Source organism: Pseudoalteromonas sp. SCSIO 43095 (assembly GCF_023650455.1).
GTDB lineage: Bacteria > Pseudomonadota > Gammaproteobacteria > Enterobacterales > Alteromonadaceae > Pseudoalteromonas > Pseudoalteromonas tetraodonis.
Genome location: NZ_CP087996.1, coordinates 576,714 through 634,384 on the forward strand (window position 1 = coordinate 576,714; position 57,671 = coordinate 634,384).

56 protein-coding genes and 1 pseudogene (2 of these 57 cut by a window edge) are annotated in these 57,671 nt (G+C 40.0%); 46 read left to right on the forward strand and 11 right to left on the reverse strand.

The annotated features are described in order from the left end of the window. From dnaK to LOC50_RS16995, 11 genes are all read left to right on the forward strand, one after another. A protein-coding gene (dnaK, locus tag LOC50_RS16945; protein ID WP_069438975.1) for a molecular chaperone DnaK crosses the window boundary here: on the forward strand, positions 1-1,916 show its 3' portion. It extends 1 nt beyond the left edge of the window; 1,916 of the gene's 1,917 nt are visible here — the last part of the coding sequence; its start codon straddles the left edge of the window (only 2 of its three bases are visible, at positions 1-2); the stop codon is at positions 1,914-1,916. A 215-nt stretch (positions 1,917-2,131) separates the two neighbouring features. Beyond that, entirely contained in the window at positions 2,132-3,271 is a 1,140-nt protein-coding gene (dnaJ, locus tag LOC50_RS16950; RefSeq protein WP_036983908.1) for a molecular chaperone DnaJ, read from the forward strand. Between the two features lie 105 nt (positions 3,272-3,376). Beyond that, the gene (ybaK, locus tag LOC50_RS16955) at positions 3,377-3,838 is read left to right on the forward strand and encodes a Cys-tRNA(Pro) deacylase (protein WP_036983909.1); all 462 of its coding nucleotides are present in this window, start codon (positions 3,377-3,379) and stop codon (positions 3,836-3,838) included. Positions 3,839-4,020: 182 nt separating this feature from the next. Continuing rightward, positions 4,021-4,389, forward strand: a complete 369-nt coding sequence (locus LOC50_RS16960; RefSeq protein ID WP_250654009.1) for a response regulator — start codon at positions 4,021-4,023, stop codon at positions 4,387-4,389. A 136-nt stretch (positions 4,390-4,525) separates the two neighbouring features. After that, positions 4,526-4,777 carry a hypothetical protein gene (locus LOC50_RS16965; protein ID WP_013463170.1) on the forward strand — a complete coding sequence of 84 codons (252 nt, stop codon included), beginning with the start codon at positions 4,526-4,528 and terminating at the stop codon, positions 4,775-4,777. A gap of 163 nt (positions 4,778-4,940) precedes the next feature. After that, positions 4,941-5,204, forward strand: a complete 264-nt coding sequence (locus LOC50_RS16970) for a CBU_0592 family membrane protein (protein ID WP_008112375.1) — start codon at positions 4,941-4,943, stop codon at positions 5,202-5,204. Between the two features lie 171 nt (positions 5,205-5,375). After that, positions 5,376-7,106 carry a sensor histidine kinase gene (locus tag LOC50_RS16975; protein ID WP_069438974.1) on the forward strand — a complete coding sequence of 577 codons (1,731 nt, stop codon included), beginning with the start codon at positions 5,376-5,378 and terminating at the stop codon, positions 7,104-7,106. Then, positions 7,099-8,460 (forward strand): sigma-54-dependent transcriptional regulator, encoded by a 1,362-nt coding sequence (locus LOC50_RS16980; protein WP_036983912.1) that lies wholly within the window; start codon positions 7,099-7,101, stop codon positions 8,458-8,460. The genes LOC50_RS16975 and LOC50_RS16980 overlap by 8 nt, the downstream gene beginning before the upstream one ends. 174 nt (positions 8,461-8,634) lie before the next feature. Further along, a complete protein-coding gene (locus LOC50_RS16985) occupies positions 8,635-9,591 on the forward strand; it encodes a porin (RefSeq protein ID WP_036983913.1) in 957 nt (318 codons plus the stop codon). 11 nt (positions 9,592-9,602) lie between these two features. Continuing rightward, positions 9,603-11,078, forward strand: a complete 1,476-nt coding sequence (locus LOC50_RS16990; RefSeq protein ID WP_250654010.1) for an SLC13 family permease — start codon at positions 9,603-9,605, stop codon at positions 11,076-11,078. A gap of 189 nt (positions 11,079-11,267) precedes the next feature. After that, on the forward strand, positions 11,268-12,686 hold the full coding sequence (locus LOC50_RS16995) for a coniferyl aldehyde dehydrogenase (protein WP_069438972.1): 1,419 nt from the start codon (positions 11,268-11,270) through the stop codon (positions 12,684-12,686). A gap of 63 nt (positions 12,687-12,749) precedes the next feature. On the opposite strand, the gene LOC50_RS17000 is transcribed toward LOC50_RS16995, so the two are convergent. Continuing rightward, complete coding sequence (locus tag LOC50_RS17000) at positions 12,750-13,475, reverse strand: tetratricopeptide repeat protein (protein WP_250654011.1); 726 nt, start codon at positions 13,473-13,475, stop codon at positions 12,750-12,752. Between the two features lie 316 nt (positions 13,476-13,791). Between LOC50_RS17000 and LOC50_RS17005 the strand changes: the two genes are divergently transcribed. Next, a complete protein-coding gene (locus LOC50_RS17005; protein ID WP_036983916.1) occupies positions 13,792-14,655 on the forward strand; it encodes a DUF6279 family lipoprotein in 864 nt (287 codons plus the stop codon). Between the two features lie 167 nt (positions 14,656-14,822). Beyond that, positions 14,823-15,787: pseudogene (locus tag LOC50_RS17010) on the forward strand (GGDEF domain-containing protein). Here LOC50_RS17010 and LOC50_RS17015 read toward each other — a convergent pair. Continuing rightward, positions 15,784-16,722, reverse strand: coding sequence for a LysR family transcriptional regulator (locus LOC50_RS17015; protein ID WP_248533401.1), 939 nt, complete (start codon positions 16,720-16,722; stop codon positions 15,784-15,786). The pseudogene LOC50_RS17010 and the gene LOC50_RS17015 overlap by 4 nt on opposite strands. Positions 16,723-16,840: 118 nt before the next feature. Between LOC50_RS17015 and LOC50_RS17020 the strand changes: the two genes are divergently transcribed. The 5 genes from LOC50_RS17020 (at position 16,841) to LOC50_RS17040 (ending at position 26,155) form a co-directional block, all read left to right on the forward strand. After that, positions 16,841-18,010, forward strand: a complete 1,170-nt coding sequence (locus LOC50_RS17020; protein WP_250654012.1) for an efflux RND transporter periplasmic adaptor subunit — start codon at positions 16,841-16,843, stop codon at positions 18,008-18,010. Between the two features lie 9 nt (positions 18,011-18,019). Further along, positions 18,020-21,169 carry an efflux RND transporter permease subunit gene (locus LOC50_RS17025; protein ID WP_036983919.1) on the forward strand — a complete coding sequence of 1,050 codons (3,150 nt, stop codon included), beginning with the start codon at positions 18,020-18,022 and terminating at the stop codon, positions 21,167-21,169. Beyond that, positions 21,162-22,574, forward strand: coding sequence for a TolC family protein (locus LOC50_RS17030; protein WP_250654013.1), 1,413 nt, complete (start codon positions 21,162-21,164; stop codon positions 22,572-22,574). Before LOC50_RS17025 ends, LOC50_RS17030 begins: the two co-directional genes overlap by 8 nt. 8 nt (positions 22,575-22,582) lie before the next feature. Next, entirely contained in the window at positions 22,583-23,608 is a 1,026-nt protein-coding gene (locus tag LOC50_RS17035; RefSeq protein WP_069438967.1) for a zinc-binding dehydrogenase, read from the forward strand. Positions 23,609-23,899: 291 nt separating this feature from the next. Beyond that, positions 23,900-26,155: an acyl-CoA dehydrogenase gene (locus LOC50_RS17040; protein WP_214552191.1), complete on the forward strand. Its 2,256-nt coding sequence runs from the start codon at positions 23,900-23,902 to the stop codon at positions 26,153-26,155. 174 nt (positions 26,156-26,329) lie between these two features. On the opposite strand, the gene LOC50_RS17045 is transcribed toward LOC50_RS17040, so the two are convergent. Next, positions 26,330-27,277: an integron integrase gene (locus LOC50_RS17045; protein ID WP_250654014.1), complete on the reverse strand. Its 948-nt coding sequence runs from the start codon at positions 27,275-27,277 to the stop codon at positions 26,330-26,332. 306 nt (positions 27,278-27,583) lie between these two features. On the opposite strand from LOC50_RS17045, the gene LOC50_RS17050 reads away from it, so the two are divergent. From LOC50_RS17050 to LOC50_RS17135, 18 genes are all read left to right on the forward strand, one after another. Further along, complete coding sequence (locus LOC50_RS17050) at positions 27,584-28,417, forward strand: tyrosine-type recombinase/integrase (protein ID WP_063528612.1); 834 nt, start codon at positions 27,584-27,586, stop codon at positions 28,415-28,417. Continuing rightward, the gene (locus LOC50_RS17055) at positions 28,414-29,502 is read left to right on the forward strand and encodes an IS91 family transposase (protein WP_250653971.1); all 1,089 of its coding nucleotides are present in this window, start codon (positions 28,414-28,416) and stop codon (positions 29,500-29,502) included. The genes LOC50_RS17050 and LOC50_RS17055 overlap by 4 nt, the downstream gene beginning before the upstream one ends. A gap of 327 nt (positions 29,503-29,829) precedes the next feature. Further along, positions 29,830-30,180, forward strand: coding sequence for a hypothetical protein (locus LOC50_RS17060; RefSeq protein ID WP_250654015.1), 351 nt, complete (start codon positions 29,830-29,832; stop codon positions 30,178-30,180). A gap of 102 nt (positions 30,181-30,282) precedes the next feature. Further along, positions 30,283-30,912: a hypothetical protein gene (locus LOC50_RS17065; RefSeq protein ID WP_250654016.1), complete on the forward strand. Its 630-nt coding sequence runs from the start codon at positions 30,283-30,285 to the stop codon at positions 30,910-30,912. A gap of 40 nt (positions 30,913-30,952) precedes the next feature. Beyond that, positions 30,953-31,276 (forward strand): hypothetical protein, encoded by a 324-nt coding sequence (locus LOC50_RS17070; RefSeq protein ID WP_250654017.1) that lies wholly within the window; start codon positions 30,953-30,955, stop codon positions 31,274-31,276. A gap of 162 nt (positions 31,277-31,438) precedes the next feature. Beyond that, entirely contained in the window at positions 31,439-32,077 is a 639-nt protein-coding gene (locus tag LOC50_RS17075; RefSeq protein ID WP_250654018.1) for a DUF4760 domain-containing protein, read from the forward strand. Positions 32,078-32,258: 181 nt separating this feature from the next. Then, positions 32,259-32,513 carry a type II toxin-antitoxin system Phd/YefM family antitoxin gene (locus tag LOC50_RS17080; RefSeq protein ID WP_250654019.1) on the forward strand — a complete coding sequence of 85 codons (255 nt, stop codon included), beginning with the start codon at positions 32,259-32,261 and terminating at the stop codon, positions 32,511-32,513. Further along, the gene (locus tag LOC50_RS17085) at positions 32,506-32,775 is read left to right on the forward strand and encodes a Txe/YoeB family addiction module toxin (RefSeq protein WP_250654020.1); all 270 of its coding nucleotides are present in this window, start codon (positions 32,506-32,508) and stop codon (positions 32,773-32,775) included. The genes LOC50_RS17080 and LOC50_RS17085 overlap by 8 nt, the downstream gene beginning before the upstream one ends. A gap of 178 nt (positions 32,776-32,953) precedes the next feature. Further along, positions 32,954-33,280: a hypothetical protein gene (locus tag LOC50_RS17090; protein ID WP_250654021.1), complete on the forward strand. Its 327-nt coding sequence runs from the start codon at positions 32,954-32,956 to the stop codon at positions 33,278-33,280. A gap of 6 nt (positions 33,281-33,286) precedes the next feature. After that, positions 33,287-33,799, forward strand: a complete 513-nt coding sequence (locus tag LOC50_RS17095; RefSeq protein ID WP_250654022.1) for an AbiV family abortive infection protein — start codon at positions 33,287-33,289, stop codon at positions 33,797-33,799. A gap of 245 nt (positions 33,800-34,044) precedes the next feature. After that, positions 34,045-35,019: a transposase gene (locus tag LOC50_RS17100; protein WP_250654023.1), complete on the forward strand. Its 975-nt coding sequence runs from the start codon at positions 34,045-34,047 to the stop codon at positions 35,017-35,019. 448 nt (positions 35,020-35,467) lie between these two features. Next, complete coding sequence (locus LOC50_RS17105) at positions 35,468-36,424, forward strand: glycerophosphodiester phosphodiesterase family protein (RefSeq protein ID WP_036983930.1); 957 nt, start codon at positions 35,468-35,470, stop codon at positions 36,422-36,424. Positions 36,425-36,712: 288 nt separating this feature from the next. Further along, complete coding sequence (locus LOC50_RS17600) at positions 36,713-37,660, forward strand: DUF1679 domain-containing protein (protein WP_250654185.1); 948 nt, start codon at positions 36,713-36,715, stop codon at positions 37,658-37,660. Between the two features lie 133 nt (positions 37,661-37,793). Beyond that, positions 37,794-38,426, forward strand: coding sequence for a uracil phosphoribosyltransferase (gene upp / locus LOC50_RS17115; RefSeq protein WP_008115315.1), 633 nt, complete (start codon positions 37,794-37,796; stop codon positions 38,424-38,426). A 9-nt stretch (positions 38,427-38,435) separates the two neighbouring features. After that, on the forward strand, positions 38,436-39,674 hold the full coding sequence (locus tag LOC50_RS17120) for a uracil-xanthine permease family protein (protein ID WP_250654024.1): 1,239 nt from the start codon (positions 38,436-38,438) through the stop codon (positions 39,672-39,674). Between the two features lie 146 nt (positions 39,675-39,820). Beyond that, entirely contained in the window at positions 39,821-41,563 is a 1,743-nt protein-coding gene (locus LOC50_RS17125) for an HAD-IIB family hydrolase (protein ID WP_250654186.1), read from the forward strand. Then, complete coding sequence (locus LOC50_RS17130; protein WP_250654025.1) at positions 41,556-42,776, forward strand: glycosyltransferase family protein; 1,221 nt, start codon at positions 41,556-41,558, stop codon at positions 42,774-42,776. The genes LOC50_RS17125 and LOC50_RS17130 overlap by 8 nt, the downstream gene beginning before the upstream one ends. A gap of 20 nt (positions 42,777-42,796) precedes the next feature. After that, entirely contained in the window at positions 42,797-44,575 is a 1,779-nt protein-coding gene (locus LOC50_RS17135) for an alpha-amylase family glycosyl hydrolase (RefSeq protein WP_250654026.1), read from the forward strand. 52 nt (positions 44,576-44,627) lie between these two features. Here LOC50_RS17135 and LOC50_RS17140 read toward each other — a convergent pair whose 3' ends face one another. Further along, positions 44,628-45,707 (reverse strand): ABC transporter substrate-binding protein, encoded by a 1,080-nt coding sequence (locus LOC50_RS17140; protein ID WP_250654027.1) that lies wholly within the window; start codon positions 45,705-45,707, stop codon positions 44,628-44,630. Positions 45,708-45,843: 136 nt separating this feature from the next. Here LOC50_RS17140 and LOC50_RS17145 point away from each other — a divergent pair, with 136 nt between their 5' ends. Together LOC50_RS17145 and LOC50_RS17150 are read left to right on the forward strand one after the other, a co-directional pair. Further along, the gene (locus LOC50_RS17145) at positions 45,844-46,233 is read left to right on the forward strand and encodes a cytochrome b562 (RefSeq protein ID WP_036983935.1); all 390 of its coding nucleotides are present in this window, start codon (positions 45,844-45,846) and stop codon (positions 46,231-46,233) included. Between the two features lie 9 nt (positions 46,234-46,242). Next, positions 46,243-46,629: an OsmC family protein gene (locus LOC50_RS17150; protein WP_250654028.1), complete on the forward strand. Its 387-nt coding sequence runs from the start codon at positions 46,243-46,245 to the stop codon at positions 46,627-46,629. Positions 46,630-46,681: 52 nt separating this feature from the next. Here LOC50_RS17150 and ykgO read toward each other — a convergent pair whose 3' ends face one another. Beyond that, positions 46,682-46,816, reverse strand: coding sequence for a type B 50S ribosomal protein L36 (ykgO, locus tag LOC50_RS17155; protein WP_002958669.1), 135 nt, complete (start codon positions 46,814-46,816; stop codon positions 46,682-46,684). Continuing rightward, positions 46,813-47,079, reverse strand: a complete 267-nt coding sequence (locus LOC50_RS17160) for a type B 50S ribosomal protein L31 (RefSeq protein WP_028834757.1) — start codon at positions 47,077-47,079, stop codon at positions 46,813-46,815. Before LOC50_RS17160 ends, ykgO begins: the two co-directional genes overlap by 4 nt. Positions 47,080-47,323: 244 nt before the next feature. On the opposite strand from LOC50_RS17160, the gene LOC50_RS17165 reads away from it, so the two are divergent. The 3 genes from LOC50_RS17165 (at position 47,324) to LOC50_RS17175 (ending at position 49,592) form a co-directional block, all read left to right on the forward strand. After that, complete coding sequence (locus LOC50_RS17165; protein ID WP_248474387.1) at positions 47,324-47,593, forward strand: hypothetical protein; 270 nt, start codon at positions 47,324-47,326, stop codon at positions 47,591-47,593. 276 nt (positions 47,594-47,869) lie between these two features. Beyond that, complete coding sequence (locus tag LOC50_RS17170) at positions 47,870-48,676, forward strand: alpha/beta fold hydrolase (RefSeq protein ID WP_250654029.1); 807 nt, start codon at positions 47,870-47,872, stop codon at positions 48,674-48,676. 4 nt (positions 48,677-48,680) lie between these two features. After that, a complete protein-coding gene (locus tag LOC50_RS17175; RefSeq protein WP_250654030.1) occupies positions 48,681-49,592 on the forward strand; it encodes a sensor domain-containing diguanylate cyclase in 912 nt (303 codons plus the stop codon). A gap of 68 nt (positions 49,593-49,660) precedes the next feature. On the opposite strand, the gene LOC50_RS17180 is transcribed toward LOC50_RS17175, so the two are convergent. Together LOC50_RS17180 and LOC50_RS17185 are read right to left on the reverse strand one after the other, a co-directional pair. Continuing rightward, on the reverse strand, positions 49,661-50,701 hold the full coding sequence (locus LOC50_RS17180; protein ID WP_250654031.1) for a metal-dependent hydrolase: 1,041 nt from the start codon (positions 50,699-50,701) through the stop codon (positions 49,661-49,663). A 113-nt stretch (positions 50,702-50,814) separates the two neighbouring features. Then, positions 50,815-51,702, reverse strand: coding sequence for a LysR family transcriptional regulator (locus LOC50_RS17185; protein WP_250654187.1), 888 nt, complete (start codon positions 51,700-51,702; stop codon positions 50,815-50,817). Between the two features lie 115 nt (positions 51,703-51,817). Between LOC50_RS17185 and LOC50_RS17190 the strand changes: the two genes are divergently transcribed. The 3 genes from LOC50_RS17190 (at position 51,818) to LOC50_RS17200 (ending at position 54,308) form a co-directional block, all read left to right on the forward strand. Continuing rightward, the gene (locus tag LOC50_RS17190) at positions 51,818-52,990 is read left to right on the forward strand and encodes an MFS transporter (RefSeq protein ID WP_250654032.1); all 1,173 of its coding nucleotides are present in this window, start codon (positions 51,818-51,820) and stop codon (positions 52,988-52,990) included. Positions 52,991-53,138: 148 nt separating this feature from the next. Next, positions 53,139-53,954 (forward strand): 2,5-didehydrogluconate reductase DkgB, encoded by an 816-nt coding sequence (gene dkgB, locus LOC50_RS17195; RefSeq protein WP_250654033.1) that lies wholly within the window; start codon positions 53,139-53,141, stop codon positions 53,952-53,954. Between the two features lie 66 nt (positions 53,955-54,020). Then, positions 54,021-54,308 carry a putative quinol monooxygenase gene (locus LOC50_RS17200; RefSeq protein WP_250654034.1) on the forward strand — a complete coding sequence of 96 codons (288 nt, stop codon included), beginning with the start codon at positions 54,021-54,023 and terminating at the stop codon, positions 54,306-54,308. A 37-nt stretch (positions 54,309-54,345) separates the two neighbouring features. Here LOC50_RS17200 and LOC50_RS17205 read toward each other — a convergent pair whose 3' ends face one another. Further along, positions 54,346-54,999: a DUF6058 family natural product biosynthesis protein gene (locus LOC50_RS17205; RefSeq protein WP_138626917.1), complete on the reverse strand. Its 654-nt coding sequence runs from the start codon at positions 54,997-54,999 to the stop codon at positions 54,346-54,348. 172 nt (positions 55,000-55,171) lie between these two features. Here LOC50_RS17205 and dapA point away from each other — a divergent pair, with 172 nt between their 5' ends. Further along, positions 55,172-56,089, forward strand: coding sequence for a 4-hydroxy-tetrahydrodipicolinate synthase (gene dapA / locus LOC50_RS17210; protein WP_010388964.1), 918 nt, complete (start codon positions 55,172-55,174; stop codon positions 56,087-56,089). Positions 56,090-56,157: 68 nt separating this feature from the next. Here the strand turns inward: dapA and LOC50_RS17215 are convergent, their stop codons facing one another. Together LOC50_RS17215 and LOC50_RS17220 are read right to left on the reverse strand one after the other, a co-directional pair. Then, positions 56,158-56,331: a hypothetical protein gene (locus LOC50_RS17215; protein ID WP_171034703.1), complete on the reverse strand. Its 174-nt coding sequence runs from the start codon at positions 56,329-56,331 to the stop codon at positions 56,158-56,160. Positions 56,332-56,372: 41 nt separating this feature from the next. Then, complete coding sequence (locus LOC50_RS17220) at positions 56,373-56,693, reverse strand: hypothetical protein (RefSeq protein ID WP_051498260.1); 321 nt, start codon at positions 56,691-56,693, stop codon at positions 56,373-56,375. A gap of 339 nt (positions 56,694-57,032) precedes the next feature. On the opposite strand from LOC50_RS17220, the gene LOC50_RS17225 reads away from it, so the two are divergent. Further along, on the forward strand, positions 57,033-57,671 hold the start of the coding sequence (locus LOC50_RS17225; RefSeq protein ID WP_138562454.1) for a DEAD/DEAH box helicase. Its footprint extends 663 nt past the window's final position; 639 of the gene's 1,302 nt are visible here — the first part of the coding sequence; the start codon lies at positions 57,033-57,035; its stop codon lies off the right edge, out of view.

A 57,671-nucleotide genomic window follows, 5' to 3' on the forward strand; every position in this document is an offset into this window, starting at 1 on the left:
TGGGTAAAATTATTGGAATCGATTTAGGTACTACAAACTCTTGTGTTGCAGTACTTGATGGTGATAAAGCACGTGTTATTGAAAATGCGGAAGGCGATCGCACAACCCCGTCTATTATTGCTTACACGCAAGACGGTGAAACGTTAGTAGGTCAACCTGCTAAGCGTCAAGCGGTTACTAACCCAACTAACACGTTATTTGCAATTAAGCGTTTAATTGGTCGTCGTTTTGAAGACGAAGAAGTACAACGCGATATCGGTATTATGCCGTTCAAAATCATCAAAGCTGATAACGGCGATGCATGGGTTGAAGCGGGTGGTGAAAAACGCGCTGCACCACAAATTTCTGCAGAAGTACTTAAAAAAATGAAGAAAACGGCAGAAGACTTCTTAGGTGAAGAAGTAACTGAAGCTGTAATCACAGTACCTGCATACTTTAACGATTCACAACGTCAAGCAACAAAAGATGCGGGTCGTATTGCGGGTCTTGAAGTTAAACGTATCATCAATGAGCCAACAGCTGCTGCCCTTGCTTACGGCATGGACAAAAACAAAGGTGAGAACGTTGTTGCAGTATACGACTTAGGTGGTGGTACTTTCGATTTATCAATCATTGAAATTGATGAAGTAGAAGGCGAGCACACATTTGAAGTACTTGCTACAAACGGTGACACTCACTTAGGTGGTGAAGATTTCGATAACCGCGTAATTAACTACTTAGTAGCTGAATTCAAGAAAGACCAAGGTATCGATTTACAAAATGATCCGCTTGCTATGCAACGTGTTAAAGAAGCGGCTGAAAAAGCGAAAATCGAACTATCATCTGCACAATCTACAGAAGTAAACCTTCCGTACGTAACTGCCGATGCAACAGGTCCTAAGCACATGAACGTTAAACTAACGCGTGCTAAACTTGAGTCATTAGTAGAAGACTTAGTAACTAAGTCAATTGAGCCACTTAAACGTGCATTAGCGGATGCTGATTTATCTGTAAATGATATTAACGATATCATTTTAGTAGGTGGTCAAACACGTATGCCACTAGTTCAAAAAACAGTTGCTGAGTTCTTTGGTAAAGAGCCACGTAAAGATGTTAACCCGGATGAAGCGGTAGCTGTGGGTGCGGCAATTCAAGGTGGTGTACTAGCAGGCGACGTGAAAGACGTACTATTACTAGACGTGTCTCCGTTATCGCTAGGTATTGAGACAATGGGCTCTGTAATGACAGCGCTAATTGAGAAAAACACAACGATTCCTACTAAGAAATCGCAAATATTCTCAACAGCAGAAGATAATCAATCTGCAGTAACCATTCATGTGTTACAAGGTGAGCGTAAACGTTCAAGTGATAACAAATCGCTAGGTCAATTTAACCTAGAAGGTATTCGCCCAGCACAACGTGGTACGCCACAAATCGAAGTAACATTCGATGTTGATGCCGATGGTATCTTACATGTATCTGCAAAAGATAAAGATACAGGTAAAGAGCAAAAAATCACTATTCAAGCATCTTCTGGTTTAAGCGATGAAGAAGTTGAAAAGATGGTTCGTGATGCAGAAGCGCATGCTGAAGACGATAAAAAGTTTGAAGAGTTAGTAGCTGCACGTAACCAAGCTGACGCACTTGTTCACGGTACACGTAAGCAAATTGAAGAAGCGGGTGATGCACTGCCAAGCGAAGACAAAGACGCGATTGAAGCGGCTGTTGTTGACCTAGAAGCAGCGATTAAGAGTGACGACAAAGCTGAGATTGAAGCGAAAACGCAAGCGCTTGTTGAAAAGTCTCAAAAGCTAATGGAAATCGCTCAAGCTAAAGCACAACAAGCTGGTGGTGACGCTGGTGAACAACAACAGTCAGCTAAACAAGATGACGATGTTGTTGATGCAGAGTTCGAAGAAGTTAAAGACGACAAGTAATTGTTGCTAACGCTTCTCGCTAATTTAAAACACATGACCAAATCAAGTGTTTGAGTTAGGATGAACACATGAGGCGCGTAGGCTAAAGCTTAACGCGCCTTTTGCATGTAAAGAGAAGTGCATAAAACGCTTTAAAAATTCAATGATAAATCGATATGATTTATCGGTTTGTCCAGCAGCTAACGCTGTAAATAGAAAAGAGTAGTGTGATAGATATGTCAAAACGCGATTATTACGAAGTCCTCGGCGTAAGCAAAGATGCGAGTGAGCGAGACATAAAAAAAGCGTATAAACGCTTAGCGATGAAATATCACCCCGATCGTACCGCCGGTGATAAAGACCTTGAAACTAAATTCAAGGAAGTTAAAGAAGCTTACGAAATACTGACTGATGCGCAAAAGCGTCAAATGTATGACCAATACGGCCATGCAGCCTTCGAACAAGGTGGTGGCGGTGGTCACGGTGGCTTTGGCGGCGGCCAAGGTGATTTTGGTGATATTTTTGGTGACGTATTTGGTGATATTTTTGGTGGCGGCGGTGGTCGACGTCAATCACGTCAGCAACGTGGCTCAGATTTACGTTACAACATGGACTTAAGTTTAGAAGAAGCAGTTCGTGGTAAAGACGTTGAGATTAAAGTACCTACTTGGGTTAGTTGTGAACCATGTGATGGCAGTGGTGCTAAAGCGGGTTCAAAGCCAAAGACATGTACAACCTGTAATGGTGCAGGCCAAGTACAAATGCGCCAAGGTTTTTTTGCCGTGCAGCAAACCTGTCCGACATGTCATGGACAAGGTCAGATCATTTCAGATCCTTGTAATAAATGTCATGGGCAAGGCCGTGTAGAAAAAACTAAAACGCTATCGGTTAAAATCCCGGCAGGCGTAGATACTGGCGATCGTATTCGCTTATCAGGTGAAGGCGAAGCAGGCATGCATGGTGCACCAGCAGGTGACTTGTATGTGCAAGTATCTGTTCGTGAACACAAAATATTTGTTCGTGAAGCCAACAATTTATATTGTGAAGTACCAATAAGCTTTACCACCGCAGGCCTTGGCGGTGAAATTGAAGTACCAACGCTTGATGGCCGTGCAAAGCTTAAAATACCGTCAGAAACACAAACGGGCAAAATGTTCCGTATGCGTGGCAAAGGTGTTAAGTCAGTACGCAGTGGCGCTCAAGGCGATTTAATTTGTAAGGTTGTGATTGAAACGCCAGTTAATTTAAACGAGCGTCAACGTGCCTTACTTAAAGAATTAGATGAAAGTATGGGCAAAGACAGCTCAAAAAACCGCCCTAAAGAGCAAGGCTTTTTTGATGGGGTTAAAAAGTTTTTTGATGACTTAACTAAGTAATGAGCAGGATCAATAGACCTTAGTAAAAACGGCGCTTTTTTAGCGCCGTTTTTTTATGTTTAATGTGCTAAATTATTAGGGAAATTTATTTTTGGACTTTATCAGATGACCCCCGCTATAGAGCAGCTAAAAAAAAGCGATATTAAGTTTGACATACTTAGTTACGAGCACGATATAAACAATACTAATTACGGCCTCGAAGCGGTTGAAAAGCTTAATCTTAACAGCGCCCAAGTATTTAAAACCCTAGTGCTAGAAACCTCAGAGCAACAGCTTATTGTAGCGGTGACTCCCGTCACTCAGCAGGTTAATTTAAAACAGCTTGCGAAGCTTTGTGCAGTAAAAAAAGTGATGATGGCAGACCCACAAAAAGTGCAGGCGAGTACCGGTTATATTTTGGGAGGAGTTAGCCCCGTTGGCCAAAAAAAGCGGCTAAAAACATACATACACTCCAGTGCGTTAGATTTTGAAATGATATATGTTAGTGCCGGAAAACGCGGGTTAGAAGTAACACTAAGTGCAAAAAGCTTAGCACATATAACCCAAGCTTCGTTTGGAATTTTTTAAACTTTTGTTTAGCTAAAATAAGGGGATACAAGTATCCATCTGATTACTTGCGGCAATAGGTATTGTTAACTAATGTTGTTACTACACATAACACGTTTTTGTTAATACCTTTTGGATTGACGTGTCGCCTTTACTTTGTTTTAATGAAAATTTGCTCGCAGCTATTTTGGTAAAACATACGCATGAAAATACTTGTTGTTGATGATATGCCGTTAATGCGTCATGTATTAATTAATATGTTAAGGAGGTTGGATTATATAGATATTGTTGAAGCCACAGATGGGCTTCAAGCAATAAACATACTGCAAAATCAAACGTTTGATTTGGTTATAACAGATCTTCATATGCCTAAAATGGATGGCATTACTTTACTTGATAATATTAGAAAAGATGCCGAGCTGAAAAACCTTCCTGTACTTATGGTGACCTGTGAAGATAGTTCTTCGACTGTCAAAAAAGCGATTAATGCTAAAGTGTCAGGCTTTATCGTAAAGCCTTTTAATATGAATGTGTTATCAGCTAAATTAACCCGTTTATCGATAAAAGCCTAAAGCGAATCGTTTATAAAGTAGAGTTATCTACCGACTGTTTAAAAAATATATTAGCGCAACAGCCATTCATTATTTTCTACCGCTGATGTGATAGCATTATGCTATTAACTAATCGTAAAGTAATTATTGAGGAAGTATGGCTAAGCCCAATAAAAAAGGGCCTACAAAAACGGTCGATATATTTTGTTCTGCGTGTAAGGCACCGTTATTCAAATACCGTAAAGGTGGCAAAGGTGCTTTAGTAAAATGTTTTATAGAAAGAATAACCCAAGATCACACCCATACTGAATGCGTATGCCCAGGCTGTGAACGACCTTTTGCCCGCCCTACAATTATAAGAGGAACCCCTGCCTATAAAATGATTGGTGGTAAAGTTACTTTTAAATAAACCTTTCGTTTATAGCCTAAAGTAGTGCGGGGCGGACATAAGCCCTTGTTTGCTTTTATTTCACTGGTAAGCTTCGCTGGTTTTGCTGTTTCAATGATTGAAAAAAACCCTCCCCATGGATTGGGCCAGTCAGTTGGGTTTTAAAATGGAAAAGGATAGACGTGTGATCGCACTTTTATTTGATATTGTTGGTATGAGTGGTACTTTTTTAGTGGTTGGTTCATTTTTTTTGCTGCAACTAAATAAAGTTTCACCTAAAAGTTTAACGTATAACTTAATGAATTTAAGTGGCGCTATTTTGTTACTTATTAGCCTTTGTTATAACTTTAACTTAGCAAGCTTTGTGATTGAAATATTTTGGATTGCAGCCTCATTAATTGGCTTATACAAATATTTTAAAGACAAACCTGTCGTTGCAAAAGCGTAAATTAAGCTAAAACAGCACACCTTAAAAGGTGATTAAACCGTGGAATGTAATATTTCACGGTTTTTTAGTTTCAGTATAATTGTTAACAAAAAGTTTCTTCTGCAAAGGGGGATAACTCGTTACAATATTGGCTATTACTTATTATTGGCATCATAGTTGTCATAGGCGTTTATGTTCTCCATCCCCAAAAAAATTATTTTTGCCTGTATATTGTTAGTACTATTATTGGTGATCACCTTTTCGTTTGGTCGTGCTTATGATTTAGGGCAAGCCAAAATTCAAGCTGATCAACAAGTCATCCAATTAAATAATTATATCGATAACGAACTCGCTCGATTTGCGGCTATCCCTCAGCTGCTAATTGAAAATAACGTATTGATTCGTTTTACTAATAATGAATCACAACACTTTAATGCAATTAACAATTACCTTGCTGATATTCAACAAGCCAGTGGTGCCTCAGATGTATACATACTAGATACTCATGGCGATGTTATTGCCAGTAGTAACTGGCAAACCGACTATACATTTTTAGGTAGTAACTTTGCATTTAGACCTTATTTTAAACAAGCGTTTGCCGGTGAAAAGGTCGCATACTTTGCACTTGGTCAGCGCTCAAAAGAGCGCGGAATTTATTTTTCCCAAGCTATTTACCTAGATGGAAAAGCCATTGGCGTGGTGGCGCTTAAAACTAATGTCGCTAAATTTGAAAACGATCGTTCGCTTTTAAATACCTCAAAAGGAAGCCACTTTTATTTGCAACTTGCCGATAATATTATTGCCATGTCAGATGAACCCGCATGGCGTTTAAATAGTTTTACAGAGCTTGATATTACCGCGCGTCGTGATATTAAACAGCGCCGTGCTTACTTAGATCATCAACCGCTACAAATTAAGCAACAGCGCTACAAAAGCCAAGGCATTGAGCAATTTAAAATTGCTGAAGATGAATACGTTGCCGCCTCAAGACCCTTAACTCATCTGAATGCAACCATGACAGTGCTTGTTGATATTTCAAACATTAACGCCTTACAGGTGCCTAGATTACTATGGCTAGTGTTATTTTATTGGGTGTTTATTTTTGTTGGATATAGCTTATTGGCACGCTTTGCCGGGTATAAAAAATTACTGTATTCGCGTCACAGTTTAGAGCTCGAAGTACTAGAGCGTACTCAAGCACTCGAAAAAGCCCAAACCGCATTAGTACAGTCGGCAAAATTAGCCACTATTGGGCAATTGAGTGCGGGCATTAATCACGAAATTAACCAACCGCTCAGCGCAATGAACACCTATTTAGCCAGTGCTAAAATTTTCCTAAAAAAGGGAAGGCTTAACGCATTAAGTGAAAACTTAATCATTATTGAGAATTTGGTAGAGCGGGTGCATAAAATAGTGGCGCAGCTTAAACACTTTAGTAAACCGGCGACCATGCAACTTCGGCCTCATCCATTGTCGGCGTTATTAAACAATGCGTTGATGATCACCCATCCGCAACTTAAACAAGACGATGTTAACGTAAGTGCACCGCAGTTTTCGCAAGAGATCACGGTGTGGGTCGATGCGTTAAAGTTTGAACAAGTATTGGTTAATGTGATCACCAATGCATCACAGGCAATGAAAGGTGAGCCAGTTAGAGAGCTCAGTTTTGATGTTGAATGCTTTGAAGAGCGCGTTAAGCTTTCTATATTAGATAGTGGCCCTGGTATTGAGCATCATGTGTTGGGGTCTATTTTTGAACCTTTTTATAGTACCAAATCAAGTAACGGGTTAGGGCTGGGCTTGTCGATTTCAAAGCAAATTATTGAATCATTTAATGGGTACTTAACTGCACATAATCGCCCTGAAGGCGGTGCGCAATTTATTATTAGTTTATCAAGCATAGAGGCCACTAAAAATGATTGAAGCCGTTGTTTGCAAACAGATTATTGTTATTGATGATGAAGCGATGATCCGCGATTCATTGAATCAGCTATTAACGCTCGAGGGGTATGAGGTACAGTGTTTTAGTGATGCAAGTGTTGCCTTAAGTCGCTTAAATCGCAGTTTTTGTGGCATTGTACTTAGTGACATAAACATGCCCACTATGGATGGTTTAACGTTTATTGAGCAGGTAAAAGCATTCGATAGCGAACTACCAGTGATATTTTTAACCGGTTATGCTGATGTTTCTGTTGCGGTAAAAGCGATGCAATTGGGCGCGTATGATTTATTTGAAAAACCACTGAACGAAAATTTATTAGATTGTATTGCCAGAGCCTCAGATAAACGTGCCTTAGTAATGGAAAACAGAGCGCTGAAGCGCGCGGTTGAGAAAACGTCGGCGCCCGGTGTACGTATTTTAGGTGATACGCTTAAAATGCAGCATATGATGAACCTACTCAATACGGTGATTGATACCCCGGCTGATGTGTTAATTGAAGGTGAAACTGGCACAGGTAAAGAATTAGTGGCTCGCTATTTACACGATCATAGTAACCGTTCAAGCTGTCAGTTTGTGGCTATTAACTGTGGCGCAGTCCCAGAGCAATTAATAGAAAGCGAACTGTTTGGGGCTATCAGCGGAGCCTTTACTGGCGCAACACACGATCGCAAAGGTAAATTTGAGTTTGCTCAAGGCGGCACCGTTTTTTTAGATGAAATTGAAAGCACTCCTTTATCACTTCAAGTTAAATTACTACGGGTGCTTGAAGAGCGAAAAGTAACCCCCGTTGGTGCTAATAAAGCGATAGAACTTGATATTCGTATTGTCGCAGCCACCAAAGTCGATTTACTTTCGCTGGTAGAAAAAGGTGAGTTTAGAGCCGATTTATATTACCGATTGAGTTTAGTAAAAGTCAGTATTCCTGCATTGAGAGACAGAAAAGCAGATATTCCACTGTTATTTAAGCATTTTAGTTCTATTGCTGCGACCCGCTTCCATAAACCGTTAGGGGCGCTCAATATAGAACTACAACAACGTTTACTAGCGCACGATTGGCCTGGCAATGTGCGGGAATTGAGAAATCAAGCCGAGCGCGCGGTATTGCTAGGCCCCGATCTGGCATTTGCACAAAGTGATTCAAGCAACAGCACGCTATCATTAGATTTGAGCCTAGCCGAAAAGGTCAGCTTTTATGAGCACTCCTTAATTGAAGAGGCGCTAGAGCTTAACCATGGCAGCATTAAAGACACCATGACAACCTTACAAATTGCGCGTAAAACCCTCTACGATAAAATGAGTAAATATAACCTTAATCGAGATATGTTCACCGATTAATGGGTGGAAATGGTGATATTGAGTGTTTTTTATGTGTGGAAACCCGCACATTTCAATGTTTATTTTTAAACCTTTATTTTTTAAATTACTGAAAGTATTTATTATTTTTTAGTTGGTCATGTTCTTGCTTTGTAGGTGCAGACAACAAGTAGCATCACATAATTAAGACACATAATGAAAAACAATATATTCCAAGGTTCAGTACTTGCTGCGTTATGCAGTGCTGCCACGTTACCTGCAACCACTTTTGCAGCAGACTACACAGTGTATGGTAAAGCCGAAGTACAAATTGCTAACACCGATACAGGCATAATGCGTTACGCTGACGAAGGCACGCAAATAGATGCCCCTTTTTCGCGTATTGGCATTAAAGGTGACCATAAATTAAATGAGTATTTTACCGCGGTATTTAAATACGAAGTTCAAGTAAAAGGTTTTGAACACGACGATACCAATGAGCCTTTTGCAGCACGCAATACTTACTTGGGCCTAAAAGGCGCATTTGGTGAAGTGGTGGTTGGGCGAAACGACACGCGCTTTAAATATTCAGAAGGTAAGCTTGATAATTTTAACGAAACCCAAGCTGATATTGCTCAAGTAATTGCAGGGCAAGACCGCTTAGGCGATACCATCACCTATACCTCTAAGTATTGGCATAACGCGCAGTTTTCATTTACCTATGCACCAAAAGATGACAACAAAGATAACGAAGCAGGATTTGCTGCTACGCTAATTTACGGCGACCGTAATTTAAATAAAACACCTTACTCTATTTCAATCAGCCATGTCGATTCGCTTAATAACATAAAAGCAAGCCGTATTGCGGGTGTGTATAAGTTTGAAAAATTACAATTAGGGGCATTGTACCAGCATTCAGAATCGATTGACGGCGCTAAGTCTGGCAACGGTTATGTACTAAGCGCAAGCTATAAGTTAGACAAATGGGTACCTAAAGTACAATTTGCAAAAGATGATTCAAAACTACGTCAAACATCAGACGCTACCCAGTGGACCACGGGTGTAGATTATGTATTTGACAAGCAAACCACAGCTTACCTTTTATACACTGACCTCGACCTAGAAGAAAATGCTGATAGCAGTGTTGCACTTGGTCTTAAATATAAATTTTAAGGGCTAAACAAATGACAAAACGTATTTTAGAAAATAACGCGAATAAAAAGCCATTTATGCAATGGCTGTTATTGTTACTTGGCCCATGTGTCATGCTACTTACTTGCTTAGTTGAGCCGCCAGTAGGGATGTCGGCGGCAGCATTTAAAACCGCAGGCTTAGCATTTTGGATGGCCTCGTGGTGGGTGAGTGAGGTAGTGCCTATTCCTGCTACTGCGTTACTCCCTTTAGTGATTTCGCCGATTGTTAATATAGCAGCGATAAAAAGTGTTGCAGCGCCTTATGCGCATCCGCTGATCTTTTTATTTTTAGGTGGCTTTTTAATCTCAATAGCGATGGAGCGTTGGGGGTTACACAAGCGTATTGCATTAAAAACAATGCGTTATGCAGGTAAAAAACCAAGCTTACAAATTTTAGCGATGATGTTAGTGACTGCATTTTTATCAATGTGGATGTCTAATACCGCTACCGCAGTAATGATGCTTCCTATCGCTTTATCTATTACCCATTTAGTTAAAAGCTCAGATCCTAGTAATGAAGGTTTTGGTAAAGCCCTTTTACTGTCGATTGCTTATGGCGCAAGTATTGGTGGTATTGCTACATTAATTGGTACTCCACCAAATGCATTAATGGCTGCGTACCTATCAGACAGTTATCAGATTGAAATTGGCTTTGCCGAGTGGATGATTGTTGGTGTGCCATTAGCGCTCGGTATGTTGCTGATCAGCTGGATTTGGTTAACTAAATTCACTTATAAAGTCGATGCGAATGTACAAGCGAACAAGCGTATTGATACCAAAGCGGTATTCTCTTCACAATTAAAAGACTTAGGTCTAATGCAGCGTGCTGAAAAGGGCGTGTTGTTTGTATTTGTGCTTGCCGCTATTTGTTGGATATTTAGACCTTTATTAGGTGATGTTACCGGGCTTAAAATTTCAGATACCGGTATTGCTATTGCTGCAGCATTACTACTGTTTGTACTACCGGCAAATAAAGGCAGCGATGCGCGTATTTTAGATTGGGAAAGTGCCGCTAAAGTGCCGTGGGGTGTGTTGCTTTTATTTGGTGGCGGATTAACACTTGCCTCGCAAATAAAGTCATCAGGATTAGCTGATTACATTGCTAATATGATTGAAGGGGCCAGTGCAATTCCTTTAGTTATGAGCATTCTTGTGGTGGTGGCACTCATTACTTTCTTAACTGAAATAACCAGTAATACGGCAACAGCCGCAGGCTTTTTACCCTTACTAGGCCCAGTTGCTGAGTCAATAACTGGCAGTCCGTTAGTGTGGGTTATTCCAGCTGCGATTGCGTGTAGTTGTGCGTTTATGATGCCAGTAGCCACACCACCCAATGCGATTGTGTTTGGCTCGGGTGAAATTAAAATGAAAGACATGATCCGTGCTGGCTTTGTGTTAAATATTGTCGCTATTGTTTTAATTACTTTAGTAACAATGACCATAGCAGCTCAGGTTTTTGGCTTTTAATAGCTTCCCTCTAATTAGCTAACAAAACAGATAACCGATGCACACAAAAGCAGTGCATCGGTATGAGTTCCAACCAACCTTATGAGTGTTTTTGCAATCCTTTTCCTCGTGTTGCAAAATCACTCTTTATTGCTCGAGTAACAGAACAAGGTTATAGTCTTGAAAACGTTATAAATCGAGTAGCTTATTTTGAACACTGACACATTATCTACAGGATCTTTGCGTTCGCAATTTAATGAACTAAAGCATGCTTTTGAAGACACCCCTTATTTACCCATTGAGCAACGTCTTGCTTTACTCAAGAAAGTACGCGCTAACATTGTAACGTTAGAGCAAGACTTGATTGCTGCAGTATCTAAAGATTTTGGATACCGAACGGCGTTCGATACCGTAGTGGGGGATATTTTGCCCACCATGCAGGGACTTGCGCATATTATTAAAAAGCTACCTCGATGGTCTAAGCCAAGTCAGCGCAGCGCGGGGTTAAGCTTATGGCCCTCAAAAGTAAGTGTAACCTATCAGCCTATTGGCGTGGTCGGTGTGATTGCACCATGGAACTATCCTATTCAACTAGCATTGGTACCTGTTATTACTGCGATTGCAGCGGGTAACAGGGTGATGTTAAAGCTCAGTGAATTTACGCCTAACACCAATGCCGTTATTGAAAAAATATTTGCAGGTGAATTAAGCCAACACTGCACAATTATTCAAGGTGGTAGCGACGTGGCAAGTGAGTTTTCATCATTGCCATTTGCGCATTTGCTATTTACAGGCTCGACTGCCGTTGGCAAGTTAGTTATGGCCGCGGCCAGTAAAAATTTAACGCCGGTAACATTAGAGCTCGGCGGAAAATCGCCCGTCATTGTGTTAGAAAAAGCCGATGTAAATAAAGCCGCGCGTGCATTATTATTTGGAAAAATGGCCAATGCAGGGCAAATATGTGTAGCGCCTGATTACGTGTTTGTTCCTAAAGCATTGGAGCACCAATTCATTAAAGCGCTTTGTATCCTTTATAAAAAACACTTTAAGCAAGGTGTTGAAGGCAAAAACCTGACCTCGATTATAAGCCCTGCACATTATCAGCGTTTGCTAGGTTATTTAGAGCAAGCACAAGAGCAAGGCGCTAAAATTACTAAACCGCTTGAACAAAACCAGCAAGATGGCGAAAAGCATCGTATGGGTCTGCATATTGTTACGCACGTAACAGATGAGATGACATTAATGCAAGAAGAGCTATTTGGCCCCATTTTACCCATTATGAGTTACGACAAATTAGAAGACGTGCTTAATTATATTCGATTACGCGACCACCCATTAGCCCTTTATATTTTAGGTCAAGATAAACAGGCGCAACAGTACATTATTAAGCAAACACTTAGCGGAACAGTTGCTGTAAACGACACATTAATACAAGTAGCTGCCGATGATGTGCCGTTTGGTGGCGTGGGGCATTCGGGGATGGGCCATTATCACGGTAAAGAAGGTTTTCTCACCTTTAGCCATGCAAAAAATACCTTAGTCTCTGGCTCGGTTAACCCGCGCATTGGTTTATTACTTAAACAAAATAAATTACTGATCAAAGTGCTAAAGTGGCTTTATGTAAAATAGCTTGCAACGCTTAAAATAAAAAAGCTGAATGAATCACTTCATTCAGCTTTTTTAATAGCTAACTTAAAACAGTCGTCCTTCGCCAGCATAAGTACCCGCTAAAATTTTGGTATAAATTGCATCGGCTTTTTCTTTGGCCTCAGCTACCTCTCTCGGGAGCATAGTACGTTCATCAAGTTTACGGCTGTGACTGGCTTGCATGTTGCCATTATACTCGGCAATGGTATTCCACACATACGACATTTCAAGATTTTTTGGCATTCCTAAGCCTTCAAAATACATCAGTGCTAAATTAAACTGCGCCAATGTGTAATTATTAGCAGCGGCTTTTTCATACCATGTTCTGGCGGCTTTATAATCTTGGCTAACACCATCGCCATTTGCGTACATTACACCTAAGTTATACTGTGCTGCGGGAAGGTTCTTATTTGCTGCTTTTTCAAATAAGGTTATGGCCATTTGTTTGTCTAATTTAACGCCATTACCTTCATCATATAAAACCGCAAGTGCAAACATTGAATCTACATGGTTTTTCTTTACGGCTTGTTGGTAAAGCTCAGCTGCTTTGTAATAATCACGGGTAACGCCATGGCCACCTTCGTATAGCTTACCTAATTCGTAAATACCCGGTGCATAGCCTTTGTCAGCTAAATAATTAAACTCTTTAAGTGCTTCTTCAAATTCACCCGCATTAGCAGCTCTGATCCCTTCTTCTAGTCCAGCATGAGCAAGAGGGGTAGCGAGCATAATACCGGCCAGTAGCAGTGCTTTAAAATTAGACTGTGACATAAGCATGTCTCCAAATTAGTTGTCGTTCTATGTAAGCGCCATAAAAGTAAAACTTACCTAGTGAATCTATTAGGGATAGGTAAAAAATTATGAGCTAAATTAATAACGCCAACGTTTATAACCTAGGTATACAAACGTATTAACAAGTAGCTTTAACTATAGCTCAAAAATTCTAAACTTAAGCACATAGTCATGATAAAAATTGCGTTAGCTTGCGATTCTATAGAAAAATGAAAAAAATAAAAGCGAGCAATGGCTTACATAATTACTTATGATGATTTTTGGCAACTAAAGCATCATAAAACGGGGTCTGTTAATGTTAAATAATTTAAAAAATATAAAACTAAGCAAAATTATTTTTATAACCAGTTTATTGTTTATTGCCAGTTGTTCTACCTCCTTTGCTTATAACAACCTTGGTTGGCTGTCTTCGTTTTGGATAGACGATTATGTCGACTTAAACAAAAGCCAATCAACGCAGTTAAAAGTGATTATTAATAACACCCGAGATTGGCATCGAGAGGTTGAGTTACCAAAATATAAAGCCGATTTACTCGACTTAAGGCAGTTGCTCGATAAACAAGCCGATACAGCGCAGTTAATGGCAAAAATAACGCAGGTAAAGCAGCATTGGCGCAATTTACTTTTGTACGCGAGTGATCCCTTAATCGAGCTGGCAAAAACGTTAACTCCATCACAACGCAGTGAAATGGTAGAAAACATTCGTGAGCAAATTAATGATGAAATAAAAGAGCACGCTTCATTAACCAAAGAGGAGCATCAGCAGTCTCGTTTAGACAGGCAACTAGACTACTACGAACAATGGCTTGGTAAGCTCACCTCAGAGCAGCGAACGCTAGTGTCACAAGCCAACAGTGAATATATCAGCACCAGCAATTTATGGTATGACTATAAACTAACTCGGTTAGGTGCACTTGAGGCACTGTTTAATCAGCAAACCCTTGATGATGCCCAATTTGCGCAGCAGTTACGCACTATCATTACAGAACGAGAGCTGTTTATGAGTGCTGAACTCATTGAGAGAAATGAGGAAAATTTAAGGGCATACGCACAGTTGCTGGTTAAATTAAATCAAACCTTAAGCCCTAAACAAATTGCACATGTTGATGAGGAGTTTGCTGACTTGGTTGGCACAGTTAATGAATTGCTTACAGAATAGCTGCATTTAACCAGTCCTTTTTACTTATCTTAAAGATGGTTGTTAAGCGTAAAGTTGTGATTATTGCATTTCAGGGTTAATTTAAACCAGTAGCTTTGATTTAAGTCTTTTATGGATAAGCCGCTCTCAACAGTACAAAAATATTACGTAAGCATGTCTTAAAATGGATGTGTTTATTTTTAGGTTTGCTGTCATTTATTTTTGCTGTGTTTAACCTATCAAAAAATCATTTTTATATTGTAGGTGGCTTAGAAGTGTGATTTCCGCACTTTGTTTTTATGTTTTTATACCATTGGTTAAAAACAAGCAACGAAATTGGTATGCCATAACGGTTTGTATGACTGTAACGCTCGTTATATTATGTGGAACCTTTTTGGCACCACTTAAAAATGGTTTGTTTTTGTGGGCGTTTTCTTTACCCATTTTGTTTTATCTACTTCTTGGTCGAAAATACGGTACTGTGTTATCGGCCACACTTTTGGTTATGCAATCATCAGTGTTGCTTTATAAATTACCAAGCCCTTCTTTTTCCTCTTTTAACCAAGCGCTCAACTTACTGTTTATTTATATTATTATATGGGTCATTTCTCATGTTTTTGAAGAAAATAGGGCCGAATTTTCTAAGTGACTTAAAAACTTGGCTTTACTTGATCCTCTTACGGGCGCAGGAAACCGTTTATCTATGAGTCATTATTTTGAAGTGGAGATAAAAGACAAGTCACAGTTGTACTTGTTTTTAATTGATCTTGACCACTTTAAACAAATAAATGATGAATACGGCCATGATGTAGGAGATAAAGTGCTGGTTGAGTTGGCAACTCTATTTAGGATTACTTTTGCAAAAGGGTATGTGTTTAGGGTGGGGGGTGAAGAATTTTCTTTAATGAGCAATTTTGATAGTGCACAATCCGCGCTGGCAATGGCTGAAAATCTTAGACAAGCCGTTGCAAATAAATATATTGAAGCCAATGGTATAACCATAAATTTAACAGCCAGTGTTGGCGTAGTTAAGTACCAACAACTAAATTTGGCTGAATTAATAGCGCAAGCAGGTAAGCAGCTTTATAAGGCAAAAGATGCGGGGCGCAATGCGGTTTTTTCTGATATTAACCTCTGTGCAGATGCGGCTTAATACATTTGATCAAAATTAGGAATATTGTTCTCCCAAATCGGTCTTTCTTTGCCAATGTATTCACGCACGGCATCAAAAAACAATCGTGTTCTTACCGGTAAATCTCGGTGTGGGTATACAGCATACATTGCATTATGTTCCATTAATTTTACATCCGTAAGTAAGGGCACCAGTTGCCCATCAATCACTTCTTTATCTAAAATAAATGCCGGCGCTAAAAAGTAGGTGGTGCCAGAGAGAGTTTTCATCAGTAATACTTCTGCATCGTTTGCTCTAAACACACTTTTTATTTTTTGCGCGCAGTGCTCGCCAGTGTGGTTATAGTAATTTATGCCTTCTACCCGCAGTGAGTTGCTGGCATAACTGGCCGCTGGCAATTGTGCCAAATCAGTGATTGTTGTAGGCATACCGTATGTTTCTATAAACGCTGGCGCGGCTAATAGTAACAAACGGTTACGGGCAATTTTACGAGCAATTAATGATGAGTCTTTGGGCTCACCCACTCTAAACGCTAAATCAAATCCTTCAGATACAATATCAACCAATCGGTCATCCAAACGCAGTTCTACTTCCACTTGCGGAAAGCGTTTTTGAAAATCGTTGATCACTGGCTGTAAGTAGCGTCGACCTATTAAAGTAGATGCGGTTACTTTTAATACGCCGCGTGGCTCTTGGTGGTAGTTTTCTGCCATGCGCACCGTTTCGCCAAGCAGACTTCGTAGCTCACCTGCTTTTTTTATCATTTCAGCGCCCGCTGCTGTAAGAGAGAATGAGCGGGTTGTTCTGTTCAATAGCCTTACTCCAAGTTCATCCTCTAACCGACTAATTTGCTTAGAGATCACTGAGCGGTCAATATTTCGTATTTCGGCTGCTTTTGCAAATGAGCCTTGCTCTACCACTTCAAGCAGCATTAATAGTCGACTGGTTGTATCCATTATTTCATCACGTAGTGAGTATTGATGCCATTTTGGCACTAATGAATTTAAAAATCTATTGTTTTTGTCATCAAGTATGTTCCGTATTATGCAACGCTAAATTAAAAGGAGCGTCGTTATGAACAAACACTTAATTGCTATAGCATTATCTGTTGCATTAATCACACTGGCCGGTTGTGCCGATGAAGATACAACACAATCAGCACCCGCACAGCAACAACAAGCAATTGATGTAGCCGAGGTCTTGGTTAAGCCAGTTCAAAGTTGGCACACCTATACAACACGCTTAGAGTCACCGCAAAAAGTGGCATTAATGCCGCGTGTATCCGGCATTATTGAGCAAATTGAATTTAAAGAAGGGGATAGCGTTAAACAAGGCGATGTATTATTTCGTTTAGACGATCGCTCATTCGCTGCAACCGTTGACAGTTTAAGCGCTCAGGTTAAAAGTGCTCAAGCAGCACTTGAACAAGCAAAAAGCGAAGCATCGCGTGCGGTACGCTTAACTGAGCGAAAAGCCATTTCGACTGAGCAAGCACAAGCGCGTACATCGACTCTGCGTCAGCGTGAAGCACAACTTGCTGCACTGCAAGCGCAGCTTAAAGCTGCAAAGCTCGATTTAGAGTTTACGTCAGTGGTTTCTCCTATTGATGGCGTGATTTCTCGCGCAAATATTACCAAAGGTAACAACGTACTTGCAGGGCAAAGCGTGCTTACTTCAATTGTTTCTAATGACAAAATGTACGCTTACTTTGATGTAGATGAACGTACTTGGAATAGCGCATTTGACGAAGTAACAGCTGCAAGCAAACAGCCTGTTGTAATGCAAAAAGTAGGACAAGACGATTTTAACTATAGCGGCCATATTAACTTTATAGATAATCAAATTAACGCATCTACAGGCACTTTACGCGTTCGTGCGGTATTTGATGATCGCAGTAACGAGTTGCGTTCGGGCTCATTTGCACGCATTAAGTTAGCTGCTAATGCAGTACGTGAAACTGTCATTATTCCAGACAGAGCCATAGGCACAGATTTAAAAAATCGCTTTGTGTTAACGGTAGGCGAAAACAATGTGCTGCAGTATAAGCTTGTAACGGTAGGTGAGCGCTATGGATCGTTGCGAGCCATCACATCAGGACTTAAGCAAGGCGATGTTATTGCTGTAAATGGCCCTGCTCGTGTAGGACCGGGTATGCCGATATCACCAAATAAAGTGGCAATAAATACCCAAGGCGTGGCATTTACGCTAAGTGCTAACCCTGCCGATTTAGTTGCTAAGCAATAAGGTTATTAGATGAAATTTTCACACTTTTTTATACAGCGACCGATTTTTGCGGCCATGCTGTCGTTGATTATTTTAATTGCAGGTAGCATTTCATTATTTCAGCTGCCGGTCAGTGAATACCCAGAAGTCGTACCACCGACAGTGGTTGTGACTGCCAGTTATCCAGGTGCGAACCCGACGGTTATTGCACAAACAGTGGCAACACCGCTTGAGCAAGAAATAAATGGCACCGAAAACATGCTGTATATGTTTTCACAAGCAACCAGTGACGGACGTATGACGCTCACGGTGACATTTGCGTTAGGCACTGATTTAGACCGTGCCCAAGTGCAAGTGCAAAACCGAGTAAATAGTGCGCTGCCGCGTTTGCCACAAGAAGTGCAACGTTTAGGGGTTGTTGCTGAAAAATCATCACCCGATTTAACCATGGTGGTGCATTTATATTCACCCCAAAACAGCCATGACACCGCGTATTTATCAAATTATGCCGATTTAAATATCAAAGATGAAATAGCGCGTTTACCTGGTGTGGGTGATATTCGTTTATTTGGTGGTGGTAAATATGCAATGCGAGTTTGGCTTAACCCAGATGCGCTAGCATCACGTGAGCTTACTGCAAGTGACGTGGTCAATGCACTACGCTCGCAAAATCAGCAAGTTGCAGCGGGCAGTTTAGGTTCGCAACCGATTTCAAATGACAGTCAGTTCCAAATTTTATTAAACGTCAAAGGACGCCTTAATAGCATTGAAGAGTTTAAACAAGTCATTATTAAAGTTGGGGAGCAAGGGCAGCTTACGCGTTTGTCAGATGTGGCACGTGTTGATTTAGGCCAAGATTCTTATGCATTGCGTGCTGAGCTTGATAATAAACCCGCTTTAGCGATGCCAATATTTCAACGCCCAGGGTCAAATGCCATTGAGCTCTCTGATCAGGTGCGTGAAACGATGGCACGTTTATCAAAAGACTTTCCAGCAGGTGTTGAATACGACATTGTTTATGATCCAACGGTATTTGTACGAGGCTCAATTGATGCGGTGATCGCCACTTTACTCGAAGCAATCGTGCTGGTGGTGATTGTGGTTATTGTGTTTTTACAAACCTGGCGCGCATCTATTATTCCGTTAATTGCGGTGCCTATTTCACTCATTGGTACCTTTGCAGTAATGCAATGGCTTGGGGTTTCTATTAATACCTTATCGCTATTTGGTTTAGTACTGGCTATTGGTATCGTGGTTGATGACGCAATTGTGGTTGTAGAAAACGTTGAGCGAAACATAGAAGATGGCTTATCTCCGCTTGAAGCAACCCGCGTGGCAATGACGGAAGTAACCGGCCCTATTATTGCGATTGCATTAGTATTATGTGCGGTATTTATTCCGACGGCTTTTATTACTGGGCTTTCAGGGCAGTTTTATAAGCAATTTGCATTAACCATTACTATTTCAACGGTAATTTCGGCGTTTAACTCATTAACGCTGTCGCCAGCACTGGCTGCTTTATTGTTGAAATCACATGATGCCGAGCCTGATGCGTTTACCCGCGTGCTTAATAAATTATTTGGCCGTTGGTTATTCCAACCTTTTAATCGCGTGTTTGACCGTGGTGCTAAAGGGTATGAAAAGCTGGTACAAAAGCTTATTCGTATGAGCGTTGTAGTTATGGTTGCGTATATTGCCTTAGTTGGCGGTACGATTAAATTGTTTGATGCGGTACCGGGTGGGTTTATTCCACAACAAGATAAGCAATACTTAGTCGCCATTGCGCAGTTACCTGACGCTGCAAGTTTAGACCGTACAGAAGCGGTGGTAAAACAAATGCAGCAAATTGCATTAGAGGTACCTGGGGTTGCGAACACGGTAGCGTTTCCTGGCCTTTCAGTGAATGGTTTTACTAATAGCCCAAATAGCGGCATCGTATTTACACCACTGGCGCCTTTTGCAGAGCGTACGGATCCGAGTATGTCGGCTTCGGCTATTGCAGCGCAATTAAACCAACGTTTTGCGGCCATTGATGAAGCCTTTGTCGCTGTGTTTCCGCCACCGCCAATTCAAGGTTTAGGCACCACAGGTGGCTTTAAATTGCAAATAGAAGATAGAGCTAACAAAGGCTTTGAAGCCTTATTTAACAGTTTGCAATCAGTGATTGCTGCGGCGCAAAAAGATCCGGCGTTAATGGGGCTGTATTCAAGCTTTAGAATTCAAGTGCCACAAATGGATATTGATATTGACCGTGAGCAAGCGCTTATTCAAGGTATTCCATTAGATGAAGTGTTTAACTCGTTACAAATTTATTTAGGCTCAGTGTATGTAAACGACTTTAATTTGTTTGGTCGTACTTACCAGGTTAATGCCCAAGCTGATGCTGATTTTAGGGTAGACCCAGAGCAAATACTAAACCTAAAAGTGCGTAATCGTGCCGGTAATATGGTGCCGTTAGGCTCAGTATTAACGGTAACGCCTACCATCGGCCCAGATCGTGTAATGCATTACAACGGCTACCCAAGTGCAGAGCTTAATGGCAGCCCAGCGCCCGGTTATAGTTCTGATCAAGCGCAATTGGCGATTGAAGCTGTACTAGCAAAAACATTGCCTACTGGCATTGAATATGAGTGGACTGAGGTAACGTACCAGCAAGTATTAGCAGGTAATACTATGGTGTATGTATTCCCTCTGGTTGTATTGCTGGTGTTTATGGTACTGGCCGCACAGTATGAAAGCTTACGTTTACCACTGGCCATTATTTTAATTGTACCTATGACTATTTTCTCAGCGTTATTAGGGGTGTGGTTTGTAGGTTCAGACAACAACATATTTACGCAAATAGCGTTGATTGTACTGGTCGCATTGGCTTCTAAAAATGCCATCCTTATGGTGGAATTTGCTAAAGATAAGCATGACACTGGGTTATCGCACCTTGAGGCGATGTTAGCGGCGTGTCGATTACGTTTACGCCCAATTTTAATGACATCAATTGCGTTTACCGCAGGTGTCATACCGCTTGTATTGGCAACCGGTGCCGGTGCAGAAATGCGTCATGCCATGGGTAATGCAGTGTTCTCGGGCATGATTGGAGTAACTGTGTTTGGACTATTATTTACACCGGTGTTTTATATGCTGGTGGTAAAAAAGCCGCGCGTTAAGGAGTCTTCGCATGACTAAATTTAACTTAAGCGCCCTTAAATTATCGCCATGGTTGAGTTCTGCATTAGCGGTTGCTGTGTTATCAGGTTGTGCGAGTAAAATTGACACAGCTGCTCAGCAACAACAGGTTGATGAGTTTGTTGCCAAGGCAATATCTGCAGAGCAGTTTATGGGTGAAGATGAGCAAAACTGGTGGCATAAGCTGGGCTCAGCGCAGCTAAACCAACTGCTGAGCAACGCACTTGCTAATAATTACGACTTACAAACAAGTCAGCTGGTATTAAAAAGCGCTTTGGCGCGTATTGGCGAGCAACAAGCGCAATACTTACCGCAAGGCGGTGTTGAGGTTGGTGCAAAGCGAAGCGGGCTAGGCAATACCAATAGCCGACAATCAAGTGCGAATGTAGCACTTGATTGGCAGCTCGACTTATTTGGTCGAATTACTGCGTTAGTCGATGCCGCGAATTCTCAAGCAATGAGCCAAGCTGAGCAAGTTAGGTTATTGCAAATTGAAGTGGTGTCGGCTGTGGTTAAAGGCTTTGTGAGTTATCAAGGTAATCTGCAAAAGCAGCAAATTATTGAAATGCAAATAGAAGCGCTTGAACAAAGCATTCAAGTGCTGCAGGCCCAAGTTGATGAAGGTGTGGCCAATGAGCTCGACTTAAACCGCACTATGGCGCAACTTAGGCAGCAGCAAGCCTTGGTGCCGGCAATTAAATATGCGAAGTACCGTGACTTATCTACTTTGGCCGTATTAAGCGCGCAAACTACGCAATCACTGAGCATTAATGATGAACGTACTATATTAACTAAGGCATTTGCGGTGTCATTGGCAAAGCCTAATGATGCAATAGCACTAAGACCTGATATAAGTCGTGCTTTATTTGATTTTAGCCAGGCAAATAGCCTGAGTGTAGCAGCCAGTAAAGCTTTATTGCCGGATATTAGCTTAAGCGGCTTTGCAGGCGTGTTAAGTTTAGGGAGCAACGGTTTTAGTGATACCCAGCAGCAATGGCAAGTAGCGCCGCAATTGCAGTGGTCATTATTAAGTTACCCTGCGCTTTTAGCACAACGCGATGCGCAGCAGTTTTTAAGCCAAGCAGCGTATACTGACTACCAGCAAGTGGTATTAAAAGCGATTAACGAGAGTGAACTTTCTCTGCAATTATTGGCCAATCAAGCACAGCAATCGCGCTTTGCTGAGCAGCGTTATCAATTTGCTAATAATGCATTTTTACAAGCACAAGCAATGTACGAAGAAGGGCAAATTCCTTACTTAGAGTTGTTAGATGCGCGTCAGGATGTTTTAATAGCGCAAGAAAATGCCGTTGATTCAACTATTTCATCGCTACTTGCCAAAGTAAATGCCTACCAGTCATTTAATGGGCGATGGAGTTACGCGTTAAGTAATACTAACAAGTAGAGTTTTTGATGCCTAATACTGCAGATACAAACCCAAATACTATTCCTACATTAATGCGCTCTATTGTGTTAAATGAGCCCAATGAGGATATTAACTTATCGGATACTCTGTTACCTGTGCCTCAGTGCACAGGGAATGAGTTATTAGTAAAAGTAGAGTACGTTGGTTTAAACCCGGTGGATGCACAATTTGCCAAGTCTGGCTTTTGTACGTGGCAATACCCGCATGTTTTAGGTTTGGATGCAGTGGGGACAGTGGTTAAAGCGGGCAAAGGTATTTTTCCGGGGGTAGGGGAGCGTGTTATGTGGCACGCCAGCGTAGGTGAGCAAGGGGTACTGAGCGAATACGCAAAAGTGCCTAATTATGCGGTGTCTATCCTTCCTCAGCAATTAGCCAGTGACAAAGCTGCAACTTTACCCTGCGCCGGAATGGCGGCATTGATCAGCTTAGATAAACTATCAGTAACTGAGGGCGATACGCTCTTTGTTGAAGGTGGCGCTGGCGCTGTAGGGCAATTTGCTATTCAGTTTGCCAAGCAGCGCGGTGCAGATGTATTTACCACCGCCTCTAAGCGCAATCATAAGTTAGTTAAGCAACTCGGCGCCGATGTGGTCTTTGATTACAACGATAAAGCCTTATGTGACAAAATTCGTCGAGAGTTAGGTCCACAAGGGTTTGACGCTATTATTGATATTATGGGGGGGGAATCGACCATTCAAAATATCGAACTAATGCGTTTTTGTGGTCGTATTGCTTGTTTAAATCCACTTCCTAACTTTGAACAGCAGCTAATGTATCGGCGTGCGCCTAATATTAGTATTGTCTCCTTAGGAGGTGCGTGGCTAGCTAACAGCTTATGTGCGCAGCAGCGGATGAGTTTCATGGGCAATTTGTTGCTTGAAAAGGTAGCAAATGGCGAGATAATTCCTCCAGAAGTATTAGCTGTTGATTTTAACGCAAAGGCTGTTTCGGCTGCATTAAACAATCAGTTAGCAGGTGGTTTTACAGGTAAACAAGTGGTTAAAATAAGCTAATTTCACCCAAATTCTCGTATTAAAAAACGCAGCCTAATTTTAGGCTGCGTTTTTTTGTTTCTACTTTATTACCAAATCCGTATTTGCGGCGCCAACAACCAGAATTATTAAATTTTTTACAAAAAAAATAATAATTCAGCGTACAGTTGTAAGCCTTTTTATTTCAACAGTTTACGTTCAGGTAAAGAAAATAAATTGCAAAAACTGTTAATTAATTGAATAGAGTAATTGATCTAAACCGATTTTTATGACGTAATGTAGGTATTATTTATCTGGTCGGATGAGTTCGTTATGAGTTTACGTACAAAATTAAAAAAAGTATTACCAAGTATTTCAGTTACTGAGCAAGAAGCGTTAGACGCTGGCGATGTATGGCTAGAAGGGTCTATCTATCAAGGTAAACCAGATTTCAGCGCGCTACGCGACGTACCTGCGGCTAAATTAACCGCAGACGAGCAAGCGTTCCTAGATGGCCCAGTACAAGAATTACTTGGCATGATTGACGATTCAGTCATTCAAAATGGTATTCATTTACCAAACGACATTTTAGAGTTTTTGAAAAAAGAGCGTTTCTTCTCGCTGATCATCCCTAAATCGTTTGGCGGTTTAGAGTTCAGCCCATACGCTAACTCAACAATTGTAGGTACAATTGCTACTAAAAGCTCAGCGGTTGCGGTAACCGTAATGGTACCAAACTCGTTGGGCCCGGGTGAGTTACTTCTTCACTTTGGTACAGAGGAGCAACAAGCACACTACCTACCACGCCTTGCAAATGGTACAGACATTCCATGTTTTGCATTAACCAGCCCAGAAGCAGGCTCTGATGCAGGCGGTATTCCAGATGTAGGTACCGTAACTAAAGGTATGTACAAAGGCGAAGAAGTACTTGGCTTAGAAATCACGTGGGACAAACGCTATATTACACTCGCGCCAATTGCTACTGTACTTGGTTTAGCGTTTAAAGTAGTTGACCCAGATGGTCTACTAGGTGGCAAAGAAAACCTAGGTATTACTTGTGCACTTATTCCAAAAGAGCACCCTGGTGTAGAACTTGGTAACCGTCATGATCCTATGGGTATCCGTTTTTACAACGGTACTACACGTGGTAACAAAGTATTTGTACCAATGGACTTTATTATCGGTGGCCAGAAGAACATCGGTCGCGGTTGGCAAATGCTGGTTAGCTGTTTAGGCGCAGGGCGTGGTATTTCATTACCAGCATTGGGTGTAAGTACAGCACAAGTTGCATTTAAATCAGCTTCTGAGTACGCAGCCGTGCGTGAACAGTTTGGTTTATCAATTGGTCAATTCGAAGGTATTCAAGAAAAGCTAGCTGACATTGCAGGTAAAACATACCTACAAGAAGCAATGCGAGTACTGACAACTGAAGGTTTAGGCATGGGCTTAAAACCATCGGTAGTGACTGCAATCGCTAAATACCATATGACAGAGCTTGGTCGTGATGTACTTGATTCAGCAATGGATATTCAAGCAGGTAAAGCGATTCAAAACGGTCCACAAAATACATTAGCGAGTGGTTACGTGGCGCAGCCTATTGCCATTACGGTAGAGGGCGCGAACATTCTGACTCGTAACCTAATGATATTTGGCCAAGGTGTTATGCGTTGTCACCCATACTTACAATCTATGGTTGAGTCTATCCACAGCGATGACAAAAACGCAGATGCAGAATTTAATAGTATTTTACGTAAAACAATTGGCTACAGTACAGCAAATAGCTTACGTGCATTCCGTTTAGGTGTATTACCGTTTACTGCTGGTGCAAACTCGGCATTACCAGAAGTACGTGACTACGAAAAAGCAGTGCATAAACTATCAGCTAAATTAGCTGTGTATGCTGACTTCTCGTTACTAGTACTTGGCGGTAAACTAAAGCAAGCTGAGATGCTTTCAGCACGTTTAGGCGATGTAATGAGCTTCTTGTATGCAGCTATGGCATCTATTAAGTATTACGAGCAAAAAGTAGCAAGCAGCGAGCGTGAGCAAGCGGCTCCTTACTTCCATTACGCAACACGTTTTGCATTACAAAGTGCTGAAGAGGCATTGCACAAGTTCTTAGATAACTTCCCTGCAAGTGGTACACGTAAGTTCATTCGTTTCATTACCATGAACTACTCAACTAAAATGCCAAAAATCAGCGATGATTTAATTCGTGAATTAGCGAAACAAGCTCAGCTTGATACAGCATTTAAAGCGCAAATTACCCATTTAGTTAAGCCAATTAAAGGTGATGGTCATCACATCAACGAGCAAGCTTACAAAGCTAAAATGGCATCACTTGAGTTATTAGCAAAAGTGAAAAAAGCGCTACGTGCTAAAACCTTTAAGCCGGGTACGCGCTTTTCAATCACGCTTGAAAATGCACTTGCTGCAAAAGTAATTAACGACGCTGAGTTTGTTCAGTTAAGTGATTACAACAAAAAACGTGAAAAAGCGATTCGTGTTGATGAGTTCGACTTCGATATGAACATTCTAGACGACAACGCACAGCCAGTTAATCCACTTAAAAGCGTGGTTAACCAATAAAATTCAATAATGCAAAGCGCCTGCAGTTTAGGCGCTTTTATTGATACAAAATTAGTGTGGAGCTCCGCTTGTGTAAAAACAAGCGGGGCTTTTTTATGGGTTTTCAAAGTAGAAATAGATAGCGGTATTGGTCTTAAAACGAATATGTATTCGTAGAGAATTAAAAAGAGATGCTTATAATCTTGAAAAAGGGCTAACAACCCCGTTGGCACCTTGTTGCAGTACATGGGTATATATTTGTGTGGTTTTAACATCAGAATGGCCAAGCTGAGCTTGAACAGTTCTTATATCGGCGCCATTAGAGTGTCTTAATGTATGAGGTGTTATTATTTTTGTTAATCCTGATTTTTGGACGGCTTTTTTAACCTCTTTTCTAATACAAGAGTGATGAAAATGATGTCGTCTTATTTCACCACTTTGAGGATCTGAACTTAATATATGAGAAGGAAATAAATACTGCCACGCAAGCGATTTTGCGGCACTTGGATATTTTTTTGTTAAAGCATATGGCATCCACACACCAGCATATTCCGTATTATTTAAATCAAGTTTTAAATAGTCATCAACGTTCAAAATTTGATTTCTCAGCATAGGAATTAGCTCTGTGGCTAGCGTTACAATACGGTGTTTATTACCTTTCCCATTCCATACTTGAATGCATTTATAATCAAAATCAATATCTTTCACCCTTAACTGCACCGCTTCCATTACTCTTAAACCGCTACCATACATAAGGCCTGCAATAAGATAATAGCGCTTATTTAAATGAGTCATAAGCAGCTTAACTTCTTCTGGCGTCATTACGACAGGCAGTTTTGCTTGTTTTTTACTGCGGGCAAAATTTAAGTTTAACGATAGTTCACTTTTTATTATGTGCTTGTATAAAAATGACAATGAATTAAGTGCTGTGGCTTGCGTTCGTGGTGCAACATTTTGCTTTAAAACTAAGTGTTCTAGATAGCGTTCGACTTCATTGTCTCCCATTGAGGCGGGGTGGCGCTTATTATGAAAATGAATATAAGATGCAATCCACCTCAGGTAGGTATCTACGGTACGTAATGAATACTGACGAACTAGCATATATTCAGCTATGTAATTTAAAAATGGGGAACGTGTTTTCATACTATTACCAACAATAGTGCTGTTTTTATATACAGTATAGTTGTGATGCTCACATATTCAAGAAAATGAGCTGCGAGCGCATTTTCTCTTTTATTGAGAGTTTGAGTGCTAATAAAAAATTATATATAGCAATGTGTTAAGTTATTTGGTAAAAATGATTTATAAAATACATGAGCGTATCGTTGGCAGAAATATGCGCGATGAGCGCACTATTAAATTGTTGAACTAAGCCGCTACGCGGAGATCCTATTCTTATCATTTGAGCCACACTTACCTTGGGGTTATCCCATAACTTGGAGGTAAGTCATGAATACACTCATTGAACAAGTCAAAACTGAAATAGCCTATCGTGGTTATTCGCAAAGTACATGTAAAAGCTACTGTGAACATTTACTAAAACTCAGTCATTATTTTAATAAACCGCTCGATTCGATTACTGATGAGGAACTTAACGCCTTTTTTAACGATCCTGCGATTCGTAAACTTTCTAGAGCAAGCCAAAAAATACAGATAAACAGTATTTGGTTCTTGTTTAAGAATATTTTACATCGGCCACTTAACTTAGATATTGTACTGCCAAAAGTAAAACTTCGCGCACCCACGTATTTATCGCGCGATGACATGCGACGGCTTATAGAAAGTTGCACCGATATGCGCTTAAAAACATTGATTATGGTGTGCTATGGGTGTGGCTTACGTATTAATGAACTGCTACGCATTAAAGTGCAAGATATCGATGGACAGCGTAAAACTATTTTAATTGAACAAGGTAAAGGGGATAAATCACGATATGTGGTTGTATCAGATAGCGTGCTGGCTCAATTACGTTGTTATTGGAAAATGTATCACCCAACAGGTTGGATGTTCTATTCACGGTTATTAATGGATAAACCTATGTCAGCATCAACCTTCAGGAAGCCATTGAGAAAACATGCACAAGCGTGTGGCTTAAAGCACTGTAATCCACATACTTTACGCCATGCTTATGCAACACACCAACTTGAATCAGGTATGCCACTTCATCAACTGCAACATCAGCTTGGCCACAGTGATATTAAAACCACACAAAGTTACTTACATTGGTTACCAGAGTTAGGTCATGGCGGCATTGATTTGCTTGCGAGCTGGAGTAAACAATGAACGCCTTACACCTCGCTGATATTTTAAACTCAAGCCTTGAGAGTTATCGCCAACATCATACGGTGAGTTATCAACAACTGCGCGTGTGTCAGCACCTTCAATCATGCAGAACGGGTCAGCTCGGTTATCAAGCATGGCAATGTGATAGCTGTGGGGAGTCGCAAAAGATTGGATGTAGTTGTCGAGACCGTCATTGTCCGCGTTGCCAAGGCATGGCTACTGCTAAGTGGGTGCAAAGGCAGCAAGAGGATTTATTACCGTGTCGGTATTTCCACCTTGTTTTTACGCTCCCTCATGAGTTGAATATCATTGCGCACTACAACCCAAACGCGTTGTATCAGTGTTTATTCAAAGCCACATGGCAAACGCTGAGTAAATTTGCGAAACGAAAGAGGCATGGTCAGTTAGGCATGACAAGTGTACTGCATACGTGGGGGCAAAACTTAGGTCAGCATATCCATTTACACTGTTTGATACCCGCAGGCGCGCTTGATAAAGCGCACTGGCATGAAATAGAAAAAGGCTATTTATACCCCGTTAAAGCATTATCAACAGTGTTCAGAGGGAAAATGCTGGCGGCGCTCAATGAATGCGATAGTTCATTCGCGAAGGTAAGCACGCCAACCAAATGGTGCGTGTATAGCAAAGCCTGTTTAACGTACAGTGAAAAGCTAGTTAGTTACCTTGCTCGTTATACCCTAAAAGGCGTGATGTCAGAATCGCGATTAGTGTCAGCGACTGAAGAAACAGTGAGCTTTAAATACCGCGATTATGCAGATAACAACCGCGATAAAGTCATGACTCTGAGTTGTGATGAATTTTTACGGCGCTACTTACAACATGTATTGCCCAAAGGGTTTATGCGCATTCGCCACTATGGCTTTTTAGCTAATGCGTGTCGCAAGCGAAAGTTAGCATTAATAAGGTCACAAGAATCACACAGAGGTAAAGTGGAGAAGCTAAAGACAGAAAACGTAACACTGATACCGCATTGGCCTTGCCAGCATTGTAAGGCAGGTATCTTGCGGTTAATTGGCGTATTCCAGTTATATGAAACAAGGACCAAAGTAGAGCGAACGAGTTAGCAGCTAGGTAGCTGCTTAAAATCAATTAGTTAACCTGCTTAACTGCTCAGGCTAGCGGCCTCTGTACGTGTAAAAAATATAATTGCTTATTAAGGCAAATTAAGGTGTAATGAATACATAATAAGCGCTGAGCAATGCAGGGAAAGCTTACATAACACTAGCTAAGCTGATTAAATCAGCTAGGAAAGTGAGAGCCTCCAAAAAGCAAATTCCCATAGCATAAACAACACCAACGCTGACACACCGAGCAGGTAGCGGCTCAGTCCAACAAGCGATTATGCAACACAAACAGCGTGTCGCATAAATACTAAAATGTTAGAAGGCAGTATGAAGTTACCACTGGTTATACTAATATCGCTATTCGCCTTACAGTCGATGGCTGATTCTTGCACTAAAATTTCCAGTTTCGATGAATCAACATTAGAAATTTTTATCGTATGCCCTGATTTTCCAAATAAAACTGAAAATGAACTTAGTTCTATTCTGTACAGAGTTTTTACGGAGAATAAATTTCCAGTTAAAGACTATGTAGTTAAATTCGTTATTTCGGATAAATATACGGGTAATGAAAACCTAACAAAAGATAGCCATCTTGGGACTTATCACGCTAGTGATAATGGGGTTACAATTTGGCCTAAAAATAAAGAGAAGAAACGGCAGATTCAATTACGAATCTAAAAGCCTTCTAACAAAGCCAGCCAATTCGCCAGCAAGCTGGCTGGACTCGTAAACTCGCCATTGCTGGCAGGCGTTATACGTTTTGAGGAATAACTGATATCAATGAAATGGTTTACAAAGATAGATCAAAAGAAATTCAGTTTCATTTTGTTGGCCTTGTTATTCATTTTTCTAGGCATTGGCTTTTTTTGCGATACAAATTCTTACTTTGTCGGAAATTTAACACCCGAGATAACAGGTGTCTGCTTAGAACTTTTAATAATTATATGGGTTTTTGATAAGTGGCAAGAAATAAACAAGAAGAAAAAATTAATTTCACTAGAGAGACGCTTGCGGGAGTATCTGATTTTCTTCTTAAAACATAATTTTAAAACGCTACCACAGGAGCTTCGCGTTGGTAAATTTTTCGGCATTGATCATGCCAAAAACATTGATCAACTAGACGCACTTCTGAAATACATTAGAGAAAATGGTCTTTCAGAAAAAGAGGTTATGTCAATTCAAGAACACTGCATTAGAGAATCTAGTACCTTGGATAATCTTTTACCTGTTGCATCTGAATTAACTAACGATCACTTTAAAGCATGGTGTCGAATTGTTTACTTTGTAAATTGTATTGCGAAATCTAGTGAGCCAGTTAGCAAATCTACAATTGATATTATTCAAAACATAAAGAGGTTTGATACTGCATCATTTGACAAAAAACTTTATGTTGGTGCCGAAAACGTATAACAATCGCATCAAGGCGGAATCAAAAAGCTTGGCTTGGTTCGTGCCTCACCAATTAAAGCCAAGCATTTTGTTCCGCTTATGCGGGCGTTATGTGAATCAAGCGGCTACTAATCAATATTTCGAGGCAAATATGAATTTTAATACAATAAAAAATATACTCTCAAGCGGTCAAATTGCATCTGATCAAGTTAATCCAATCATTAATACTATTAAAGTTGAAGATTTGGCTTCATTAACTGAAATCGAAAAAGAGGCTTTAACTGAACTTGTAAACAAGATGCTTTTTCTTATTCAAGATTCTGCTTCTGGGGCATATTTAGAAAATCCTGAAAAAGCTGAGTTAATAGCGCAAGCCATGCTGTAATTTTCACATAACAAGCCAATCAAGCGGGACTAAAAACAGTTTGCTCGGTTTCGCTTCGCTACACATTTTAGCAAATAATTTTTAGCCCCTTATTGGGGCGTTATGTATTTTAGAAGCCGCCAGCATGTGTGCAGCAAGATTAACAAGCAAGGAGACAAATTAGTGTTGGATTTTATAAGCGATGTTAAACCATTTTTAGAGGTGCTTTACTTCATAGCAGGAATAGTTGTCGCTTGCTCTGCAATTTTTGCACTTAAGCAAATATCAATATTGAAACGAACTTTACAAGTGCAATCAAAACGTGATGCGTTAAAAATAACCTCAGAACAATGTGAAATATACTTCAATCAAATAATAAAACAGCAAAATGAATTTCACGATCAAATAAAAAAGCATGATGTTAAATATTTTGAAGGCTGGGATATCAAGACAAAAAATAATTCAATTTCTATTAGTCGAAAATCTAAACCTAGTATGAAAGGATTTGAGGATATAGTTGATTCTTTGTCTGTTTTGAATTCAATGGAATCATTTTCCTCATTCTTTATCTCTAAAGTCGCCGATGAGACGGTTGCATATAATACGATTGGAACAAATTTCTTAAACTTCAGCAGAGAACTAATGCCATGGGTCTTAGGCTGCAGGGAAGATGGTCATTTTCAAAACTTAACGAAACTGTTTATTCTGTGGGAAACACGTAGGTTGCATTTTGAGCTTCTAAATGAGAAGCGAGATCTAGAGAAAAAACTGCAGAATACAAGCTTTGAAACTACTACTCCTTTAGGTGCAGAAAATACATAACAAGGCGCTCAAGCTGATTCGTAAACGCGTGCCGAACTCGCTATCGCTCAGACATGGCACACGTTCACTCACAGCTTAGCTTTGCGTTAGCTGTCTTATCAATATCGCATGTTCAATTTACTGTACAACTGGAGTGGTGAAGACTATACTTGTTCCATTAAACGTACATGTGGAGGTTCTTATGAGAATCGTATCTTTTACTGAAGCTAGAAATGGTCTCAAAGCTGTTTTGGACGGTGTAGTTAATGACGCTGATACAACAGTTATTACACGCCGCGATTCTGAAGATGCTGTGGTTATGTCTTTAGACTACTACAATAGCCTTATGGAGACAGTTCACTTACTACGCTCTCCTCAAAACGCTGAACACCTAAACCGTTCAATAGCACAGTACCGTGCTGGTAAAACAACAGCACGAGAATTAATTGATGACTAGTAGTCAACGTTTACTGTCGTGGACTGATGACGCTTGGGATGACTACCTGTATTGGCAAACTCAAGACAAGAAAACACTCAAGCGCATCAACAAACTCATCAATGATGTTAAGCGCTCTCCATTTGAGGGCATAGGTAAACCAGAGCCGTTAAAAGAGAACTTATCTGGTTTTTGGTCTCGTCGTATTGATGACACTAATAGGCTTGTTTACGCAGTCGATGATCAAGCGATAACGATAATTTCGTGTCGTTACCACTACTAAATCAGGTTCAGCGATCTGGCATCTAACAAACAATTTAAGAGTGATTCCCAACGCTTGGCATTTTTCATTCCATCGTTGGGTTTTGTGTTTAAGGTATAATGGTTTCGTTTCGTGGTAGCGTTGCTCACACCTTAATTGGACGTTAGCTTCCATAACACATCACATTAACGAGAAATATATGCGACCAATTGTTTTTATTGTAATAAGCCTTCTTGGCATGAACGCTATAGCAAAAGATAGTCGTACTGAAATTCTTATCAAAAGCTATGCGTATGATTATCAAACACTCATATACTGCTCTACTTACTTTGAAGAAAAAGGATTCTCCTTACAAATTGAGCCTGCTACAACGGCGGCTACAAAGGCATTGACTGAGCTTTGGGGTATTGGAGGAAAAAACCATAAAAAGGAAAAAGAGGGGAAAAAAGATGCTGCCACTGTTTGGGTAAATGGCGGAAGTGACAAAACAAATCTCTGCTTGAAACTAATGAACGAATGGGGTTGAATTATTTTGGGTGCAGATAATATTTACTATAACTGGGCTGAGAAATCTTCACTAAATGCTATGTCACTAGCTAGCGAAGCTAGGATTTTACTGAACTCAGGAAAAGAAGAGCGCGCTTACTACCTTTCTCATATGGCAACGGAGGAGGCATCGAAATCGATTATATTGAAGTTTATCGACTTGTTCGGAACATCTAGCGATCAAATGGAAAGGGTCACGAAGTTACTGAGAAATCACAAGAAAAAAATAGAGTTCATATTAAGTCTATCAAAATCGGAAAATCCAGAACTTACAAAACAATTAGAAGGCTACGAAAAAGACTTAGTTGCTCATATAAACGACCTTAAAAACAACTCAATGTATGTTACTTATATTAATGGTGCCATTTCAACTCCAAGTGAATCAATTGCTGAAAAAGATGTCACCAAATTCATTGAGTTTGCTGAAAGTATGGCTAAATATTCAAGTATAAAGCTAACAAGTAAGTCCAAAGGACTCGTAAACTCGCCGCTGACTTAGGCGTTGGTATGACTCCCACTGTCAAGTTAAACACACTGATCCTTGCCTAACTTTTTAAGCCATAATTACTTCAGCTCGAATTAGGAAATGAAACAGACACCCATCTTTAATTTGGAATGAAACAGACACCCATCTTTAATTTTGCGGAATAAAACACAATAAAACAGACACCCATCTTTAATTTTGTACTTTCAATGGTTTCAAACTATGCTTTAGGTAGTATGAATAAATAGGCTGGGTGTTCCATGGCAATTGCAAGAAAGCGTCAGGTTAGTTTGGCTGATACGCGATATTATCACTGTATTTCACGTTGTGTACGCCGAGCCTTTTTATGCGGAGAAGACCATTTTACAGGTCAGTCTTATGAGCACCGCAGAGGCTGGGTAGAAGATAGGCTACTTGCCTTAGCAAAAGTATTTTGCATAGATGTGTGTGCTTATGCTGTGATGAGTAATCACACTCATTTAGTATTATATGTAGATGATAAAAAGGCCAATAGGCTAAATGACAAAGCCATTATTATTCGTTGGCATAAAGTGTGTAAAGGCACGTTATTAACGCAAAAATACCTGCAAGGTGAAAAACTCACTAAAGCAGAGCTTATCTTTTTCAATCAAACAGTAAAACAATACCGAGAGCGGCTATCTAGCATCAGTTGGTTTATGCGCTTGTTAAATGAAGATATTGCGCGCAAAGCGAATAAAGAAGACAACTGCACTGGTCGATTCTGGGAAGGGCGCTTTAAATCACAGGCCTTGCTAGATGAAGCCGCACTAGCTGCTTGCATGGCGTATGTAGATTTAAATCCAATTAGAGCAAAGGTAGCCAGCATCCCCGAAAAATCAAATCATACCAGCGTGAAAAAGCGATTAGAAAGTGCAGCAACAGGCAAGCAGCCTAAAAGTTTATTACGTTTTGCAGGATTACCACGCCAAATCATGCCAAAAGGCCTACCTTTTGAACTTAAATCCTACCTTGAACTCGTTGAATTAACAGGCCGTGTTATAAGAGAAGACAAGCAGGGACACATTGACAATATATACCTTCCTTTACTAGAGCGAGTCAATATTAGCCCTGAGAACTGGCTGAAATTGACGACACAATTTACGCGTGTGTTTCATGGTGCAGTCGGTAGACCTTCTTCACATGAAAGCTATTGTGAAAATCTAGGGAGAAAGCGGCGAGCAAACATGAGTAACTGCGAAAAATTACTCGCATAAAGCTTAATCGATCAAATACGTAAACTTACTGTATAGAGCAGGTATTTCCATGTCTGTCATTTAAGTTTTACAACGATATTTACTTATTTAAAGCTGAAACCAGCCTTTTAAAGTTGCAAGAAACTAAATGCAGAGCTTAATAGTGAATTTTGTGACACAGGTTCAATAGGTCATTAAAATGGGTGTCATCGTATGATAATCACAGGTTCAATAGGTCATTAAAATGGGTGTCATCGTATGATATTTAAGTTTTACAACGATATTTACTTATTTAAAGCTGAAACCAGCCTTTTAAAGTTGCAAGAAACTAAATGCAGAGCTTAATAGTGAATTTTGTGACACAGGTTCAATAGGTCATTAAAATGGGTGTCATCGTATGATATTTTTAGGCGCGCGCTGAGCTTGGCGTTAGCTTTCATCGACCATCTATCAAGGATTCTGGTAATAAATGTTTATAAAAATAGTTAAGACGTTTTTGATCGCACTGTCTTGCATAATTACTCTAGGAGTTGTTAACGCTTATGTGTTCGTTCCTGACCTACAGCGACATGGCGAGATCGTGGCCTATCGAGGAGGCGGAAGCGCAGTTAATTATGAAAAACTAAATAAAACTGGCTGTACCGCCCTTTCAATAAAACCATCAAACATCAATTCTGTTGAAAACACACTAGAAGCCGTGGCTTCTTCCGTTGCAGCCGGAGCGAACGTAATTCATCTAAATGTTCACAGAACTCGTGATGATCAACTGGTTGTTTTTCATGACTGGACGTTAGATTGTGCTACAAACGGGTATGGGCCGGTACATAAAACATCGTTTGAGCAGTTGAAAAGTATTGATGCAGGATATGGATATACGTTTGATGATGGTGCGACTTTCCCATTTAGAGGAAAAGGTTTTAGGATTTCCAAGTTAGAGGCGTTTTACGAACGGTATCCAAAGCATGAGTTTTGGTTAAACCTAAAGGATAACGACATACGTTCATTCGAAACTCTATATGAGTATCTATCTGGCAAAAAATCTAGCCATATTGTAATTACCTCTTCAAAAGGTAAAGAGTGGTTTCGAAACAAGGATTCATCTTTACGGTTAGCAAGTGTTGGTAGTGTAAAGAGTTGCGGAATAGATTATCTTTTAGTTGGATGGGCGGGATTAGTTCCTAAGTCCTGTAGGAACACCATTCTTTTTATACCTCCCTCGATGACAAAGTATTTTTGGGGCTATCCTGAACGCCTTGCATCAAGATTACAGAGCTATGGTTCGGATGTTTATCTTTGGTCTCGACATGAATCGATCACTCAACCCTACGATGACGTTGTCGCATCGGGTATTGGAGTTATCACTAGTGATCTTGATTTTATGCGTGCAACACAAGCTAACAAACGCGTCAATCAGGACGCTCGCTAGCTCGCGCTTATTACGCGGGCGTTAAGTTTCCAAGGGGACCATGTACAAGTTATGCAGAAACCCACCTTAAATTTCTTACTTTCAATGGCTTCAAACTATGCCTTAAGAAGTATAAGTAATGAGCATTGTGTGTCATGGCAATTGCATGAAAGCGTCAAGTCAGTTGGCTGATACGCGATATTAACACTGTATTTCATGTTGTGCGCGCAGGGCTTTTTTTATTAAGACCTTTTATTAAAAACACCGTCTAATGTTAAACTAACTAAAATTTAGCAACCTAATATGGCTATGTCTTTTTATCTTCCGTTACTTATCCCGCATTTTGAGCGTATAGCCATTGGCGAAACCCTAACTTCACTTTGGAGTGACTGTGGTCAAATTGTGAAGTGCCAACTTGATGAGCAAGCCTGTGTGATTAAAGCGATTAAAGTACCCGATCACATTAATCATTCTAAAATTAAACAAAGTGCGTTTGCGCTTAACAGGAAACGTGGCTCTTACCACGTTGAATATACATTTTATCAGCAATTTAGTCATAAACTGCCCAAGCAAGCGGCAGCTATTGAATGCATTAAAGCAATCAACAAAGGCGATGAGTTTGCCTTGGTGTTTAAAGATTTTTCAAAGCAGGGTTATATCCAAGCATCTACCGAGAATATAAAAGCGATTTTAATGTGGTTGGCACATTTTCATGCCTTTCATTTAAATACAAAATTTGATGGTTTATGGCCGCAAGGAAGTTATTGGCATTTGGATACACGCCCTGATGAATTTAATAACTTACCTGAAAAGTCCGATATTAAACAGGCTGCATCATTGTTAAACAGTGCGTTAAAGCAATGTAATTATAAAACGTTAATTCATGGTGATGCCAAGCTTGCTAATTTTGCAGCTAATAGCCAAGGGCATATACGCGGTTACGACTTTCAATATGTGGGTGCGGGTGTTGGGGTGGTAGATGTTATGTATTTTATGACCAGCTGTTTGGATGATTCTGAGCTTCACAAATACGCACAAACTTACCTCAACTATTATTTTAGCCAGTTTAAAAACGCACTCAGTCACTACCAACCAGCAGTGAATGCGGATGACGTTATTACACAATGGGCTCATTTATGGCCGGTGGCGTGGGCAGACTTTTATCGGTTTTTACTTGGGTGGAGCCCCGAGCACAAAAAAATTAACGGCTACATGCAAGCCCAAGTAAATAATTGGTTAGCCAGTAACAACTCATAAACACAAAAAGTTGAACAGTTATGGCTAAATTAAATATTTTGGCACGAACTATGAAATCAAGGCTAAAATTAACAGTCAAACGGCCTGTTTTAATATAAAATACGTCAAATTTTTTATCACTAGGTTTATTACTATGGCTATTCACGTTATTTCTCACCCCCTTGTTCAACATAAGTTAGGTTTAATGCGCGCGCATGGAATTAGCACGAAAAGTTTTCGCGAGTTGTGTTCAGAAGTGGGTACCTTATTGACTTACGAAGCCACTAAAAACCTAGAATTAGAAGATAACGAAATTACAGGTTGGGACGGTAATAAACTTAAAGTTGAGCACATTAAGGGTAAAAAAATTACCGTTGTGCCAATTTTACGCGCAGGCCTTGGCATGATGGACGGCGTAATGCAATTACTCCCAGCGGCTAAAGTGAGTGTGGTGGGTTTAGAGCGTAACGAAGAAACACTTGAGCCAGTGCCTTATTTTGAAAAGCTAGTAGGTAATATTGATGAGCGTTTGAGCTTAGTGATTGACCCTATGCTGGCTACTGGTGGCTCTATGATCGCCACCATCGATATGCTTAAAAAAGCAGGCTGTAAAGAAATTAAAGTTATTGTACTGGTTGCTGCGCCTGAAGGCGTTGAAAAAACATTAGCCGCTCACCCAGATGTAGAGATTTTTACTGCCTCAGTTGATAGCCACCTCAATGAAAAAGGCTACATTATCCCGGGATTAGGGGATGCAGGTGATAAAATTTTCGGTACGGTTTACTAGGGTTTAGCAGTGCAAAATAATTCTACGTTTTCAATAAAAACCATTTTAACGGGTGCCCAAATGCTATTTGTAGCGTTTGGTGCACTGGTATTAGTGCCTATTTTAACCGGCCTCGATCCGAGTGTTGCCTTGTTTACCGCAGGTTTAGGTACTTTGTTGTTTCAATTAGTGACCAAAGGCCAAGTGCCTATTTTTTTAGCCTCGTCATTTGCGTTTATTGCACCCATTATTGCCTCAGTGCAAATGTGGGGCATACCCGCCACTATGGGCGGCTTAATGGCAGCGGGCTTTACTTATATGCTGTTGAGTTTATTGGTGAAGTTTAAAGGCACAAAAACCTTACATAAAATTTTGCCGCCAATTGTGGTCGGCCCAGTCATTATGGTGATTGGCCTCGCACTCGCGCCAGCTGCGGTTAATATGGCCATGGGTAAAAGTGGCGATGGTGTTACACAAATTATTGCCTACGATAGTGCCATTATTATCTCTATGTTCTCATTACTAGTCACTTTAGTGTTTGCCGTGTGGGGCAAAGGGGTATTTAAACTAATACCTATTTTAGCCGGTGTTGTTGCCGGTTACACGCTATCGTTATTTATGGGTGTAGTGCAGTTTGAAACAGTCAGTAATGCACAGTGGTTGGCAGTGCCTAACTTTGTACTGCCAGAGTTTAAATGGCAAGCCATTTTGTTTATGGTGCCGGTGGCAATTGCGCCTGCTATTGAACACATTGGCGACATGATGGCAATTAGCCAAGTTACAAAAAAAGACTATTTGAAAAAGCCAGGGCTACATCGCACTTTATTTGGTGATGGGTTAGCCACGTCTGCTGCGTCATTATTTGGCGGCCCACCTAACACCACTTACTCAGAGGTAACCGGTGCGGTAATGCTAACTAAAAACTTTAACCCTAAAGTGATGATGTGGACTGCCATTATTGCAATTTGTTTGGCGTTTGTGGCTAAAATGGGCGCGGGCTTGCAAACCATTCCGGTCCCTGTAATGGGCGGCATAATGATTTTATTATTTGGCTCTATTGCCGTTATTGGCTTAAATACTTTAGTTAAATCGGGCGATGACTTAAGCGAACCTCGCAATTTAAGTATTGTGGCGCTTATTTTAATTTGCGGTATTGGTGGTATGCACATTGGTAGCAGCCAGTTCAGCCTTGAAGGTGTGAGCTTATGCGCTGTTTTAGGTATAGTATTAAATTTAGTATTCCCAAAAGCACAGAGCAACGAGAATTAAATTTGCACTGTGGTTAAAAATATTGCACCAAAAAAGCGCATTTTAAATGCGCTTTTTTTTTAACCTACTAAAAAGTAACAATAAATAATATTGGTCTAGTAACTGCATTTCCTTATTCATACCCTATAGTTGAATCAGGGGTTGTTATATTGGAGGCCAATAGTGTGGATATAAATGCTTTTTTAGTAAAACATCAATTGCCGTTGAAATATCAATATATTAGTGAGCAGTATTTTTCTGTGATTGCTCAGGATATTTTAACCAGCAAAAAAAATGCGCCTTTATTTGTTGCCATCAACGGCTGCCAAGGCTCAGGAAAAACCACGCTTGGTGACTATTTAGTGACTTGGTTTGAGCAAAACACCCACCTAAATTGTGTCGCACTCTCTATTGATGACTTTTATTTATCAACCCAAAAACGTCAGCAGTTAGCCCAAGATGTGCATTGTTTATTCGCCACTAGAGGTGTACCGGGTACACATGATGTTGCGTTGATGGATAACACCATTAGCCGTTTATTAAATGCAGAAGTAAATGTACCGCTGCCACGTTTTGACAAGCAACAAGATGAACCTGTAGCAAAAAATAAATGGTTAACCAATAGTCAGCCAGTCGATATTGTTATTTTAGAAGGGTGGTGTGTAGCCAGTGAACCACAGCAGCCTTTTACTTTAGTTGAGCCTATTAATGAGCTAGAAAAATCATATGATCAACAAGGGTTGTGGCGTCGCTGTATTAACAGCTGTTTAGCCAATGAATATAAAACCGTTTTTGATAAAATCGACTACACAATAATGCTCAAAGCCCCAAGTTTTGATGATGTGTTTGCCTGGCGACAAGAGCAAGAGCACAAGTTAATTGCCAAACAAGGGCAGGGCGCAGGCACTATGACCGATGAGCAGTTATTGTGGTTTATTTCTCATTTTGAACGCATCACTCGTGAAAACCTCAATACCCTCAGTGCTAAAGCAAATGCACTTATAGAGCTTGATAGTAATCGTGATGTAGTAGCAATGCAGCTAACTAGCGACAATATTGGTCAGCCCATTCTTTTTACCGATTTAGATGGTACGTTATTAAATCATAGATATTACAACACCGATGCGGTAGATACCTTACTACAAGAGCTGCAATACAGTGGTGTACCCGTGGTATTTAATACCAGTAAAACATTTAGTGAAGTAGTGGCACTGCAGCAAGCGCTCAATATTAAACAGCCTTTTATTGTTGAAAATGGCTCGGCTGTTTATATTCCTAAAAATTACTTTACCCTCAGACCCATTGGCTGCAGCGAATACCAAGGCTATTGGTGTTATTCATTTGCGGCACCCATTAGCAATTTATGGGCTGATTTAACACACTTAAAAAAAGACTACGGCGATCAATATAGTTTATTCAGTGAGTTATCGTGTGAGCAGGTAATGCACATCACTGGGTTAAACGCGATACAGGCGGCGCAAGCACAGAATCGTCAATATTCAGATCCGCTCTGCTGGCATGGCGAAGAGCACAAACTCAACGAATTTATAAACGCAATAACAGTGTATGGCTACGACGTTAAAGTAGGCGGGCGCTTTATTCACATTGGTAAAAATACCGATAAAAGCATGGCGCAACAATGGCTAGTGGAACAGTTTACTGCGCAGTTTACTAAGCCGCTAAGCATTATTGCGCTTGGAGATAGTGATAACGATAAGCAAATGCTCGAAGAGGCAGATATTGCCATTATTATTGCCAATCCAGAGAGCAAAAAGCCGGTTAAATTAACCCATAACAAAGCGCGTTATTCTCAGTTGCCAGCGCCGTTAGGCTGGGTAGAAGAAATCACTGCATTACCTTGTATTAACAGTATTTTACCCAGTTCTGAGGAGTATAGTTTACATGGCTGATTTTTATCAAAATGGCATTATTACAACACTACATAACATTGCTAATAGACCCGTAGACGATTTAGAAAAAGAGTTGCTTGGCTTTAGTAAACAGCGACCCATGGGGCTTATATTGCCTTCATTATTTAGTGAGTTAGAAGGCCCTGCTTTACAAAATATTGTTAAAGAGCTGCAACAAGTACCGTATTTATCGCAAATAACTATAGGCTTAGACAGAGCCGACGAAAGCCAGTATCGCTATGCATTGAACTTTTTTAAATCGCTTGATCAAAACCATAAAGTGTTGTGGAACGATGGCCCACGTTTGCAGGCGCTCGATAAAGAGCTTCAAGCTTTAGGTGTGGCGCCACGCGAGCTCGGTAAAGGGCGTAATGTGTGGTATTGCATGGGGTATAAATTAGCCACCGCTGAGGTTGAATCAATCGCCTTGCATGATTGCGATATTTTAACTTATGACCGAGGCTTATTAGCGCGATTAATTTATCCCGTTGCACATCCTCGATTTAACTATGAATTTTGTAAAGGCTTTTACCCGCGCACCGCCAATGGAAAAATAAATGGTCGAGTATCGCGTTTACTAGTTACTCCGTTATTGCGCTCGTTTAAAACCATTTTAGGCAGCCGTGATTACCTAGAATACATGGATTCATTTCGTTACCCATTAGCCGGTGAATTTTCGTTTAGGCGTGATGTATTAAACGATATTCGTATTCCTAGTGACTGGGGGTTAGAAATTGGCGTATTAAGTGAAATGTACCGTAATTACTCCCATAACCGCTTATGCCAAGTTGATATTGCCGACAACTACGATCATAAACATCAGGCGTTATCGCTCGACGACCAAACCGCTGGCCTTTCTAAAATGTCGATTGATATCACCAAAGCACTATTTAGAAAGTTAGCGACTCAGGGGGTTACCTTTACCAGCGAAACTATACGTTCATTAAAAGCGACTTATTACCGCATTGGTTTAGATTTTATTGAAACCTATCACAATGATGCACTAATGAACGGTTTAACCCTTGATATTCACCAAGAAGAAAAAGCCGTTGAAATGTTTGCGCAAAATATCATGAATGCCGGTCAGCACTTTTTAGAAAACCCAATGGAAGCCCCCTTTGTGCCAAGTTGGAACCGTGTGGCCTCGGCAATGCCAGACGTACTTGAGCGTTTAAAAGAAGCCGTTGAGCTAGATAACGAGCAATACAGTTAACATCATTAAACGAGGCGCCTGTGAGTATAGTTAAAGAACAGTTTTTTCAACGAGTTGAACAACATTTATATGCTATTTATCAAGATGTTGAATTACCGATAGCAATAAGCGAATTGACTGAAGAATTGATCACCTTAATTCTAGGTGATAACCCACTTCGCGATCCCACGCCACACACTAACCGCTGGGATGAACAAGATGTTGTGCTAATAGCCTATGGCGATTCGATAATAAACCATGAAGACAGTGAGTTAGCCGTTGGGACTCCCTTAGAAGCCCCGTTAAAAACCTTGCATCGCTTTATAAAAGAGCAGTGCGATCATCAGCTTAATGCACTGCACATTTTACCCTTTTATCCGTATAGCTCAGATGAAGGGTTTGCGGTAATGAACTATGCACACGTTAATGAAGCGCTGGGCGACTGGCAAGACATAAATGCGATTGCCAACGATGTAAAGTTAATGGCTGACTTAGTAATTAATCATTGCTCTAGTCGAAGTATTTGGTTTGAAAACTTTTTAACTGACACACACCCCGGAAAAGATTACTTTAAAACAGCCAGTTTAACTGACGATTTAAGCCAAGTTGTTCGTCCTCGTACGTCGCCACTATTAAATACGGTAACAACAACTAGTGGTGAAAAACATGTATGGTGCACATTTAGTCATGATCAAGTGGATTTTGATTTTGAAAATCCCGAGGTGTTAAAAGAGTTTGTCGGCATTATTCGCCACTATTTAGATAACGGTATTCGCTTGTTTCGCCTTGATGCCGTGGCCTTTTTATGGAAACAGCTTAATACCAGTTGTATAAACTTACCGCAAACCCATGAAGTGGTGCGTTTACTGCGAACGCTGATTGAGCATGCTGAGCCTAGTGTGGTTATTATTACCGAGACCAACATTCCCAATCAAGAAAACCTATCTTACTTTGGTAATGCCAACGAAGCCCATGCAATTTATAACTTTGCCTTACCGCCGTTGTTATTGCACACTTTACTTAGTGGTGATAGTACCGCGCTTAAGCACTGGGTGATGAGCATGCCGCCAGCGCAAAACGGTACCGCATATTTTAATTTTATAGCCTCTCATGATGGCATTGGTTTGAGGCCAATTGAAGGCTTATTACAACCGAGTGAAGTTGCTTCGTTAGTAAGTACGACCATGCAATTTGGGGGGCGTGTTTCAATGCGCACCAGTCTCGATGGTACACATACCCCCTATGAGCTAAATATTGCCTTGTTTGATGCCTTACAAGGTACGCATAATGGCGCAGATAAATATGGCCTTGAGCGTTTTTTGTGTGCCCATGCCATTATGTTTGCAATGGAAGGAATACCGGGGCTATATATACATAGCTTACTTGGTACAACTAATGACTATGAGCGTTTTGAAAATTCGCAGCACAATCGCGCAATTAATCGTCATCGCTGGCAAGAATCAAAATTGTTAGCGGCAATTGAAGAAAAATACAGCCATCACCACCAGGTGTTCAAGGGAATAAAACAGTTATTAGCAGTGCGTAAAAGGCAAGTAGCATTCCATCCTAATGCCACACAATTTACTTTGCACTTAGGAGAGGGGTTATTTGGTTTTTGGCGACAAAGTATAGACCGCCAACAAAGCATTTTTTGTGTTTATAATATTAGCAGTCAGCCACAAAGCTTAACCCTAGCCGATTTAAACTTAATAAATACTCAGCAATGGGTTGAGCTGCTCTCTAAAACAGTGCTGGATGAAGAGCTTAAAACTATGCAATTAGCACCGTATCAAACACTCTGGTTATCTAATAGAGCATAAATAACGACGTTTAAAGTAATCAATGTAACTGTAAAGGGGCTTTACAGTTACATTACTCAAGCGCGAGTAGTAAGTTTTCTATAGTAAATTCAACTTTGTCTGGGCGGGTTTTACTAAACTGCGAAAAGTCTATTTCGGCTAGGTTATTCGCATTAATTGCATTATATAAAGGCTTATTTGTATCGTTGAGTGGCTGAAAAATATCATTAGTGCTGTGAAAAAGTGGCCAACGCTTTAAATCAGTATGGTTATCAAATAAGTTTATAATTGCATGAGCCCCCAATAAAACATGACCTCCTATAGATACATCAAGCTCTGAACCAGTATTAGGTGGAACCTCCCAGTTAATACCGCCCACAATAACCTGTGATTGTATGTTTAGCTGTTTTAATGCCCTTTTTGCGCCAAACGCAATCGCGTCATTCGCACACCAAATAATGTTAATTTCAGGGACTTGCTGCATATACGCCAAGGTTTTTGTAAACCCTTCTTGTTCAGACCAATTGGCAACCTCTTTAGCGGTTAAGGTGACTTGCGGTGTTTGCGTTAAAAAATCCATTAACCCTTGAGTGCGCACAATAGAAGCAGGCGTTGCATAGTCGCCTAATAACGCCAATATATGTGCGCTAGTTGTTGTTTTATTGGTAAACTTTTTATAAAGCTGCTGCATCAATGATTTACCTGCAACGCGATTATTTGGGGTAATACTGCCGACCACATTGACGCCATTTTTTTGCAATTGCTCGAGAGACGCAGGGGAAGGGCGATTTAATAAAAAATAAATGGGAACATTGTTACTGTTTATTTTAGATAGGTATTGGCTGGTGACATTTTTTTCGTTTACCAATAACAGGTAATCAGGCTTATCGTTAATGGCCTGCTGGATCAGCTCTTTCATTAAAATATGATTTCGATTGGCGTATTTTATAGTTAATGTCACATCTAAATCTGTGGCAGCATTTTGCATAATTTTAGAAACATGAAACCAAAAATCACCGGTTTTATTGCTATTAGCTTCAGTTGAATTTGAAAAGCCAGGATTGATGAATATGATCTCTAAGGCATTAATACTGTAACTACTGAATAGCAGGCAGGAAAAAGTTATCAGGCGGTGTAATTTAAACAAAGGCATATGTTTCTCTATATATTTTATAAAGCTCGATTTTTATCTTGCTAACTAGCTCCGTGGTGACATCTAAGCGTTATGCTATATAATACCCTAGTAAGTTTACCATGTATGCAGCAATTAATTTTTTTAGGATTTATGAATGAAAGCAGTTTTATTGTTAATAGTATTACTCTTTAGTCAAACAGTTGCCGCTAATGACGTAAGTGATTTAGAAAAGACCATGAAAAATATAGGGCTGGCTTATAAACAAAGTGTTGAAGCAACCCAACTTAAAGAATTTAATGGTGCTATCGATGAATTTATTGGATTGATAGAGCAAGGTAAGAAAGCCAAATTTTATAAAGAAGCTGAGAAGTCGGTGCAAGGGCTCGATAAAGTACTTGTTCAAGCCCAGTTAGCCAAAAAAGTAGCGAATGAGCAGGGACTCGAAGCTGCAAAAAAACCACTTAAAGCTATCGATAATTTACGCAAAAAATATCATAAATTACATGAGCCTCCAGGCTTTTTTGAATTACTGTTTGGAAAATAAGGATTAGCAATGGAAATTTCAGTTTCAATGTTAGAAGGTCAAAAGTTGAGTGCTAAGTTTGGTGAGCATGAAGTTATAAGCGATCAAAGCATAAACGCTGGTGGTGATGCAGAGCACCCAGAGCCGTTTGACTATTTTTTAGTAAGCATGGTGTTGTGCGCTGGTTTTTATGCGCGTAAATTTTGTCAGCAAAGAGAGATCTCGACTGAAGGGATGACACTGACACAAAATAACGAAAATGTGGATGAAAACGGTAAGAAGCTTTTTTCAATCGAAATTGGCTTGCCAGAAGGTTTCCCCGAAAAATATAAAAAAGCACTTATTGCTGCTGTAAATACATGTACCGTGAAAAAGGTTATTCAGGCAGTGCCTGAGTTTTCTGTTGAAGTAAAGTAAATACCCTTTAACAATAATGCCGAGTATAAACTCGGCATTATTATTTATCCCACTATTTTTTCTTCATACCCTGCACGGCTTTAAATCTAGGGTTGTTTTTACATATCACGAATACTCGCCCTTTGCGCTTTACAATTTGACAACCTGGTCGTTGTTTTGCACTTTTTAATGAACTTAATACTTTCATTTGCTTTCCTTTTTAGCTGTAGAGAGGTTTTTAAAGCGACGATTAAATTGCGCAACGCGGCCATCAGTAGCAAGTGTTTTTTGTTTTCCGGTATAAAATGGGTGTGAGTCAGATGAAACATCAATAGGCACATAGGGATATGTATTACCGTCTATTTCGATAGTGCGATTGGTTTTAATGGTTGAACCAATAATAAAGTAAGAATCAGCTGCAGTATCATGAAAAGCAACCACATGGTAATCAGGGTGAATATTGGGCTTCATAAAATGCCTTTAATGTTACGTGATAGTATATCATTTAATCTAGCGTATTTATTTTCCCTTTGCAAATCATTTTAAATAGCCTTAAACGCAGCGTAATTGCTACGTAATTGCTGCGTATTTGCACAAAGCAGTCAAAAAATAAGCACTTAGATCAAAAGTACTAGCTATTAGTATTTAGGCTGCTATAACTAGTCTCAGCAAAAAAAAATAATAAAAATTTAATAACGTTAATAGAGGTAGTTTTATGAGTGACGCTCAGGCACAACAAGACCAAATCGACCAAGGAGTCATGGATACTCTTAGGGAGCGCGATCATAGTGTATTGGCAAAACAAGTTGACTCACTCGCATGTACTCATAACGATATCATTGAATTACTTGCTCATTATTTAGCATTAAGCGAACAAGAAGATGATGAGTTATTTGACGATTGGTTTGATTCACTTTCAAAAGAGCAACACACCGTATTAAAAGTATTTGAAGTTTATCGCGGGCAGTATGAGCACCAAAACTAATCCGTTTGGTTGTAATAGCCATTTTATTAAGATGATGCTGGCTGCCAAGGATGTAATTTAATGTTAACAAAGGTGTGTGTTTTTATACCTAAGTAAAATATAAAATCACACTTTTTTAAGACAATAGTATGTACTTTTTCTCTTGATTATCTTTCATATAACTAATTGATGTATAAAGCTTTGTAATGAGTTACACTTATTTGTATAAACAGTAGCCTCACTATGTTTAATAAATGCACTCCTTTTATTAGGTGAACAAAGAAAAGGATCATTCTAATGCCGCACTTAAATGAAATACGCAAAAGAAACAACGTCAAAATAATTGGCAAGGGTGATAAAACCTTAGTGTTGGCTCACGGCTTTGGCTGTGACCAAAATATGTGGCGATTTATTATTCCTGCCCTTGAACAACATTTTACTTTAGTGCTGTTTGATTATGTAGGCTCAGGTAACTCTGATGTGGCTAAATATAATAAACAGCGCTACTCAACCCTTGATGGGTATGCCAAAGACGTACTAGAAATATGTGCCGCACTTGAACTTACCGATATTACATTTATAGGCCACTCGGTTAGTGGCACCATTGGCGCACTTGCTGCCATTGAGCAACCAGAGTTATTTACTCAGCTGGTTATGGTGTGCCCCTCACCGTGCTTTTTAAATTTACCCCCTGATTATTTTGGTGGATTTGAAAAACAAGATTTGCACGAACTACTTAACCTAATGGATAAAAATTACATTGGCTGGGCCAATTACTTAGGGCCTTTGGTTATGGGGAGTTCTCATCCTGATGAATTTATAGCGGAACTATCGGGAAGTTTTTGCTCAACCGATCCCCTTATTGCAAAAACTTTTGCAGAAGCCACGTTTTTATCCGACTACCGTTTTATACTTGAACATATAAAACAGCCTACTTTAATTTTACAAAGTGAAAATGATGCTTTAGCCGCGCCTTCTGTTGGGGAGTTTGTAGCGAATGAAATTTCAAATGCAACACTTAAGGTTATTAGTGCGCATGGCCACTGTATACATATGACGCACCCAGAAACAGTCAGACGTTTAATTTTTGATTTTGTGAGTTAGCCACATGTCACTTAATAAAGTAGATGAAAAACTTGCTGATTATTCCGCAGATCACTTTTTAAATGGTGCATTAGTGACAAATGCAGATAACATTATTGTTTATGCAAATACTTATTTTCAAAAGGAATTACAGTGGAATACTAATGAGCTTATTGGCAAGTCGGTTGATAAAATTATAACTAAATCATCAAAAATATTTTTACAAAGTTATGTGTTTCCTACCTTACTGCACGAAAAGCAATGCCAAGAAATGCAGTTAATTATGCTCAGTGCTCAAGGGGAGCGGATTGCGGTTACCGTTAATGCTCAGCTTGATGAAAAGAGCTATATATACTGGAGCTTTTTTAACGCGACTCAGCGAGATAAGCTTTACGACGAGCTGATTAAAACACGGGAAAAGTTAGAAGCGCAAACTGAACGCTTACAATCTTTAGCGTCTACCGATGAGTTAACCAACTTATTAAATAGAAGAGAGATGAATTGCCGCAGCGTGCTGTTACTCGAACAGGCTATGCGATTAAAGCAGTCGGTTGCATTATTAATTATCGATATTGATAATTTTAAAGTCGTTAATGATACCTTTGGGCATTTAGAAGGGGATCGAGTTTTAAAAGAGTTGGGGCAACGTCTTAAACATTTTGGTCGACAAACCGACCTTATTTCTCGTTATGGCGGTGAAGAGTTTTTAATTATGCTGCCAGATACAAATAAAGCAGATACTTTGTTATTTTGCCAAAGGCTGCATTTATTAATTGCTGAGATTAAAGTAGGTAATCGCCCAGTAACCGCCAGTATTGGGGTAAGTTTAAGTCGTGCGAAAACGACGTTTACTGATTTATTTGCTCAAGCCGATAATGCGGTATATGAAGCCAAAGAGCGCGGAAAAAACAGAACCCAATTATACGATAACCCCTAACTAAATAGAGGTAAACTCAACAAGGTATTGAGTTGAGCTTACCCAAAAGACGGCAGTTATAGTTGATATTATTGCTCTACACAGTTGTTTTTTGCTAATGGCGATGCCAATACGGTATCGGGGTGCCAAATTCTATCCCATATTTTAGGTAAGTTGTTTAAGTTGGGTCTTTGACTTATTTTTTCAAAATTACCGACCCTGATTGCTGAGCCATCTTTCTGACCGACAACAAAATTAAACACATAGGCACACTCCATGCCCATGCGTAAATCAGAGAGAATAACGTTGTCTTGCTGCTCGCGAACGGAATAAAACCCTTTTGTAAACCACTGCAAGCGTTTAACACCCCATTCATTTTTAATCTCGTTTAGTAAAGAAGGGGTTGTTTGGTATGCATTTAAGGTAACCTCGTTGGGTGTATCAAACACCGATGCATAGCCTTCATAATATTTCCCATCCGACATAACAATCACCCGCCAAAGCAAAGTAGTAAATGGTGCTGGTGTGCTAATGTATTCATTGACTGTGATGCCTCTGTTTTGAAGCGCAGTGTTGACTTTATCGTCAATATTGAGTTTAAACACAAAGGCAAGGCATAAATACGCTGTGCTTAGGCTAAGTGTAATTGCATTGATTTTATAGGCTTTACTTGTGCTTACTTTAGGTAATAAAGTAAAAGCTAAACCAATTAATAACGGCAAGGTGTAAAGGGGATCAATAATAAACATGCTGGATACCGCAAAAGGGTATTCACTTAAGGGCCACATTAGCTGAGTACCATAAACGGTGAGTGAATCTAATAAAGCATGTGTTGATAAGCACAAAAAAACCAACCAAAACCAACGAACTTTATAAGCCTGCATGCCTGTGTGTATTTTTAATATTAGCCATACAATTAGCGGACTTATTAATAAATGCACAAATAAAGAATGGCTAAAACCGCGATGATAGGTAAATGCCTCTACACTACCGCCATAGGGTAAAAACACATCTAAATCGGGTAAAGTGCCTAAAATAGCGCCCCACGCAACGGCTTTTCTACCTACTTTATTGCCTAGTACCGCGTAGCCTACGGCACTGCCTAATGCGACTTGTGTTAAAGAATCCATACTACCTCATCCAAATAATGCAACTGCAGTGTTTATACTCAGCTCAATCTTAAAACCGTCAATAATGTAAATTATTTCATTAAGTTGCTCTTTAAACTCAATTTAAAAGCGATTTATAAACTTAGTCGCGGTTGTATAAAATCTAAAAATGCAACGATACGGGAAGAAACCGCCCCATTTTTGTAATAAACGCCATAAATAGACTCTCGGCTATTTGGGCTACTCACGCTGTGGGGTAAAACTTCTATTAATCGTTTTTTGGCTAAATCTTCTGCAATCATAAATTGTGAGAGAAGTGCTATGCCTTGATCAGCAATACATAAATGCCTAATGGTTTCGCCGCTGCTAGCCCTTAAATCAAAGTGCAGCGATTGCTCATGCTTCAAGGGCCATTGATTAAGAGTATTGGGCTCACTGAAACCAATTAGGTTATGGTTTTTAAGATCTGAAACTTGCTGTAATGGTGGCGCCTTTTTTAAATAATCAGCGCTTGCGACCAATTTTAATTTACTTTGGCCTAATTTACGCGCGTGTAGGTTTGAATCTTTTAAGTCTCCAATGCGAATAGCTAAATCTGTTTTGCGCTCAAGTAAATCAATAATATTGTCGTGTGAGGTAATATCGAGCGTGATTTGCGGGTATTGCTCTTTAAACTCATTAACTAGTGGCGCTAGTTGATGCAAAACAAAAGGGCTTGCTGCATCTATACGTAAGTGCCCGCTAGGTGCTTGCTTTAGTAGCTTTATTGTTTCTTCCCCTAAGAGCAGCGTGTTTAAAGCCTTTCGCGCATATTCTATGTATATATGTCCTTCCTCGGTCAGTTCTAAACGCCGAGTTGTTCTGTTTAATAATGTGCAGTTTAGCCTGTTTTCAAGGCGAGATAGCGCTCTTGAAACCTTAGCTACATTTAAATCAAGTAAACTAGCCGCACCGGAAAAACTGCCACAATCCACAATGGTAATAAACATTTCTAGATCTTCAGTTTTAGCTTGAACAGGCATAAATTCACTCATTTATATTTGCAAAATAAACAAAAGTATTTTGCCATTTATGCTATTTATTGCAAAGGGGTTTTTACACACACTATGCATCTATTTAAAAAATGAGGATGTATTTATGCCATTGGCTTTATGGGCGCTTACCTTAAGCGCATTTGCAATTGGAACAACCGAGTTTGTTATAGTGGGTTTAGTGCCAACTATTGCAAACGATTTAGGCGTGAGCTTACCATCAGCAGGCTTACTAGTGAGCTTATATGCAGTTGGTGTAGCTATTGGCGCACCGGTACTCACTGCATTAACGGGGCGCTGGAACCGAAAAGTGGTACTTATAAGCCTTATGGGCTTATTTGTTATGGGTAATTTATTAGCTTGGCAAGCGCCGAGTTACGAAACACTAATACTGGCGCGCATACTAACTGGCTTAGCTCACGGTGTATTTTTCTCTATTGGCTCAATGATAGCAACAAGCTTGGTAAGTAAAGACAAAGAGGCGAGCGCTATCGCAATTATGTTTACCGGCCTTACGGTAGCGCTTGTAACGGGTGTGCCATTAGGAACATGGATTGGCCAGCACTTTGGCTGGCGTGCAACTTTTTTAGTGGTTTCGGCATTAGGTTTAATTGCGCTAATTGGCAGCGCTATTTTAGTACCAAAAAACTTAAAGCAGTCTATTCCGGCGACGTTTAAAGAGCAGCTACAGGTTATTGTTAAGCCGCGCTTATTGCTCGTTTATTTAATGACTATATTAGGCTACGGCGGTACGTTCACCGCGTTTACTTACTTAGCGCCTATATTAGAGCAGCAAACTGGCTTTGCACCATCCGCTATTGGTTTAATAATGCTGGTTTATGGTGTGTCGGTGGCTGTTGGTAATATATGGGGCGGAAAATTAGCCGACAAGCGAGGCCCAATTAGCGCACTGAGTATTATATTTAGCGCGTTAACAATTATTTTATTGGCTTTCACCTTTACTATGGAATCAAAAGTAGCCGCGGTGCTGACTATTTTAATATGGGGGGCATTTGCATTTGGTAATGTACCAGGATTGCAGCTTTATGTAGTAAAACAGGCAAAAAAGCACACTCCTAATGCGGTAGATGTCGCATCGGGCTTAAACATCGCAGCGTTTAATATTGGAATAGCCTTAGGCTCTGTTACAGGGGGGCTTGTAGTCGAGCATATGGAACTAAAAGATACCGCATGGAGTGGGGCCGTTGTTTCATTACTGGCTTTAATAGTCACTCGATACAGTGGCAGGCTAGATAAACATAATGTTCAGGCTAAATAAAGCCGAACTCATATAGGTTAGTCTTGAAATAAAAATGAATGGCCTCAGTGTTTATATGAGGTCAAAATTTTAAATCAAAAAAATAATCGGTGTATTTAGTAAACGCGACGTTTGAATTTTAAACCAATTATTTAATAAGGATAAAGCTATGACACAACGTGTAATTGAAATGCCAGACTTAGGTATGGGTACTTTTCGTTTAGAAGGTAAAATTGCTTATGAATCTGTAAAAATGGCGTTAGAAGTAGGATTTCGTCATATTGATACCGCGCAAATTTATGGTAACGAAGAACAAGTTGGCCAAGCTATTAAAGACAGTAATATCCCCAGAGATGAATTATTTATTACCACCAAAGTATGGAACAATAAACTCAATAAAAACGACTTTATCGCAAGTGTAGAAAAGTCATTAGAAAAGCTGCAAGTTGACTCGGTTGATTTATTGCTAGTTCACTGGCCTGCACCCTCAAACAATGAGCCTATGAGCGAATACCTGACTGAGCTACTAAAAGCTAAAAAGTTAGGGTTAACTAAACATATTGGCGTATCAAACTTCACTATTGCCAATTTAAATGAGGCAATGCAAACCTTAGATCCTCGCGAAATATTCACTAATCAAATTGAGGTACATCCATATTTAAGCAACACTAAACTGCGCGCCTTTTGTGCTCAGCATGACATACATGTTACCGCCTATATGCCATTTGTTGTGGGTAAGGTATTAACAGATCAAACCATTATTGATATTGCTAACAAGCATGATGCAACGCCAGCGCAAGTGGTTATTGCATGGGAAAATGCCAATGGCATGACCACTATTCCATCATCGACTAAGCGTAAAAACCTAGAAGATAACTTTAACGACAAAGTTAAACTTGATGATGAAGACATAGCACGTATAGATGGCCTTGACTGCAACGACCGCCAAGCATCGCCAGACTTTGCACCGCAGTGGGATCAATAACCAAAGAGCTAAAGCTAAAACAGGTGCAGTAAAGCTGCACCTTTATTTTTTAAACAAGGAACACCCATGTTAACGGTAATTGTCACACTATCGAGCGAAAATAGCGATGCAGAGCGCCTTTTAACCGAGCTCGAAAACTTACAACAGTATTCGCGGCAAGAAGTAGGCTGCCTGCGTTACGAGCTATCAGTTAAAAACGATTCTGAGCAAACCACCTATTTAGTGAGTGAGCAATGGGCGTCTTCTGAGCATTTCGAAGCCCATAAAAACGCACCTCACTTTAAAGCCTTTGGTGATGCTGTAGGTGCATTTATTACCTCTATCAATATTGATGTGTATAAAACCATTGGTTAACAGCACAAAGCTAATAGCCAAGTAGGAGTTGTAACCTTTATTTAATCGATAAATCGTATTTTAAAATAAGGGCATCAATATAGCGGCTTCGTAATGTGAGTTGCTTTTCGTGATCGGCGCCATGGCTTAGCGCTTTATTTAAAAGCTTCATGGCAGGGTGAATGCGGGTGCGCTCATCCTTATCTAAACTGGCTTTGCTGCGCAGCTCGGTTATATCGTCTACTAATAATCTGCCAATATCCACAGCCACAATTTCATCAATTAAGCCATTTTGTGTAAGCACCCCATATTTGCTGCATAAAAATTGTTGCCACACTTGCTGTAAATGCTCTTCTATTTCACAGCCAAACAGCTCTTCGTTAAATATAAAGCCTTGCTGTGCAAGCTTAGCTAAGCATTGGGTATAGTACTGAGCAAACAAATTAAACGCCTGATTAGATGACTCAATTTTTTGCTTTATAACTCCTTGACCCCAGTTTACGCAGCCACGGGGATAGTAATCGTCGTATTCTTCACATTCATACAAGCCTGAATAAGAGCTGCAACTCATCTGGTTTTTAATGCAATAACTGGGTTTAGGGAAAATGCTTTGCGCTTGCCAATCTTCAAGAGTTTCAGTGTCTATGTTGAGTGCTTGGCATAACTCATCAGTGTGATAAAAGTGAGTGCTTAAATAGTCAGATAAACGCATAGTGGCTCGCTTAATAGTAAAAAACAAAATACTGTTTATTTATACAGTTGTTTATTTTGTATCATCAAACTCAATAACACAAGCCATTTTATAATTAAATACTGGCTATCACTGCAAATAGCGCGGTAAATATGGTACAAATAGGCCAAGTATTAATAACAATGATTTTTTTATGCGCACCCTAGAACAAATTAAACAAGCAAGCCTTATTACTGCAATTAAAACACCTTACTTAGCCAATGGTGAGATCGATCTTGCAAAGTATGATGAACTCGTTGAAATACAAATTGCAGCGGGTGTTGACGGCATAGTTGTTGGTGGCACCACCGGTGAAGGCCAGTTAATGAACTGGGAAGAGCACTTAATGCTAATTGCGCACAGTGCCAATAAATTTGGTGATAAATTACTGATTGTAGGTAACACCGGCAGTAATAATACGCGCGAAGCAATTAAAGCAACAAAATATGGTTTTGCCAGCGGCATGCATGCCTCATTGCAAATTAATCCTTACTACGGGCGCACATCTATTGCGGGTGTTAAAGAGCACTTTAAACGTGTGCTTGATATTGGTCCGGCGTTTATTTACAACGTAGCAGGGCGCACAGGTCAAGACCTCACCCCTGATATTATTGAACCACTAGCACAGCATGAGCACTTTATTGGTGTTAAAGAATGTGGTGGCAATGAGCGTATAGCGCACTATGAACAACAAGGCATTGCGTGTTGGTCTGGTAATGATGACGAAGCACACGATGCACGCCATATCCATAAAGCACATGGTGTTATTTCAGTTACGTCTAACCTGATCCCAGGGTTGTTCCGTCAATTAATGGATAGCAAAAATGATGCGCTTAATAACTCATTACAACCATTAATGAACTGGCTGTTTTGCGAGCCAAACCCAATTGCCATTAACACCGCGATGATCATGACAGGTGCGGTTAACCCCGTTTTTAGAATGCCTTACGTGCCGCTCAACGATGAGCAACAGCAACAAGGTGAAACGCTAATTAATCAGCTGAATGAGCAAGATTTTGTCGGTAGCCGAGCGCAGTGTGTGGATATTAGTAAAGTTTTGATTTTATCTTAAATTCTTAAAGTCTTTATTAGACACATTTTTAAAGCAGCCTACTGTAAACTCAGAGGCTGCTTTTTATATCACTGCCAATAGTAGTTGAGTTTAAGCTGCCACATAGCGGAATTAGCATGAGTGACCGCTAATCGAATATCAATATCTTGGCTAATAGGCACTGCCAGTTCTAGTTTGGTTTGCGCTGGGTTTTTAGCATTTAAGAATGACTTTTCATAGGATGCTCTGAGCTTATATCCCACCTATCTCACTTTGGCTATTTTTTACTAAAATACTTAGCACACTAAAAAAGGCCAGTTCCAGATTCAATAGGAATATTTGACATATTGAACTGCTTAACAACATTATTTTCATCAAATAACATTACTAGCTCACTACGTGTGCCTTCTGATTTTGTACTAGCTAAACCATAGGCAAATAAGATAGAGCCAACTGTTTCAACCGTAAATGCTGAAGTATTATCATAACGATACTTCCATATTGATAGTCCACCATCTGTATAGCTCGTCTTATACGGGCTTCCAAATTCTATACGTATTTCTTGCTGAGTTGTTTTACCTTTTATTATTTTTGCACTGGCATCTACTTCTGTTAAATCTTCCATTGACGGGTTACCGCTATTTGCACAACCACTTACCGTAATGATTGAACAAAGGATTAAACCCCAAGCGAGTATTTTTTCACTATATAACTCAATTTATTTAAATTTCTAGTCAAAAACTAACATAGGCATACCTACCCAAATTGTAAATCAAAATTTTAATCCTTAATCAACTACAAAAGCCTTCTATTGATTAACTTTATTTAGAATAGCCATTGTAGGAAATAGCTAATTACCCTGCATTTTATAAATTAGCGGTTTCTGGTGTTTAAAACTAACTGTTTAAGCGATTTTACTGTATAATTTGCGACCCTTGATAATGTGGCCGCAGGTTATACAGCAATGAATTTTAAATCTTTTAGTTTTGCCCCTGAACTAATTCAGGCGTTAGACGAACTTAATTACCACACCCTTACGCCCATTCAGCGCGCAGCTATTCCGGCTGTTCGTAAAGGTAAAGACGTTTTAGCAAGTGCACAAACCGGTACAGGTAAAACCGCTGCCTTTGCACTCCCTATTATCCAAAAGTTATTTGAGTCAGATAGCAGTACTACGAATGCGCCAAGCGCCTTAGTCCTTGCGCCTACGCGAGAGCTTGCAGAGCAAATAGCGAATAACTTTAAAGACTTTGCTAAGTACACTCAGTTAAAAGTAGTGAGTTTATTTGGTGGTGTTAATACCGCAGGACAAGAAATTGCACTCAAAGAAGGTGTGGATATTGTAGTAGCAACACCAGGGCGTTTACTTGATCATATTCGTTTGGGTAACTTAAGCCTTGCCCAAGTAAAACATTTAGTCCTTGATGAAGCTGACCGTATGCTCGATATGGGCTTTATTAATGACATGCAAAGCGTAATAAAAAGCTGTGCTGATGAGCGTCAAATCTTATTGTTTTCAGCAACTTTCCCAGCAGCAATTAAACAATTTGCCTCTAAAGTGCTAAAGCAACCTGAAATTGTGCGTGTTGATCAAACTAACAGC

Coding starts and splice junctions, on each gene's coding strand:
- LOC50_RS16980 (WP_036983912.1), top strand. CDS start 7,099: ATGATTGAAGCCGTTGTTTGCAAACAGATTATTGTTATTGATGATGAA.
- dapA (WP_010388964.1), top strand. CDS start 55,172: ATGCGCACCCTAGAACAAATTAAACAAGCAAGCCTTATTACTGCAATT.
- LOC50_RS17090 (WP_250654021.1), top strand. CDS start 32,954: ATGCGACCAATTGTTTTTATTGTAATAAGCCTTCTTGGCATGAACGCT.
- LOC50_RS17150 (WP_250654028.1), top strand. CDS start 46,243: ATGGAAATTTCAGTTTCAATGTTAGAAGGTCAAAAGTTGAGTGCTAAG.
- LOC50_RS17015 (WP_248533401.1), bottom strand. CDS start 16,722: ATGGATACAACCAGTCGACTATTAATGCTGCTTGAAGTGGTAGAGCAA.
- LOC50_RS16985 (WP_036983913.1), top strand. CDS start 8,635: ATGAAAAACAATATATTCCAAGGTTCAGTACTTGCTGCGTTATGCAGT.
- LOC50_RS16960 (WP_250654009.1), top strand. CDS start 4,021: ATGAAAATACTTGTTGTTGATGATATGCCGTTAATGCGTCATGTATTA.
- LOC50_RS17140 (WP_250654027.1), bottom strand. CDS start 45,707: ATGCCTTTGTTTAAATTACACCGCCTGATAACTTTTTCCTGCCTGCTA.
- LOC50_RS17040 (WP_214552191.1), top strand. CDS start 23,900: ATGAGTTTACGTACAAAATTAAAAAAAGTATTACCAAGTATTTCAGTT.
- ybaK (WP_036983909.1), top strand. CDS start 3,377: ATGACCCCCGCTATAGAGCAGCTAAAAAAAAGCGATATTAAGTTTGAC.
- LOC50_RS17130 (WP_250654025.1), top strand. CDS start 41,556: ATGGCTGATTTTTATCAAAATGGCATTATTACAACACTACATAACATT.
- LOC50_RS17060 (WP_250654015.1), top strand. CDS start 29,830: ATGAAGTTACCACTGGTTATACTAATATCGCTATTCGCCTTACAGTCG.
- LOC50_RS17185 (WP_250654187.1), bottom strand. CDS start 51,702: ATGCCTGTTCAAGCTAAAACTGAAGATCTAGAAATGTTTATTACCATT.
- LOC50_RS17145 (WP_036983935.1), top strand. CDS start 45,844: ATGAAAGCAGTTTTATTGTTAATAGTATTACTCTTTAGTCAAACAGTT.
- LOC50_RS17180 (WP_250654031.1), bottom strand. CDS start 50,701: ATGGATTCTTTAACACAAGTCGCATTAGGCAGTGCCGTAGGCTACGCG.
- ykgO (WP_002958669.1), bottom strand. CDS start 46,816: ATGAAAGTATTAAGTTCATTAAAAAGTGCAAAACAACGACCAGGTTGT.
- LOC50_RS17220 (WP_051498260.1), bottom strand. CDS start 56,693: ATGGAAGATTTAACAGAAGTAGATGCCAGTGCAAAAATAATAAAAGGT.
- LOC50_RS17190 (WP_250654032.1), top strand. CDS start 51,818: ATGCCATTGGCTTTATGGGCGCTTACCTTAAGCGCATTTGCAATTGGA.
- LOC50_RS17600 (WP_250654185.1), top strand. CDS start 36,713: ATGTCTTTTTATCTTCCGTTACTTATCCCGCATTTTGAGCGTATAGCC.
- LOC50_RS17000 (WP_250654011.1), bottom strand. CDS start 13,475: ATGTCACAGTCTAATTTTAAAGCACTGCTACTGGCCGGTATTATGCTC.
- LOC50_RS16975 (WP_069438974.1), top strand. CDS start 5,376: ATGTTCTCCATCCCCAAAAAAATTATTTTTGCCTGTATATTGTTAGTA.
- LOC50_RS17170 (WP_250654029.1), top strand. CDS start 47,870: ATGCCGCACTTAAATGAAATACGCAAAAGAAACAACGTCAAAATAATT.
- LOC50_RS16990 (WP_250654010.1), top strand. CDS start 9,603: ATGACAAAACGTATTTTAGAAAATAACGCGAATAAAAAGCCATTTATG.
- LOC50_RS17030 (WP_250654013.1), top strand. CDS start 21,162: ATGACTAAATTTAACTTAAGCGCCCTTAAATTATCGCCATGGTTGAGT.
- LOC50_RS17025 (WP_036983919.1), top strand. CDS start 18,020: ATGAAATTTTCACACTTTTTTATACAGCGACCGATTTTTGCGGCCATG.
- LOC50_RS17055 (WP_250653971.1), top strand. CDS start 28,414: ATGAACGCCTTACACCTCGCTGATATTTTAAACTCAAGCCTTGAGAGT.
- LOC50_RS17085 (WP_250654020.1), top strand. CDS start 32,506: ATGACTAGTAGTCAACGTTTACTGTCGTGGACTGATGACGCTTGGGAT.
- LOC50_RS17050 (WP_063528612.1), top strand. CDS start 27,584: ATGAATACACTCATTGAACAAGTCAAAACTGAAATAGCCTATCGTGGT.
- LOC50_RS17175 (WP_250654030.1), top strand. CDS start 48,681: ATGTCACTTAATAAAGTAGATGAAAAACTTGCTGATTATTCCGCAGAT.
- LOC50_RS16965 (WP_013463170.1), top strand. CDS start 4,526: ATGGCTAAGCCCAATAAAAAAGGGCCTACAAAAACGGTCGATATATTT.
- LOC50_RS17080 (WP_250654019.1), top strand. CDS start 32,259: ATGAGAATCGTATCTTTTACTGAAGCTAGAAATGGTCTCAAAGCTGTT.
- LOC50_RS17100 (WP_250654023.1), top strand. CDS start 34,045: ATGGCAATTGCAAGAAAGCGTCAGGTTAGTTTGGCTGATACGCGATAT.
- LOC50_RS17200 (WP_250654034.1), top strand. CDS start 54,021: ATGTTAACGGTAATTGTCACACTATCGAGCGAAAATAGCGATGCAGAG.
- LOC50_RS17020 (WP_250654012.1), top strand. CDS start 16,841: ATGAACAAACACTTAATTGCTATAGCATTATCTGTTGCATTAATCACA.
- LOC50_RS17045 (WP_250654014.1), bottom strand. CDS start 27,277: ATGAAAACACGTTCCCCATTTTTAAATTACATAGCTGAATATATGCTA.
- LOC50_RS17005 (WP_036983916.1), top strand. CDS start 13,792: ATGTTAAATAATTTAAAAAATATAAAACTAAGCAAAATTATTTTTATA.
- LOC50_RS17160 (WP_028834757.1), bottom strand. CDS start 47,079: ATGAAGCCCAATATTCACCCTGATTACCATGTGGTTGCTTTTCATGAT.
- dnaJ (WP_036983908.1), top strand. CDS start 2,132: ATGTCAAAACGCGATTATTACGAAGTCCTCGGCGTAAGCAAAGATGCG.
- LOC50_RS17205 (WP_138626917.1), bottom strand. CDS start 54,999: ATGCGTTTATCTGACTATTTAAGCACTCACTTTTATCACACTGATGAG.
- LOC50_RS17065 (WP_250654016.1), top strand. CDS start 30,283: ATGAAATGGTTTACAAAGATAGATCAAAAGAAATTCAGTTTCATTTTG.
- LOC50_RS17105 (WP_036983930.1), top strand. CDS start 35,468: ATGTTTATAAAAATAGTTAAGACGTTTTTGATCGCACTGTCTTGCATA.
- LOC50_RS17165 (WP_248474387.1), top strand. CDS start 47,324: ATGAGTGACGCTCAGGCACAACAAGACCAAATCGACCAAGGAGTCATG.
- upp (WP_008115315.1), top strand. CDS start 37,794: ATGGCTATTCACGTTATTTCTCACCCCCTTGTTCAACATAAGTTAGGT.
- LOC50_RS17035 (WP_069438967.1), top strand. CDS start 22,583: ATGCCTAATACTGCAGATACAAACCCAAATACTATTCCTACATTAATG.
- dkgB (WP_250654033.1), top strand. CDS start 53,139: ATGACACAACGTGTAATTGAAATGCCAGACTTAGGTATGGGTACTTTT.